Source organism: Hyphomicrobium facile, assembly GCF_900116175.1.
Taxonomy (GTDB): Bacteria; Pseudomonadota; Alphaproteobacteria; order Rhizobiales; family Hyphomicrobiaceae; genus Hyphomicrobium_B; species Hyphomicrobium_B facile.
Window position 1 is genome coordinate 396,338 of sequence record NZ_FPCH01000002.1, and the last position, 57,398, is coordinate 453,735.

The 57,398-nt window shown below is 59.7% G+C and carries 50 protein-coding genes and 2 tRNA genes (2 of these 52 running past the window's edge); 14 read left to right on the forward strand and 38 right to left on the reverse strand.

Going from position 1 to position 57,398, the window contains the following annotated elements:
• Positions 1 to 677: the 5' portion of a protein translocase subunit SecD gene (gene secD / locus BM399_RS08905; protein WP_092867205.1), read on the reverse strand. It extends 943 nt beyond the left edge of the window; 677 of the gene's 1,620 nt are visible here — the first part of the coding sequence; its start codon is at positions 675 to 677; the stop codon falls past the left edge of the window.
• Between the two features lie 88 nt (positions 678 to 765).
• On the reverse strand, positions 766 to 1,104 hold the full coding sequence (gene yajC / locus BM399_RS08910; RefSeq protein WP_092867207.1) for a preprotein translocase subunit YajC: 339 nt from the start codon (positions 1,102 to 1,104) through the stop codon (positions 766 to 768).
• Positions 1,105 to 1,332: 228 nt separating this feature from the next.
• Here yajC and BM399_RS08915 point away from each other — a divergent pair, with 228 nt between their 5' ends.
• Positions 1,333 to 2,196 carry an ATP-binding protein gene (locus BM399_RS08915; RefSeq protein WP_092867209.1) on the forward strand — a complete coding sequence of 288 codons (864 nt, stop codon included), beginning with the start codon at positions 1,333 to 1,335 and terminating at the stop codon, positions 2,194 to 2,196.
• 252 nt (positions 2,197 to 2,448) lie between these two features.
• On the opposite strand, the gene BM399_RS08920 is transcribed toward BM399_RS08915, so the two are convergent.
• From BM399_RS08920 to BM399_RS08975, 12 genes are all read right to left on the reverse strand, one after another.
• Positions 2,449 to 4,113, reverse strand: coding sequence for a LysM peptidoglycan-binding domain-containing M23 family metallopeptidase (locus tag BM399_RS08920; protein ID WP_092867211.1), 1,665 nt, complete (start codon positions 4,111 to 4,113; stop codon positions 2,449 to 2,451).
• 287 nt (positions 4,114 to 4,400) lie between these two features.
• Positions 4,401 to 5,165, reverse strand: coding sequence for a 5'/3'-nucleotidase SurE (surE, locus tag BM399_RS08925; RefSeq protein WP_092867213.1), 765 nt, complete (start codon positions 5,163 to 5,165; stop codon positions 4,401 to 4,403).
• Between the two features lie 9 nt (positions 5,166 to 5,174).
• Positions 5,175 to 6,455 (reverse strand): serine--tRNA ligase, encoded by a 1,281-nt coding sequence (gene serS, locus BM399_RS08930; protein ID WP_092867215.1) that lies wholly within the window; start codon positions 6,453 to 6,455, stop codon positions 5,175 to 5,177.
• A gap of 420 nt (positions 6,456 to 6,875) precedes the next feature.
• Positions 6,876 to 7,709 carry a twin-arginine translocase subunit TatC gene (gene tatC / locus BM399_RS08935; protein WP_092867217.1) on the reverse strand — a complete coding sequence of 278 codons (834 nt, stop codon included), beginning with the start codon at positions 7,707 to 7,709 and terminating at the stop codon, positions 6,876 to 6,878.
• A gap of 4 nt (positions 7,710 to 7,713) precedes the next feature.
• On the reverse strand, positions 7,714 to 8,163 hold the full coding sequence (tatB, locus tag BM399_RS08940) for a Sec-independent protein translocase protein TatB (RefSeq protein WP_092867219.1): 450 nt from the start codon (positions 8,161 to 8,163) through the stop codon (positions 7,714 to 7,716).
• Positions 8,164 to 8,210: 47 nt separating this feature from the next.
• Positions 8,211 to 8,420: a twin-arginine translocase TatA/TatE family subunit gene (locus BM399_RS08945; RefSeq protein WP_092868136.1), complete on the reverse strand. Its 210-nt coding sequence runs from the start codon at positions 8,418 to 8,420 to the stop codon at positions 8,211 to 8,213.
• Positions 8,421 to 8,668: 248 nt separating this feature from the next.
• Positions 8,669 to 9,550 (reverse strand): SMC-Scp complex subunit ScpB, encoded by an 882-nt coding sequence (gene scpB / locus BM399_RS08950; RefSeq protein WP_092867221.1) that lies wholly within the window; start codon positions 9,548 to 9,550, stop codon positions 8,669 to 8,671.
• Positions 9,551 to 9,590: 40 nt separating this feature from the next.
• Positions 9,591 to 10,427 carry a segregation and condensation protein A gene (locus BM399_RS08955; RefSeq protein ID WP_092867223.1) on the reverse strand — a complete coding sequence of 279 codons (837 nt, stop codon included), beginning with the start codon at positions 10,425 to 10,427 and terminating at the stop codon, positions 9,591 to 9,593.
• A 68-nt stretch (positions 10,428 to 10,495) separates the two neighbouring features.
• A complete protein-coding gene (gene nagZ / locus BM399_RS08960; protein ID WP_092867225.1) occupies positions 10,496 to 11,521 on the reverse strand; it encodes a beta-N-acetylhexosaminidase in 1,026 nt (341 codons plus the stop codon).
• A 119-nt stretch (positions 11,522 to 11,640) separates the two neighbouring features.
• Positions 11,641 to 13,422, reverse strand: a complete 1,782-nt coding sequence (locus BM399_RS08965) for an SPOR domain-containing protein (protein WP_092867227.1) — start codon at positions 13,420 to 13,422, stop codon at positions 11,641 to 11,643.
• Positions 13,423 to 13,484: 62 nt separating this feature from the next.
• On the reverse strand, positions 13,485 to 15,245 hold the full coding sequence (gene argS / locus BM399_RS08970; RefSeq protein ID WP_092867229.1) for an arginine--tRNA ligase: 1,761 nt from the start codon (positions 15,243 to 15,245) through the stop codon (positions 13,485 to 13,487).
• 76 nt (positions 15,246 to 15,321) lie between these two features.
• Positions 15,322 to 16,548, reverse strand: a complete 1,227-nt coding sequence (locus BM399_RS08975) for a deoxyguanosinetriphosphate triphosphohydrolase (RefSeq protein WP_092867231.1) — start codon at positions 16,546 to 16,548, stop codon at positions 15,322 to 15,324.
• Positions 16,549 to 16,666: 118 nt separating this feature from the next.
• On the opposite strand from BM399_RS08975, the gene erpA reads away from it, so the two are divergent.
• Positions 16,667 to 16,990, forward strand: a complete 324-nt coding sequence (gene erpA, locus BM399_RS08980) for an iron-sulfur cluster insertion protein ErpA (RefSeq protein ID WP_177228100.1) — start codon at positions 16,667 to 16,669, stop codon at positions 16,988 to 16,990.
• A 78-nt stretch (positions 16,991 to 17,068) separates the two neighbouring features.
• The gene (gene xth / locus BM399_RS08985; RefSeq protein WP_092867235.1) at positions 17,069 to 17,851 is read left to right on the forward strand and encodes an exodeoxyribonuclease III; all 783 of its coding nucleotides are present in this window, start codon (positions 17,069 to 17,071) and stop codon (positions 17,849 to 17,851) included.
• A 63-nt stretch (positions 17,852 to 17,914) separates the two neighbouring features.
• Here xth and BM399_RS08990 read toward each other — a convergent pair whose 3' ends face one another.
• Together BM399_RS08990 and ilvD are read right to left on the reverse strand one after the other, a co-directional pair.
• Entirely contained in the window at positions 17,915 to 19,009 is a 1,095-nt protein-coding gene (locus BM399_RS08990) for a tetratricopeptide repeat protein (protein WP_092867237.1), read from the reverse strand.
• Positions 18,996 to 20,720 (reverse strand): dihydroxy-acid dehydratase, encoded by a 1,725-nt coding sequence (ilvD, locus tag BM399_RS08995; RefSeq protein WP_092867239.1) that lies wholly within the window; start codon positions 20,718 to 20,720, stop codon positions 18,996 to 18,998. Before ilvD ends, BM399_RS08990 begins: the two co-directional genes overlap by 14 nt.
• A 418-nt stretch (positions 20,721 to 21,138) precedes the next feature.
• Here ilvD and BM399_RS09000 point away from each other — a divergent pair, with 418 nt between their 5' ends.
• Positions 21,139 to 22,269: a M48 family metallopeptidase gene (locus tag BM399_RS09000; protein ID WP_092867241.1), complete on the forward strand. Its 1,131-nt coding sequence runs from the start codon at positions 21,139 to 21,141 to the stop codon at positions 22,267 to 22,269.
• Positions 22,270 to 22,367: 98 nt separating this feature from the next.
• On the forward strand, positions 22,368 to 22,973 hold the full coding sequence (locus tag BM399_RS09005) for a DUF2939 domain-containing protein (RefSeq protein ID WP_092867243.1): 606 nt from the start codon (positions 22,368 to 22,370) through the stop codon (positions 22,971 to 22,973).
• Between the two features lie 275 nt (positions 22,974 to 23,248).
• Here BM399_RS09005 and BM399_RS09010 read toward each other — a convergent pair whose 3' ends face one another.
• From BM399_RS09010 to BM399_RS09035, 5 genes are all read right to left on the reverse strand, one after another.
• The gene (locus tag BM399_RS09010) at positions 23,249 to 26,017 is read right to left on the reverse strand and encodes a valine--tRNA ligase (protein WP_092867245.1); all 2,769 of its coding nucleotides are present in this window, start codon (positions 26,015 to 26,017) and stop codon (positions 23,249 to 23,251) included.
• A 129-nt stretch (positions 26,018 to 26,146) separates the two neighbouring features.
• Positions 26,147 to 26,869, reverse strand: coding sequence for a DUF2497 domain-containing protein (locus BM399_RS09015; RefSeq protein WP_092867247.1), 723 nt, complete (start codon positions 26,867 to 26,869; stop codon positions 26,147 to 26,149).
• Positions 26,870 to 27,200: 331 nt separating this feature from the next.
• Positions 27,201 to 28,841 (reverse strand): DUF2497 domain-containing protein, encoded by a 1,641-nt coding sequence (locus BM399_RS09020; RefSeq protein WP_143111389.1) that lies wholly within the window; start codon positions 28,839 to 28,841, stop codon positions 27,201 to 27,203.
• A 252-nt stretch (positions 28,842 to 29,093) separates the two neighbouring features.
• Positions 29,094 to 30,458: a TolC family outer membrane protein gene (locus BM399_RS09030; RefSeq protein WP_092867253.1), complete on the reverse strand. Its 1,365-nt coding sequence runs from the start codon at positions 30,456 to 30,458 to the stop codon at positions 29,094 to 29,096.
• A 390-nt stretch (positions 30,459 to 30,848) separates the two neighbouring features.
• Positions 30,849 to 31,502, reverse strand: a complete 654-nt coding sequence (locus BM399_RS09035; RefSeq protein WP_092867255.1) for a protein-L-isoaspartate O-methyltransferase family protein — start codon at positions 31,500 to 31,502, stop codon at positions 30,849 to 30,851.
• A gap of 254 nt (positions 31,503 to 31,756) precedes the next feature.
• On the opposite strand from BM399_RS09035, the gene BM399_RS09040 reads away from it, so the two are divergent.
• Positions 31,757 to 31,830 (forward strand) — tRNA-Cys (locus BM399_RS09040).
• A 102-nt stretch (positions 31,831 to 31,932) separates the two neighbouring features.
• Here BM399_RS09040 and BM399_RS09045 read toward each other — a convergent pair.
• Together BM399_RS09045 and BM399_RS09050 are read right to left on the reverse strand one after the other, a co-directional pair.
• Positions 31,933 to 32,154: a hypothetical protein gene (locus BM399_RS09045; RefSeq protein ID WP_092867257.1), complete on the reverse strand. Its 222-nt coding sequence runs from the start codon at positions 32,152 to 32,154 to the stop codon at positions 31,933 to 31,935.
• Positions 32,151 to 32,900 carry a COG4280 domain-containing protein gene (locus BM399_RS09050; protein WP_092867259.1) on the reverse strand — a complete coding sequence of 250 codons (750 nt, stop codon included), beginning with the start codon at positions 32,898 to 32,900 and terminating at the stop codon, positions 32,151 to 32,153. The genes BM399_RS09045 and BM399_RS09050 overlap by 4 nt, the downstream gene beginning before the upstream one ends.
• Positions 32,901 to 33,279: 379 nt before the next feature.
• On the opposite strand from BM399_RS09050, the gene BM399_RS09055 reads away from it, so the two are divergent.
• Positions 33,280 to 33,354, forward strand: a tRNA-Asn gene (locus BM399_RS09055).
• A 367-nt stretch (positions 33,355 to 33,721) separates the two neighbouring features.
• Here the strand turns inward: BM399_RS09055 and mnhG are convergent.
• From mnhG to BM399_RS21360, 10 genes are all read right to left on the reverse strand, one after another.
• On the reverse strand, positions 33,722 to 34,066 hold the full coding sequence (gene mnhG, locus BM399_RS09060) for a monovalent cation/H(+) antiporter subunit G (RefSeq protein ID WP_092867261.1): 345 nt from the start codon (positions 34,064 to 34,066) through the stop codon (positions 33,722 to 33,724).
• Positions 34,063 to 34,347, reverse strand: coding sequence for a K+/H+ antiporter subunit F (locus tag BM399_RS09065; RefSeq protein ID WP_092867263.1), 285 nt, complete (start codon positions 34,345 to 34,347; stop codon positions 34,063 to 34,065). The genes mnhG and BM399_RS09065 overlap by 4 nt, the downstream gene beginning before the upstream one ends.
• A complete protein-coding gene (locus BM399_RS09070; protein ID WP_092867265.1) occupies positions 34,344 to 34,829 on the reverse strand; it encodes a Na+/H+ antiporter subunit E in 486 nt (161 codons plus the stop codon). The genes BM399_RS09065 and BM399_RS09070 overlap by 4 nt, the downstream gene beginning before the upstream one ends.
• Positions 34,826 to 36,448 (reverse strand): monovalent cation/H+ antiporter subunit D, encoded by a 1,623-nt coding sequence (locus BM399_RS09075; RefSeq protein ID WP_092867267.1) that lies wholly within the window; start codon positions 36,446 to 36,448, stop codon positions 34,826 to 34,828. Before BM399_RS09075 ends, BM399_RS09070 begins: the two co-directional genes overlap by 4 nt.
• Entirely contained in the window at positions 36,445 to 36,789 is a 345-nt protein-coding gene (locus tag BM399_RS09080; RefSeq protein ID WP_092867269.1) for a Na+/H+ antiporter subunit C, read from the reverse strand. Before BM399_RS09080 ends, BM399_RS09075 begins: the two co-directional genes overlap by 4 nt.
• Positions 36,789 to 39,686, reverse strand: coding sequence for a monovalent cation/H+ antiporter subunit A (locus tag BM399_RS09085; protein ID WP_092867271.1), 2,898 nt, complete (start codon positions 39,684 to 39,686; stop codon positions 36,789 to 36,791). Before BM399_RS09085 ends, BM399_RS09080 begins: the two co-directional genes overlap by 1 nt.
• Before the next feature lie 31 nt (positions 39,687 to 39,717).
• Positions 39,718 to 40,581 carry a universal stress protein gene (locus tag BM399_RS09090; protein WP_092867273.1) on the reverse strand — a complete coding sequence of 288 codons (864 nt, stop codon included), beginning with the start codon at positions 40,579 to 40,581 and terminating at the stop codon, positions 39,718 to 39,720.
• Positions 40,582 to 40,722: 141 nt separating this feature from the next.
• Positions 40,723 to 41,142, reverse strand: coding sequence for a nucleoside diphosphate kinase regulator (gene rnk, locus BM399_RS09095; RefSeq protein WP_092867275.1), 420 nt, complete (start codon positions 41,140 to 41,142; stop codon positions 40,723 to 40,725).
• 531 nt (positions 41,143 to 41,673) lie between these two features.
• Positions 41,674 to 41,823, reverse strand: coding sequence for a hypothetical protein (locus BM399_RS21140; RefSeq protein ID WP_177228102.1), 150 nt, complete (start codon positions 41,821 to 41,823; stop codon positions 41,674 to 41,676).
• A gap of 550 nt (positions 41,824 to 42,373) precedes the next feature.
• Positions 42,374 to 42,820 carry a transaldolase family protein gene (locus BM399_RS21360; RefSeq protein WP_280140555.1) on the reverse strand — a complete coding sequence of 149 codons (447 nt, stop codon included), beginning with the start codon at positions 42,818 to 42,820 and terminating at the stop codon, positions 42,374 to 42,376.
• Between the two features lie 230 nt (positions 42,821 to 43,050).
• Here BM399_RS21360 and BM399_RS09105 point away from each other — a divergent pair, with 230 nt between their 5' ends.
• From BM399_RS09105 to BM399_RS09115, 3 genes are all read left to right on the forward strand, one after another.
• Positions 43,051 to 43,260: a cold-shock protein gene (locus tag BM399_RS09105; protein WP_092867278.1), complete on the forward strand. Its 210-nt coding sequence runs from the start codon at positions 43,051 to 43,053 to the stop codon at positions 43,258 to 43,260.
• 336 nt (positions 43,261 to 43,596) lie between these two features.
• Complete coding sequence (locus BM399_RS21590) at positions 43,597 to 43,944, forward strand: GNAT family N-acetyltransferase (protein WP_425284072.1); 348 nt, start codon at positions 43,597 to 43,599, stop codon at positions 43,942 to 43,944.
• A 311-nt stretch (positions 43,945 to 44,255) separates the two neighbouring features.
• Positions 44,256 to 45,044, forward strand: a complete 789-nt coding sequence (locus tag BM399_RS09115) for a DUF2092 domain-containing protein (protein ID WP_092867281.1) — start codon at positions 44,256 to 44,258, stop codon at positions 45,042 to 45,044.
• Positions 45,045 to 45,053: 9 nt separating this feature from the next.
• On the opposite strand, the gene BM399_RS09120 is transcribed toward BM399_RS09115, so the two are convergent.
• The 5 genes from BM399_RS09120 to BM399_RS09140 all read right to left on the reverse strand — a co-directional run bounded on the left by BM399_RS09120 (position 45,054) and on the right by BM399_RS09140 (position 53,255).
• On the reverse strand, positions 45,054 to 48,233 hold the full coding sequence (locus BM399_RS09120) for an efflux RND transporter permease subunit (protein WP_092867283.1): 3,180 nt from the start codon (positions 48,231 to 48,233) through the stop codon (positions 45,054 to 45,056).
• A gap of 3 nt (positions 48,234 to 48,236) precedes the next feature.
• Entirely contained in the window at positions 48,237 to 49,358 is a 1,122-nt protein-coding gene (locus tag BM399_RS09125; protein WP_092867285.1) for an efflux RND transporter periplasmic adaptor subunit, read from the reverse strand.
• A 48-nt stretch (positions 49,359 to 49,406) separates the two neighbouring features.
• Positions 49,407 to 50,231 (reverse strand): polyphosphate kinase 2, encoded by an 825-nt coding sequence (ppk2, locus tag BM399_RS09130; RefSeq protein WP_092867287.1) that lies wholly within the window; start codon positions 50,229 to 50,231, stop codon positions 49,407 to 49,409.
• 149 nt (positions 50,232 to 50,380) lie between these two features.
• A complete protein-coding gene (gene cax / locus BM399_RS09135) occupies positions 50,381 to 51,442 on the reverse strand; it encodes a calcium/proton exchanger (protein ID WP_092867289.1) in 1,062 nt (353 codons plus the stop codon).
• A gap of 25 nt (positions 51,443 to 51,467) precedes the next feature.
• A complete protein-coding gene (locus tag BM399_RS09140) occupies positions 51,468 to 53,255 on the reverse strand; it encodes a SulP family inorganic anion transporter (RefSeq protein ID WP_092867291.1) in 1,788 nt (595 codons plus the stop codon).
• A gap of 700 nt (positions 53,256 to 53,955) precedes the next feature.
• Between BM399_RS09140 and BM399_RS09150 the strand changes: the two genes are divergently transcribed.
• The 4 genes from BM399_RS09150 to BM399_RS09165 form a co-directional block, all read left to right on the forward strand.
• The gene (locus BM399_RS09150; protein WP_092867295.1) at positions 53,956 to 54,384 is read left to right on the forward strand and encodes a hypothetical protein; all 429 of its coding nucleotides are present in this window, start codon (positions 53,956 to 53,958) and stop codon (positions 54,382 to 54,384) included.
• A 531-nt stretch (positions 54,385 to 54,915) separates the two neighbouring features.
• The gene (locus BM399_RS09155; protein ID WP_092867297.1) at positions 54,916 to 56,016 is read left to right on the forward strand and encodes a glycosyltransferase family 2 protein; all 1,101 of its coding nucleotides are present in this window, start codon (positions 54,916 to 54,918) and stop codon (positions 56,014 to 56,016) included.
• 6 nt (positions 56,017 to 56,022) lie between these two features.
• Positions 56,023 to 56,634, forward strand: a complete 612-nt coding sequence (locus BM399_RS09160; protein ID WP_092867299.1) for a class I SAM-dependent methyltransferase — start codon at positions 56,023 to 56,025, stop codon at positions 56,632 to 56,634.
• Positions 56,631 to 57,398 carry the 5' portion of a glycosyltransferase family protein gene (locus BM399_RS09165; RefSeq protein WP_092867301.1) on the forward strand. It continues 135 nt past the right edge of the window, so only the first 768 of its 903 coding nucleotides appear in the window; its start codon is at positions 56,631 to 56,633; its stop codon lies off the right edge, out of view. The genes BM399_RS09160 and BM399_RS09165 overlap by 4 nt, the downstream gene beginning before the upstream one ends.

Sequence of the window (57,398 nt, forward strand, 5' to 3'; positions counted from 1 at the left end):
GCACTGAGCGAGGGATGCACTTCGTGGAACGTCAGCTTGGCGGTTTCGCCGATGAGCGCCTTCAGTTCCTTGGTGTCTTTCAGGCCAGGGAACTGGACAAGGATGCGGTCGGTGCCCTGGCGCACGATCGTCGATTCCGACGTGCCCAAATTGTTGACGCGGCGGTTGATCGTCTCGATGGAGGCGGCAGCGGCGTTGGAAATACGCGCGCGGAGACCTGCCTCAGTCGGCTTCACGATCACCGTGCCGGGGTCAGTTCCGGCCGCGACCTCGACATCGTAGCCGCCGGTGCCGAGCACAGCGCTGCCGATCGGCTGCCTGACCTTATCGAGTTGCTTGATCGCCGCGTCGCGCTCTTCCGGCTTTGCCAGCTTGACGATAAGTTGGGAGCCCTGGATGCCGATGCCGGTGAACCCAATTTTTGCATCGCGAAGAACCTTGCGCGATTCATCGCGCAGGTTGTTCATCCAATCCTTCTTGATCTCGTCCTGGTCCATGGCGAGCAGAAGATGCGCGCCGCCCTGGAGGTCGAGCCCCAGAGGCAGCTGCTTCTTCGGTACGAATGATGGCCACGACGCGACCGTCTCCTTCGAGAAGAAGTTCGGCATTGCGACTGCGAAACCTGCGAGGCAGGTCAGCAGGATCAAGATGATTTTCGTGCGTGTGAATTGCAGCATCGGAATAGGGTCTCAGGCGTTAGGAGATGCGCGGATCAAAACTTGCGCATCTGGCGCAGCTACGTTCTCGCACGCGGGGGACGGTCAATCACGTTGCGTCTTTGACAGGTTCGCCCTTGGAGCGCACATCCAAAAGGGTGCTCTTCACGATGCGGACCTTCAAATTATCGGCAAGCTCGACCTCGATTTCGTCGCTCGTGTCGGAAGCCTTCGTAACCTTGCCGAGCATGCCTCCGGCCGTGACGACCGTGTCGCCGCGGCGGACGGCGTTCAAACGCTCCCGGAGTTGCTTCGCGCGCTGCGATTGCGGACGGATCAGCAGGAAATAGAAGATCGCCAGCATCGCCAGCATCGGAATCAGAAGACCGCCCAGGGGGTCCATCGGGCTGGCTGCGGCGGTCTGCGCGAAGGCGGAAGTCGTAAACATTGGAAAGGATAGTCCTCTGGATGCGATTGAAATAAGCACTACCGCCCCGGATCCCAATGGGCCGGAGGGATCAGCCCCTCAAATTCGGGCGGACTATAGTGGTCCGAAGCTCTTTTGCAACCTCGCATAGGGTCGTGAAAGGCCGTTGGCACTGACTTCCGCAGCGATTAAACACGCTTTTTCCCGGCTCGTAGCGCGCCGGGCTTTTCAGCCCCCTGGAATTCCTTAATGACAGACGCAGATGCCTATCGCCCGCTTCTGGAGCGGATCGCCCACGCTCTTGAACGCTTGAGCCCTTCCCCGACCCGGGCTGCCGACTTCACCGCAGCCGATGCCTTCGTGTGGCAGGCTGATGCAGCGACCTTCGAGCCGGTATTGGAGGTTAGCCGCGTTCCTTTGAGGCTTCTCAAAGGTATCGACCGGACCGCCGGCATTCTGCTCGACAACACACGCCGCTTCGCAGCGGGCCTGCCCGCCAACAACGCCCTGCTCTGGGGCGCGCGCGGCATGGGCAAATCGAGCCTCGTAAAAGCCGCGCACGCCGACGCGCTCGGCACGAACGGCGGCCTTAAGCTCATCGAGATCCATCGTGAGGATATCGGCTCGCTGCCCAAATGCCTCACCATCCTCAAAGCCGCGCCGTTTCGATTCATCGTCTTCAGCGACGACCTTTCCTTCGATCATGACGATACGAGCTACAAATCGCTCAAGGCGGTTCTCGAAGGCGGGATCGAGGGGCGCCCCAAGAACGTGATTTTCTACGCGACGTCCAACCGCCGTCACCTCATGCCGCGCGACATGATCGACAACGAGCGGGCGACGGCCATCAATCCCGGCGAAGCGACGGAAGAGAAAGTTTCGCTCTCGGATCGTTTCGGCCTCTGGCTCGGCTTTCACAACGCGAGCCAGGACGATTATCTCGCGATGGTCAGGGCTTATGTCGAGCACTTCGGCATCAAGGTCGCGGACGACGAATTGCAGCGGGACGCACTCGAATGGGCGACGACGCGCGGCGCGCGCTCGGGCCGTGTCGCGTGGCAATACGTGCAGGATCTCGCGGGTCGCGCGGGCGTTTCGACGGATAAGGTTTAGTTTTTCGCCGATCCATAAACTCCGTCATGCCCGCGCAGGCGGGCATCCATCCAATCGTCGTTTCTTGTTTCTCAAAGGGCTTGGATGGATCCCGGCCTTCGCGGGGATGACGTTAAAATGCGGGACGCGCGTCGCCAAAATGGGGAACGCGCGAGCGCCGAGCGCCAAACAAAAAGAGAGCCGGATCGTTTCGATCCGGCCCCCAGTTTTCCCTCAGTGCCAGCGCGTTTTCCCCCGCGCTAGATGAAAGCGTCAGAGCTTCTCGAGATACGGCATCGGATCTACCGGTTTCGAGCCTTGACGCAATTCGAAGTGGACTTGCGGCTGATCAACAGAGCCGGTTTTGCCGGCCTTCGCGATGACCTGTCCGCGCTTGATCTTGTCGCCACGCTTCACGAGCAGTTCGTCGTTGTGCGCGTAGGCGGTGACCCAGCCGTTATCGTGGCGAAGCAGCACGAGGTTGCCATAGCCTTTGAGTTCGCTGCCTGCGTAGGCGACGACGCCTGACTCTGCGGCGTGGACTTCCGTGCCGAGCGGCACCTGCAGATTGATGCCGTCGTTATGGGTGCCGTCGGAACGGCTGCCAAAGCCTGCTACAATCTTGCCGATCGTCGGCCAACGGAGCTTGCCGGAATTGTTCGCCGAGCTTGCCGCCCCTTCCGCGACTGCGGAGGGAACTGCAACAGCGACCTTTTCCTCCGGCGGCGAGGGCTTCTGTTCCGGAGCGGCCGGCAGCGTGGGCTGCGTGGCTTGCACAGGTGCAGCGGCCGGCGAAGGATCGGGCGATGCGTCCGTCACCTTGTTATCCGAAAGCGATGCAACGCGCCTCTCGCCGTTGATGACGGTCGGCTGCGCCGTCGTCGAGTCACCGTAGCGCGCGGGGGGCTCCGATGGCGTGATCGGGGGCACCACGGCCGCAGCTGATTGAGCCGGCGGGAGCGGAGCTGCAGATGCCGACGCTGGGGCAAGCGGAGGCACAGAATGTGGAGGCGCATAACTGGGTAGCACGGGTTTGCTCTCGGCCATGCGAGACGGCGCTTCGTTGGCGCTTTCGCCCGGCACCTTCAGCACCGTACCGGGCTTCACGCGACGCGGATCGCTGATGCCGTTGACCTGCTGCAGCTCGGCCAATTTGACATTGTTCGACCGCGCGATGCCGTAGAGGGAATCGCCGGGCTTCACGGTGTAGGTGCCGTTGTAGTTCGCCACGACGTCAGGAGCGGCGGGCGCAAGCGGCGCAGGCAACGGCGTTGCGGCCTCGACGGCCTTCGCCGCAGCAACGCTGCTACGATCGATTGAGGCGCCTGCGGCCGGGAGATAAAGCTTCTGCCCAGGCTTCAAGTTCGGGTTGCTCAGGCCATTCAACGAGGTCAATTCGGTGAGCGAGACCTGGTGACGCCGCGAAAGCCCATAGAGCGTATCGCCCGGCTGCACCGCGATCATCTCACCCTTGGCGACTGGCGCGGCCGGCGGCGCCGAGCGAGCAGCTGCCATATCGCGGCCGTAGCTCGGCTCGCTTGGCGTGCGTGCGAAGGGCTTCGCCGGGCGGTAGGAAGTCGACGCGGCAGGGGCCTGCGGTGGCGGCGGAGGCTGGGGCGCATAATAGTTGGTCGAGCCGTGATCGCCGGTCGCCTCGGGAAGCGCTGCGACTTGTACGGACGAAGCGCCGGCGCCGTAGGGGCCGCGCGGAGTTGAGCCGCCGACGGTTTGGTTATCGCCCAGTGAACTTGTGCGCACGGGCTCGGACGGGATCGGCGTCGCGCCCGGACTATCGTTAAAATTGAAGGACGTGCTGTCGAAGCGCGTAACATCAGCGCTGCAGCCGCTGAGGCCAAGGCTTGCAATTATTAGAGAAACAGCCGTCGCGGACTTGAGGCTCAAGCGCCCGCATTGGCTAACGCCAAAACAACTCATCATGGTACGCACCTCTACTCGCACCATCCATTAACCTTTAACCGGTTAACAGAGAGTAAACGTTCAGCTGTGATTTTATGTAGAAGTCTCGAGTTGCACTTACTTGCGATTGAGGTGGCTTCCCCGCCCTCACAAGAAATACGACCCGAATAGGAAAGTGAGTGACCTTCGACGGTGCTTTGCACACCGCCGGAGTTTTTTCGAATTAGATGAGAATTGCGCTCTATTCGCGGACGGATTTCGTCTTTATGGCGACTTTCGCGGACGCCGGAGCGCGGAAGAGATGCCGTTCAGCTCAGCTTGGCGTTGAGCATTTTCAACGAGCCATGATTGGTAAGGTCGACGCTCAGCGGCGTGACGGAAATTTTGTTTTCCGCAATTGCCGCGAGGTCGCTTCCGGGGACGAGCGTCGATTTCCGCCGTTCGAATCCGAACCAGAAATACGGCGTGCCCCACGGATCAATTCGGCTGTCGATATCGAGCAGCGCCTGATCTCTGACACCCTGCGATGTGACGGCAATGCCTTTCACTTCATGTGGATCGGCGTCGGGGAAATTGATGTTGATGAGGGTTTTGGGTTCCCATTCCTCTTCGAGCAATTTCTTGATGAGCGATGGCGCGTGCGCAAGCGGCGTTTCCCACAGCGCGCGCCTTGCCCCTTCCTCAAAGCCCATCATCAGCGACAGCGCGATCGAGCGGATGCCGAGAAGCGTGCCTTCCATCGCTGCTGCGACGGTGCCGGAATAGGTGGTGTCCTCGGCGAGGTTCGAGCCGTGATTGACGCCCGATAAAATGAGATCCGGCGGTTGCTGCTTGAGGATGTGGCGGACCGCCATGATTACGCAGTCCGTCGGCGTACCCGCGATGGCATATGTCCGCTCATCGATCTTTCGCTGGCGAAGCGGCGTATGCAGCGTCATCGAATGCGACGTGCCCGATTGGTTCGTCTCCGGCGCGACCGTCCAGACATCGGGCGAAATGCCGAGCGCAATCGCTTTCAGGATTTCCAATCCCCGCGCATTGATGCCGTCGTCGTTGGTGATCAGAATTCGCATGGTGAGAAATTACGCTTTCTGTATTTGCGCGAGGCCGCCCATGTAGGGGCGAAGTGCTTCGGGTATGACGACGCTGCCATCGGCCTGCTGATAGTTCTCGAGAACTGCTATCAGCGTGCGTCCGACGGCGAGGCCGGAGCCGTTCAGCGTGTGGACGTAGATCGGCTTGCCACCGTCCTTCGGGCGATAGCGCGCGTCCATGCGGCGGGCCTGGAAATCACCGCACACCGAGCAGGACGAAATCTCGCGATAGGTGTTCTGCCCGGGCAGCCAGACTTCGATGTCGTAGGTTTTCTGCGAGGCAAAGCCCATGTCGCCCGTGCACAGAAGCATCGTGCGGAACGGCAGGCCGAGGCGCTTCAGGACTTCTTCGGCGCACGATGTCATGCGCTCGTGCTCTTCAATCGCTTTTTCCGGCGTGACGACGGAGACGAGTTCGACCTTCGTGAATTGATGCTGGCGGATCATGCCGCGCGTATCGCGTCCGGCGGCGCCAGCTTCGGAGCGGAAGCACTGCGTCCAGGCGGTCATGCGCTTGGGGAGCTGCGCTTCATCGAGGATCTGCTCGCGCACGAGGTTCGTCAGCGGGATTTCGGCGGTCGGGATGAGCCAGAAATCATTCGTGGTCTTGAAAAGGTCCTCGGCGAACTTCGGCAGATTGCCGGTGCCGTATGCCGCCTGATCTTTGACGAGCAGCGGCGGGTTGACTTCGGTGTAGCTGAACTCGCCCGTGTGCAAATCGAGCATGAAGTTGCCGATGGCGCGTTCGAGGCGCGCGATTGCGCCCTTGGTGACGACGAAGCGCGCGCCCGAGATTTTCTGTGCCGCTTCGAAGTCCATCAGACCCAGCGCTTCGCCGATTTCGAAGTGCTGCTTGGGAGCAAAGTCGAATGTTTTCGGCGTTCCAACTTTGCGAACTTCAACGTTGCCCGACTCGTCCGTTCCGAACGGCACGTCCTCGCGCGGCGTATTGGGTATGACGGAAAGCGCGTCGCGAATTTCGGCGTCGAGCTTGCGCTCGTCCTCTTCGCCTTTGGCGATCGCTTGCTTGAGCTCGGCGACCTCGGTCATCAGCCGCGTTGCGGTTGCTTCGTCTTTCGCGGCCTTCGCCTTGCCGATTTCCTTCGATGCTGCGTTCCGCTGAGATTGCGCTTCCTGCAGCTCGGTCAGAAGAGCGCGGCGCTTTTCGTCGAGAGCAATAAGACTCGCCGACTGCGGCTCGAGCCCGCGCTTGCGCAAACCCTCATCGAAAGCGGTGGCGTTGTCTCTGATCCATTTGATGTCGAACACGGGTCGGCCTCTTCACGTGCGGGGTGCGTGGAGCCGTCCTATACGATGCTTTTAGCCCGGTCCAGGGCTGCAGATGACGGGATGACGCCCGATATGCCGGCGTCATCCCTCAAGGGACCTTAGCTTAGTGGCAGTCCCAGACGCCATGCAGGGTCAAATCGTCTGCCTGGCAGCCCGCGACCATCCCAGCGTCGCTTGGGGAGGCATTGGCCAACGTGGTGGCCGCAGCCGATAGGGCGGTGACAGCTACAAGAACTTTTAAGAATGCAGTCATCAAAAAACTCCTAGAGCAACATTGATCGTGACGAGCTCCACCCGCCGAAGCGACGCTCGCGCCTAGAGGTATGTTTGACGATGGGGGTGCGTTACTGCGGCAATTGTGGAATCCGCGCATTTCGTCAGCGCAGAAACGAATGGCAGCTATGACTGCGACTTGTTCTCTTTTGCCTGACGGCTCTCGACGAAGCGGACAGCTAAGATTGAGAGTTCGTAAAGGCCAATCGTCGGCAACGCCATGATGCACATGCTCAAGGCGTCCGGCGGCGTGAGAAGCGCAGCGGCCGCAAAGATTCCGACGATGGCGTAACGACGGCCCTTGGCCAAGGCATCCGACGTCACGATCCCCGTGCGTGCAAGAAGTGTCAGGATGACGGGCAGCTGGAAGACGATGCCGAAGCCGAAGATCAGCGTCATGATCAGCGACAGGTATTCAGAAACCTTTGGCAGCAGCTCGATCTCGGGCACGCCCTCGCCCGACATATGCGTCAGTCCGATCGAGAAGCGGATCAGCACCGGCATCGCGATGAAATAGACCACCATCGCGCCGATGACGAAAAGCACGGGCGTTGCGAGCAAATACGGCAGGAAAGCGCGGCGTTCGTTTTTGTAGAGACCGGGCGCGACGAACTTATAAATCTGCGTCGCGATCACCGGGAACGACAGGAAGGCCGCGCCGAACATCGCGAGCTTCACTTGCGTCATGATCTGTTCGAGAAAGTGGGTCGCGATCAACTTCACGTGGTCGCTGCCGGACGCCCACATGTAAGGCCACACGAGCACGTTGTAGATGTGGCCCGCAACCGAGAAGCACAGGAAGAACATGACGACGAAAGCGGCGAGCGCCCAAATCAGCCGCTGGCGCAGTTCGATCAGGTGATCGAGCAACGGTGCCTTGCTGGCGTCAATGTCTTCTTGGCCTTCGCGCACGGGTTCGATACCCGGGGCTGCTGCCGTCGGCGGTAACCGCTCCTGCATCGCGTTAGGACTCCGTCCGCTCTGCGGGAGATGAATATTTCTCTGGCGACGCCGGTAGAGGCGGCGCCGGCAACGGGGCCGTCGCCATTGGCGGAGTTGGCGCCACTTCCGGCGACGGCAGTGGCGGCTGAGGCGAAATCGCCTGCGAAGGCTGCGGCGCGCTCACGTTCGTTTCTATCTTCGTCGCGGAACTCGCTTCGTCGATCGAGGACTTCGCCTTCATGACTTCCGAGTTGATCGAGTTCTGCATCTGCTCGACTTCCTTGCGCATCGAGTCGAGCTCGGCTTCGCGCATGGCGGCATCGAATTGTGCCTTGAACTCGTTGGCGTGGCGACGCGCGACGCCAGCATAGCGGCCGAGCGTCCGCATAAACACCGGCAGTTCCTTCGGGCCGACGAAAACCAGCGTCACGATCCCGAGGATCAGAAGCTCGCTCCAGCTGATATCAAACATCCAGCAACCTTGTCGGGATCAGCCGCGAACTTATGAGCGTTAAGGGATCATCCGACCTTGGTGCGGTCAGGATTCACTGCCTCGTTCTCGATCGTACGCGGCGCAGGCTTAACCGGCTCTTCGTCGTCGGCCATGCCCTTCTTGAAACTCTTGATGCCCTTGGCGACGTCGCCCATCAACTCCGAAATCTTGCCGCGGCCGAAAAGCAGCAGGGCAATGACCAGGAGCAGAAGGATGTGTTGTGCGCTAAAACCCATTGGAAGACCTCTCGGCGGCAGCACGGCTTTGGCCATTGGCTGAACCACTTCTTCGTATCTAAGCCCTTATCGCAGAACCACCAGTGCGCGGCAAGGTTTGCGAACGCGCGGCGGATCGGCAGAGGCTACAAAATTCCTATTCGGGGTGATGGTTTAGGCCCGCTCCACGGGGCCAAGCAGACAGACGGGGCTCAAATTAATGATAAGTAATATTGCCCCCTCCTATCGACCGGCGAACCTCAAAGCGGTCAGTCCTCGCCCTCTTGTTTCTTGGACTCTCCGCTCTCGTCGGGCTCTTGGGCCTCGTCAGGCTCTTCGCCGTCGTCCTCGAGGGGCAGCACCGACTGCTCTTCCTCCTCCTCGTCGCCATCGTCTGTCAGCGGGAGCTCATCCGGCATCAGCGCTGCGACGTCCGTCGGAGAGGGTACGGTGAACCCCGGCGGCAAGTTGGCATCAAGAAGGCCCGCCGCCTTGAGATCGGCGAGGCCCGGCAGATCCTTGATGTTGTCGAGACCGAAATGGACGAGGAAATCTTCCGTCGTGCCGTAGGTGAGCGGTCGTCCCGGCGCCCTGCGGCGTCCGCGCGGACGGATCCACCCCGTCTCCATCAAAACGTCGAGCGTTCCTGGCGACGTCGATACGCCCCTGATCTCTTCGATCTCGGCCCGGGTAACCGGCTGATGATAGGCAATGATGGCGAGCGTCTCGAGCGCCGCTTTCGAAAGCTTGCGCTCTTCCTTCTGCTGACGTTCGAGCAGAAACGAGAGGTCGTCAGCGGTGCGGAACTGCCAGCGGCCCGCGACGCGAACGAGCGTCACGCCGCGATCCTTGTATTCGGCCTGAAGGGCGATCAGCAGGCTATGGACATCGTCGTTGGCATCGAGGCAGCGCGCGAGAGACTTGGCGTCGAGGGGTTGAGATGAAGCGAACAGCATGGCTTCGAGCCGGCGCAGCTTCTCACGCTCGACGCTTTTCGAGAGGTGGTCGATTGCGGCGTCAGGGTCGCTCAGAGCGGCAGTTGGCCGGCTCGCTGCTCCAGCGGCGCGCGACCCTTCCGCGTCCTCACCAGGAGCCGTTTCACTTTTCTCGCGCGTGTTATCCGACACCAATGTCAGTCTCGGCGGAACCATGGCTTTTTCGAGCCCCCTTATAGCCGTGTTTTCGGCGTCGCTAGCCGATCTTTTCCCACGTCGCCCCTGCTTCGCGTTTGCGCATATAGATTGGCGCGAAAGGTTCATCCTGGCGAAGCTCGATCAACCCTTCGCGCGCCATTTCGAGGGTCGCGCCGAAAGAGCTTGCGAGCGCCGAGCGTTCTTCCTCGTTCCGCGGCAGATATTGTTCGAGGAACAGATCGAGCTGCGCCCAGTCGCCGGCACTTGCTCCAACCAGACGTTCGAGACGTTGGCGCGCCTCCTTGATCGACCACACGCGCCGTGCCTTTACGACGTGGACGACGCGAATGGTGCGCTTTCTCTGGTCGGCATAGGCCTTCAGCAGATCGTAGACGGTCGCGGTGTAGGTCGTGTCGCGCGTGACCTTGACGTGCTCGGGCTGGCCGCGCGCAAACACATCCTGGTCGAGGCGGCGGCGCGTCAGCAATATAGCTGCCTTGTCGCGCATCGCTTCGAGCCGCATCAGGCGGAACGACAGACGCTGCGCCATCTCTTCGGCGGACGCGGTCTCGGCGTTATCCTTTTCCTTCGGCAGCAGAAGGCGCGATTTGAGGTATGCCAGCCATGCCGCCATGACGAGGTAGTCGGCGGCGAGTTCGAGCTTCATAAGCTGCGCTTCGGCGATAAAGCCGAGGTACTGCTCGACTAAGGCAAGGATCGAAATCTTCGTCAGGTCGACTTTTTGGGTCCGGGCAAGAGCCAGCAACAGGTCGAGCGGACCTTCGAAACCCTCAATGTCGACGACGAAGGCTTCGCCCTCGGCCGGCATATTTTCAAGGCCTGAAGCGTCCCAGCCGGAATGATCGCTTTCGCCTTGTGCTGCCGTCTCGTCCATCGGATCTCGATTTTGTTCCTGCTTCGCGCCGCTCGCGATCGAAGGCGCGGCGTTGACACTACACTGATTCAGACAACGGGAGTCTGCTGGCCCTGGAGGCCCGCCAAGAGTTGCAGAGCCTCCTCTTTATCGTAGGGTTCGATACGGCCGATGCAAGAGCAAGCGGCTGCGAATCTCTCGGCAGCCCGTCCTCCGAGGGCCGGCACGCCTTCTGCCGCGGCGCGCATTTCATCGAGATCGCCGTTGCAATGGAGCGCGAGGTCCGACCCTGCGGCAATAACCGCTTCGGCCCGGGCTCGCATCGGCCCGCTCAGCGCCTTCATGCTGAGATCGTCACTCATCAGAAGGTTATCGAAGCCGATTTCGCCGCTGCGGATGACCTCGCGCGTCACGATTGCCGACGTGCTCGCCGGATTCGCGGCATCGATCGCCGAATAGACGACGTGGGCCGTCATCGCCGCCGGCAGGCCCGCCAGCGCCTTGAAGGGGGCGAAGTCCGTCTCCGACAGGGTTTGGCGCGAGGTCGAGACGACGGGCAACGAGAGATGGCTGTCGGCCGTCGCCCGGCCGTGACCGGGAATATGCTTTACGACTGGAACGACGCCGCTCGCGAGGTAGCCGCCGGCAACGGCCTCGGCCAACGCCACGACCTCCGCGACGGTCGAGCCATAGGCGCGGTCGCTGATGATCTCGTGCGAACCGTCGACGGGAAGGTCGGCGACGGGCGCGCAGTTCATCGTGATGCCGAACGCCCGGAGTTCCTCGCCCGTGAGCCTGGCCACCGCAAAGGCTGCACGTTTCGCCCTTTCCGGATTCTGAGCGTAGCATTGGGCGTAGACGGCCGCGGGTGGAAGCGATCGCGCAATCGGGGGTCTCAGGCGCTGGACGCGGCCTCCCTCCTGATCGATCAGGACAAGGAAATCCTGCCGGCCAACAGCCTCTCGCGCGTCCTCTACCAAGCGCTTCAGCTGGTCCCGGTCAGCGACGTTGCGGGCAAATAGAATCACTCCGGCGGGCTGGACGTCGCGATAGAAGCGGCGTTCGTCGTCCGTCATGGCGACGCTGGAGAGGCCGGCAATCAGACTTGCGGTCATCGCAACTTGGCCCTCCGGGGCCGATGTCTTGGCGTATCAAACGCCGCTCAAACGCAGCTCAAACGGAACCGGCCGGTGCGTGTGCACCAGCCGGATAAATATCACGGACGTTCAGGATATCAGTAAGAGGTGACCCAGCAATCTTTGTAGCCTTGAGCCTTGAGCTGCGAACACACGTTGCTCGCCTCTTCCCGCGATCCCGGCGGGCCGACGACAAGGCGGTCGTACGGGCCCTTGGCGAGGGTTGCCGACGCTATGTCCGGCGTTTTTCCTGCAAGTGCGCTACCGTATTTCTGCTGCATGTCGGCAAAGAGTTTCAGGGCGTCGATGCGGCTTGTATCGGAGCGGGGGACGGATGCCAGCACGGCGACGAAGCCTGCGCCCCCTGCCGAAGATGGGATGACCGGCGGCGCATCCGCCGTCGCGTCCGTTTCGACCGTCGGCTCGGCGCGCGCGACCTTCTTGAGCTTCTTCGGCGGCGCGGCCGGGGCTTCGGCGCTGTCGTCGGCGCTGCCGGTCGGATCGACGGAATTGACCTTCGCGATCTTGACGGGCTTTACGACCTTTTTGACGGGCGCCGCCTCGGCGTTCATCGGTTGTGGGCGAACGGGCGGGCTCGCCATCGTGGGTACGGTCGCCGGACCTCCCACACCCATTACCGGGTGCTGCCCGAAGTCGACCAGCGCGGTGCCTGGAACGCCCGTGTCACCCGGCTGAGGCCGCTGTTCAGGGGCCTGCGGCGGAGACTGGATCGACCCGTCGCGGCCGACGACCAAAGTCGAGACTTTGCGTGCGCCGCCATCGTCGGCGGGCGATGAATTCGCCGAGTTGTCGGCGCTGTCGGACGGCGCGCCTTGGCCGGAATTGTTCGCCTCATCCGCCTGCGCCGACGAAGTACCGTCGCCCAGGCGGCCCATGATTTTCGTATCGGAATAGGGGAACTGCTTTCCGCCGGCGTCAGCGGGCTTCGTCTTCGAGGGCAATTCTGCGCTCTTGATGACCGGCGGATCGCCCTGCTGATTGGGGGTGCCTGTGAGTTTTTTGTACCCGTAGGCCATGGTGCCGCCGATCACGATGGCGCCGACGAGAGCCGCCACGATCATCAACGGGCGCCGGCCGCGTGGCGCTTCTTCCTCGTCCTCGTATTCGACCTCTTCCTCGCCGTAGACGGGCTCCAAGTCGCCGCCTTCGGCTTGGCCGAAGCCGAGTTGTGCATCCCCGTGGTGTGGCCCATGATTCTGCTGATACGGGTCGTGCCCGAAACTATCATGCGGGCCCGCCCAGTCGGCCGCGCTCAACTCGTTGTCGTGATACTGTTGCTGTCCGAAGGTCGGCTGCGCATGCACCGGCTGCGGCGCCGGTTGCGGGGTGAACGAGGGAGCGGCGTAGCTGCCGTTATCAAAGCCGTGCGGATCTGCATTCCGGGCAGGCCACTGGGGCGCCGGTTGGCTCTGCGCGCCGTAACCCTGCGCCGGCTGCGCCTGCTGGGGGGCGAAGCTTGGCCGCGTCGGCGGCACATAGGGCTCGAATTGCGGTGCATAAGGGTCAGACTGCTCGGCGTGAGCAGGCTGCTGATAACCGCCGTAGTTTCCGCGGCTCGGGGCGGCGGACGGCTGCAGCTCGCTCCACTGGCCACCGCCGCCATAAGCCTGCTGCTCGGGGGCCTGGGCGCCGAAACCGGGCTGGGGAAAGGTTGGATAGTTCGGCGCGGGCTGCTGATGCTGGCCTTGCTGATGTTGGCCTGGCTGGTGCTGGCTTGGCCAGCCATTGTCCGATTGCGGCGCGCGGGGTGCCTGCGGCTGCGGATTGACCCACGGCGGCTGGGAATTGTGCGTTTGCGCGTTGGGGCGGGCAGCCGGCCTGGCGGCGTTCGGCCCGGGAAATGCGTTCTGCGAGGACATCGCGGAAACCCCCTTAGAGTGGGGCGCAAGCAGTGGTTGCGCCTAATCGTCGATTCGAGACTTTAGCGCATCGCTTCGGGCGCCTCGACGCCGAGGATTTGAAGCCCCGATCTTATCACCGTCTTTGTCGCGAAAATCAGCCCCAACCTCGCCGAAGTCGCAACCCCGTCATTTGCCTGAATAAAACGTAAATGTGGCGAATCATTGCCTCGCGTCCATTGGGTGTGGAGAGCGCTCGCGAGGTCGTACAGATAGAATGCAACCCGATGCGGCTCGTGCGCCGTCGCCGCTCCCTCGATCAGTCGTGGGAAACTCGCGAGGCGCCGGATCAGGTCGAGCTCTCCCGGATCCGTCAGGATCGAGAGGTCGGCCTTCTCGAGAGCTTCAACAGATATGTCTAATCCAGCAACCTGCTCGACTGCGTTCCTTAGAACACTCGCCGCCCTAGCATGCGCGTATTGCACGTAGAAGACGGGGTTGTCCTTCGACTGCTCCGTCACTTTGGCGAAGTCGAAGTCCAGCGTTTCCTGGTTTTTCCGGTAGAGCATCATGAAGCGAACGGGGTCGCGGCCGACCTCGTCGACAACATCGCGCAGCGTGACGAAGGTGCCCGCCCGCTTCGACATCTTGTACGGCTCGCCGGCTTTGAAGAGCCGCACGAGTTGCACGACCTTCACGTCGAGGTCTGCCGTTCCATCGGACAGCGCCGCGACCGCCGCCTTCATTCTCGGGATGTAGCCGACGTGATCCGCGCCGAAGACGTTGATCAGGTGGCGGAAGCCGCGTTGCAACTTGTCGTAGTGGTAGGCGACGTCACCGGCGAAGTACGTGTAGCTGCCATCGGATTTCTGCAGCGCGCGGTCCTCGTCGTCGCCGAAGGCCGTCGACTTGAAGAGCGTCTGGACGCGATCTTCCCACTCGGCATCGTCGTGTCCCTTGGGCTTCTCGAGCGTGCCCTCGTAGATCAACCCTTTCTCGCGCAGCACTTCGATCGCGGCTTTGACCTGATCGCGGCCGTTCGACGTGAGGGACGCTTCCGAGAAGAACACGTCATGGCGAATGTTGAGGGCGGCCAAATCGTCCCTGATCATCTCCATCATTTTCGCGATGGCGAACGACCGGACGAGCGGCAGCCAGCGTTCTTCGGGCATGTCGAGCAGCGACGCGCCGTGCTCGGCCGCGAGCGCTTCGCCGACGGGCTTCAGATATTCGCCCGGATAAAGGCCCTCGGGGATGGCGCCGATGTTCTCGCCCAACGCTTCGCGGTAACGGAGGAACGCGGACCGTGCGAGCACGTTCACCTGGCCGCCGGCGTCGTTGATGTAATATTCGCGCGTCACGTCGAAGCCCGCGAAGACGAGCAGGTTCGCCAGCGCATCGCCGAAGACGGCGCCGCGGCAATGACCGACGTGCATCGGACCCGTTGGGTTTGCGGAAACGTATTCGACGTTGAGCTTCTCGCCATGACCGGCTGCGCCGCTGCCGAAGGCCGATCCTTCTTTCAGAATCGTTCGCACCAGCGACTGCCAGACTCCGGTCGTGAAGGTGATGTTCAAGAAGCCTGGACCGGCGACGTCGATCTTGGCGATATCGGGCGTGGCTTCGAGCTTGGCCTTCAAAGCTTCCGCGATGTCGCGCGGCTTCATCTTTGCGGACTTCGCGAGAACCATCGCGGCGTTGACGGCGACATCGCCGTGGCTCGGATCGCGCGGCGGCTCGGCATCGAATGCCGGGAGAGCGAGGTCCTTGGGAAGAAATCCCTCGGACTGCAGATCTGTCAGCGCAGTGCGGACCCGGGCTGCGACATCAGCAAAAACGTTCATAGGAATCCTTTATTTTCGCGCTGGCGCCTCTCCTTCGTCGAGCCGGCCGCCAGCGCGGGAATGCGAAGCCTCGCGCCTAGCCCAGTTCCGGGGTGGCGTCAAACAGGCGGCGATGTTCCGCGAGCGCGTAGCGGTCGGTCTGTCCGGCCAGAAAGTCGCAAGCGACGCGCGCCCGGTGACGGTCATCCAGGCCCCGCAGCGCCTCTCGCCAGCCAGCGGGCAGCGCAGCGGCATCGGAATAGTATTTCCTAAACAGGTCGCGAACCACGTTTTCGGCCTTTTCCATGACGTCGAGAACCCGCCGGTGGTGATAGACGGCGCCGAACAGAAAGTTCTTCAGGTGCGCGAGATCGAGCGTCATGGCGTCCGAAAAAGAGATTGCCGCATGGCCCGCGGCGCGGATGTCGTCGGGCGAGCCTGGAGCCAAACCCGCAAGCCGCCGCCGGCTTTCGGTCACGACGTCACCGACCATCGCGGTGATCATGCGCCGGGTCACTTCGTAGATGGCGCGGCCACTCTCGGCGCCCTGTGCGACAGCCTTCACCTCGCTCGCGATCGGACCGGCGAGCGGCGCGCCATGGAGCGTATCGAACGTGATCAGCCCGGCGCGAAGCCCGTCGTCGACGTCGTGCGAGAGGTAGGCGATATCGTCGGCGAGGCTCGCGACTTGCGCTTCGGCAGAGGGCCATTGCTCGAGCTTCAGGGAACACCAGGCCTCAATATGGCGCGTGACTTTGGCGACGGCGGACGCGCTCCGCACGGGGCCATTGTGTTTTGCCAGCCCTTCGAGCGTTTCCCAGGTGAGGTTCAGGCCATCGAACGACAGATACTTGCGTTCGAGTGTCGTCACGACGCGAAGCGACTGAGCGTTGTGATCGAAGCCGCCGAAGGGGCGCATCTCGGTATCGAGCGCGCGCTCGCCCGCATGTCCGAACGGCGAGTGTCCGAGATCATGGGCGAGTGCGATCGTTTCGGCGAGGTCTTCGTCGAGGCGAAGCTGCCGTGCAATCGTGCGGGCGATCTGCGCCACTTCCAATGAATGGGTGAGCCGCGTTCGAAAGTGATCGCCCTCGTGCGGCAAGAAGACTTGCGTCTTATAGGTCAAACGCCGGAAGGCGGTCGAATGGAGCACCCGGTCGCGGTCGCGCTGGAAAGGACCGCGTGCGCCGCATTCCGATTCGGCGTGGTAGCGGCCTCGGGATGGGACTCCGCTCGCGGCATAGGGGGCCGGCGAGCGCTCCCCGGGCCTTAGGCTCAGCCCGTAATCCAGGGTCTCGGAGACCGGTTCAAGGCTCGCTATCATTTGTTCGATGCGCTTAGCATTTGACTTCGTCAGCCGCTTTCCTATCTCTTGCGTACCGCTACCGCTAGTAGGCCCCTAGTGGCCATGGCCGGATAACCGTCTGCAACCGATGACACAAATGACCATAACCGTCACAGAGCGCGCCGCGACCCGCATTTCCGAGATTACCGCGACCGAATCGGAATCGCCGATATTGCGCGTTTCGGTCGAGGGCGGTGGTTGCTCCGGTTTTCAATATAAGTTCGATCTGGTCGGCGCCCGCACCGATGACGACCTCGTCATCGAACGAAACGGCGCAGTCGTCGTCATCGACCCGGTTTCGGCGCAGTACATGGAGGGCGCCCAGATCGATTTCGTCGACGATCTCATCGGCGCCGCTTTCAAGATCACCAACCCGGTCGCCACAGCCTCATGCGGCTGCGGGACCAGTTTTTCCATCTAAGCCTTCCGGATTTGATTTGTCGCGGATTGAGTGGCACATCTGGTTTTTGCCACCTTCGCTTGAAATCGCTCCCTCGCCATGATCATCGCAACTTGGAATATAAACGGCGTCAAGGCGCGGCTTGAATCGGCGCTCGCATACCTGCGCCAGCATTCCCCCGACGTCGTCTGTCTTCAGGAAATCAAATCAGTCGACGAAGGCTTCCCGACTTCGGCGTTTCAGGATCTCGGCTACAACGTCGCGACCCTTGGGCAGAAGGGGTTCAATGGCGTTGCGCTTCTATCGAAGTCTCCGCTCGAGGATGTGACGCGCGGTTTGCCCGGCGACGAACTCGATCAGCATGCGCGCTGGATCGAGGCGTCCGTTGCGCTTGGCGATCGCATGGTTCGCATCGTTTCCCTTTATCTGCCGAACGGCAATCCGATCGGCACAGAGAAGTTCGCCTACAAGCTCGCATGGATGAAGCGGATGCAGGCTCGGGCAGCCGCTCTGCTCGAAGACGAGATGCCGCTTGTGCTCGCGGGCGACTTCAATGTCATTCCGGAAAGCGAAGATGCGAAACGTCCACAGGCCTGGGTAAACGACGCACTGTTTCAGCCAGAGAGCCGCGCCGCTTGGCGCTCGCTCGTCAATCTCGGTTTTACGGATGCGACGCGCGCCTGCCATCCGGGACCGGGCGTCTACACGTTCTGGGATTATCAGGCCGGAGCATTTCAGAAGGACGACGGCATCCGGATCGATCACATGCTGCTGTCGAGCCAAGCCGCCGATCTTTTGCGGTCGTCAGGCATCGACCGCGATACGCGGGCGCAAGAAAAGCCATCCGATCACGTGCCAGTCTGGATCAAGCTGGATTCTTGATTGGTTTATGCGTTTGGCGGCCGGCTCGACGAAGGAGAGTCGCCAAACGCAAATCAAAAGCTCTTAGCGAGCCGTGGGCTCGCCCGCTCCAAAGCCGAGCATCGGGGCTGACGACGACAATGCAGGCGCCGACTGCGACGCCGCAGCGGGCTGCAATGAGGTCGCCGCCGGAATGACCGCGTTTCGCTGGGGCGAGACCGACGGTGTCGACGTAATGACTTGCGTCGCGGGTGTCGGCGTTGCGACGCCCATCGGACGGACCAGTTCGCCGTTCGAGCACGTTCTTACCGGTTCGGCCGCCAAATTATCGAGACCGTCCTTGTCGTCGCGCGCCGCGGGGCTGCGGCCATAGAGGTTATGCCATTCGGCGACGCGTCCCGTCGCTTGCTGGCGGACGCCCTCGCCCGCATTGCAGAAGATGTTCTGATAGATGTCCTCGATCCACACGCGCTCGCTCGGCGGCGCGTTGGCGACGGCAACGTCGATGAGGTTCAGCGCGGCAGTTGGGTTCTTCTCGACGAACTTTCCGCGCCACATCAAATCGGCGAGGAACGCCTGGGCGCCGGGATGACCGGCTTGCGACAGGCGCGACAGCCAGTGGCGGCCGTTAGCGATCTTGCTTGAGGGGTCTTCGAAACCGGCGACCGAAATGTCCGGCCCCTCGCCTCTCAGAAATACCTTGGCGAGTTCGAACTGCGCGTCCTCGTCGTTGAAGGTCAGCGCGGCCCGTTGCAGAGCGCGATTCGCTGCTTCGACGTCCGGCTTCACGCCGGCATTGGCAACGCCATTTCGCAGATATGTCGAAACGGCTGTCAGGGATTTCGCGGCGATCGGCGCGAGACTATCGTCGTCCGGATCGACGTCTTGCAGATCGTCCGCAAGGGACTTGTACAAGCGGAAAGCTTTGCCGTGATCGGTGTAGGCACCTTCGTTATCGCCGTAGATGCGCGCCATGTAAAAGCGCGCGATCTGCGGTTTCGAAGTCTCAAGAGCTTCGAATGCGGGCAACGCCAGTTCGTAGTAACCGCCGTTGAACGCCGATATTCCTTGCTTCATCGCATCATCCGGCGAGCGGAAGACAATGTCTCCCGCCATCGCCGAACCCAGCATCAGAAGGGTCGCAACGCTTCCCGCAAGTGCAAGCCTAAATGTCCGCATAGCAGAGAACTTCCGCCTTTCCTCCCGCATGGGTAACAGCGCCGTAGCGCGCCGGTCCCACTTGGTCCGCAAATTTTCTCAGTGCCCCCGACTGGTACACGTTCGGAGGCGCCTTCCAGGTCTTGCGACGCCGTTCCAGCTCTTCCTCACTGACCTCGAGGTCGAGCGTGCCCTTTTCAGCGTCGATCGTGATGATGTCGCCATCCTGAACCAGCGCAATCGGACCACCGACGGCGGCTTCCGGTCCGACGTGGCCGATGCAGAGCCCGCGTGTGCCGCCCGAGAAGCGTCCGTCCGTTATGAGTGCAACGTTATCGCCAGCGCCTTGGCCGTAAAGTGCGGCCGTCGTCGACAGCATTTCGCGCATGCCCGGACCGCCCTTCGGTCCCTCGTAACGGATGATGATCACGTCGCCAGCCTTATACTTCCGATCCTCAACCGCCTGGAACGCATCTTCCTCACAGTCGAAGCACAATGCCGTGCCGCGGAACTTCTGCGTCTTCAGACCCGCGACTTTCACAATCGCACCGTCTGGTGCGAGCGTGCCTTTGAGGCCTACGACGCCGCCCGTCGGCGTGATCGGATTGGAAACCGGAAATACGACTTTCTGATCGTGATTGAATTTCACGCTCTCGAGATTTTGAGCGAGTGTCTTCCCGGTCACGGTGATGCAGTCGCCGTGCAAAATTCCGCCTTCGAGCAGAGCCTTCAGGATCTGCTGAACGCCACCGATGTCGTAGACGTCCTTGGCGACGTATTTTCCACCCGGCTTCAAGTCGGCGATATAGGGCGTCCGCTTGAAGATCTCGGCGACGTCGAACAGATCGAAATCGATGCCGACTTCGTGAGCCATGGCGGGCAAATGCAGCGCGCCGTTGGTCGAGCCGCCGGTTGCCGCAACGATGATAGCGGCGTTCTCGAAGGCCTTGCGCGTGCAGATTTCGCGCGGACGAAGGCCATCGGCGATGAGACGCATGACGGCTTTGCCGCTTTCGTGCGCGTAGGCATCGCGGCTTTCGTACGGAGCCGGTGCGCCAGCCGAACCCGGAAGCGCCAAGCCGATGGCTTCCGAAACGCAGGCCATCGTGTTCGCGGTGAACTGGCCACCGCAAGATCCGGCCGACGGACAGGCGACGCATTCAAGCTCGTGGAGCTCCGCCGCCGACATTTTTCCGGCATTGTGCATACCGACGCCCTCGAAAACGTCGACGACGGTGACGTCACGGTCCTTGAAGCGGCCCGGAAGGATCGAGCCGCCGTACATGAAGACGCTCGGCACGTTGAGCCGCAGCATCGACATCATCATGCCGGGCAAGCTCTTATCGCAGCCGGCGATGCCGACGAGAGCGTCATAGGAATGGCCACGCATCGTCAGCTCGATCGAATCGGCGATGACTTCGCGCGAGACGAGGCTCGACTTCATGCCCTGGTGGCCCATGGCGATGCCGTCGGTGACGGTGATGGTGCAGAATTCGCGCGGCGTGCCGCCTGCTTCCTTGACGCCGGTCTTGACCGCTTGCGCCTGGCGCATCAGCGAGATGTTGCATGGCGCGGCTTCGTTCCAGCAGGAGGCGACGCCGACGAACGGGCGGTTGATCTCCTCCTCGGTCAGGCCCATCGCATAATAATACGAACGGTGCGGCGCCCTCGAGGGACCCTGCGTCACGTGACGGCTCGGAAGCTTCGATTTATCGAACGTCTTGGCGTCCATTTATTCCTCTTTGGGCATCCTTGCCCTTGTCAAACCACCCGAATTCGGATGGCGCAGGGATGCCAGTCGCGTGGGCTCGGCGAAAGTGCTCTGCCTGATAAAAAATGACGCTGCATAAGCCGACGTCGCAAGTCAGCAGGTGCGCGGTCATTGTGGCTCGAAAGTGGCGCGATGGCTCCAGAAAGTTGCTTAACCGCCACATCAGCTATGCAACCCACCGATCATCGTTAACGGGGGCGCTGACTATGTCGAAAATCCCGGCCCCGCGTGTTGCATCGACGACGGCCGCTGGCTTTGCCATTTGGGCTGAGAATTCGACGCGACAAGGGCCCGAGTTTGTCGCCCGGGAGACATTTCTTTACGGGCAGCCATGCTTAAATGTGGGCGGTCGCGGTCCAACCCTAAGCGGAATTGTTCGATGACTTCAGCCCCGGCGGCCAATCCGGCCTTCCCGAGTTACTGCCGCTTTACCGCCAGCCGCGGGGCACCCCCCGTCGACGGCACCGTGTCCCTCGGCGCGTCCGGTATCGAGATCGACCTCCCCGGCGGTTCACGGCATATCTGGACGTACGGCAAACTCCGCTCCGAGGAGCCTATCCGGCGAAACGCCATCGACGTTCTTCTGACGTCCGGCGATGAGCCGGGCGCGTCGCTCTTCGTCCAGGGGGCGGGCTTTGCCGCGGCGCTCAGGGAGCGCGCGCCGCGTCTGTCCGTGCGCGCGGCATGGCTTCGCGAGAAGCGCATGTGGTTTTTCATTCTCGCGTTCGTCGCGGGGCTGATCGCTGCGGTCTACCTGCTCGGCTTCAGTCCGTCGAAATCGATCGCGCAACACCTTCCCAACAGCTGGCGCGAGCGGCTCGGCGATGCCACCCGGTCATCGATGACCAAGGGTCATAAGGAGTGCGTCGACCCTGCCGGTCTCGCGGCTCTCACGCTGTTGACCGAGCGTCTTTCGCAAGGCGCGTCGGGAAGCATCCCGTTCCATATCCACGTTTACGACTGGCCTTTGATGAACGCCTTTGCTGTGCCGGGCGGCCAGATCGTCCTGACCAGCGGCTTGCTCGACAAATCGGAAAGTCCGGACGAAGCGGCCGGCGTGCTCGCCCATGAAATGGGACATGGGATCGAACTCCATCCGGAATCTGCGATCATTCGCGGCGTCGGTCTTGGCGCGACGCTCGAGGTCATGCTCGGCAATACGACTGGAGGCGGGCTCGCCAACGTCGGGCTCATGCTGGCGCAGCTCGGATATTCCCGGAGCGCCGAACGCGAGGCCGACAAGCATGCGCTCGAGCTTCTGAAGGCAGCGGACATTTCGCCCAAAGGTCTCGGAAACTTCTTCACGCGCGTCACGAAGATGGAAGCCGAAGATGGCGACGAAGGGCCGGGCGCTTACAGCTGGTTTCGCACGCACCCTCCGGCCGCCGAACGCGCACGCGTCGTCAGCGAGCAGAAGGACTATCCGTCAAGCCCGGCGCTCAGTGCGGAAGCCTGGCAAAATCTGAAATCGGTGTGCAAGAAAACGCGCGACCCGGATCAGGCTGAATAGCGGCACGGAACGGCATGTTTGGCCCGAAGTTCGTCAGATTTTGTCCGTAAGGGGACAATGACGGCGCGAGATGATCGCGCGCTTCAACGGAACTCTGCATGAAGCCCGTATCAATCGTATTCGGATTTTTTCTCGTTGCCGCAGCGATTTATATCGGCTCGCCCTTCGCGACGGCCTGGGGCATTCGCGAAGCGGTCCGCAACGGCGATTCGAACTACCTTGCCACCGCCATCGAGTGGCCGACGGTTCGCGAAACGCTAAAGCCCTCGATTGCGCGGATCGCACTCAATCTTCCCGACACGAATGCCGATCCGGCAGCGAGCAATGGGCTCTGGACGCGCTTCAAAGCCTATTGGGGCCAAAGCGCCGTCGACAGCGTGGTCGAAAAGTACGTGACCCCCGAGGGACTTCCGCAGCTATTCACACTGCGGACCAAGTACCGCGATCTGGTCGGAAGTGATGCCGACGAAGCGAAGACCACGCCAATCCTCGAGCGGATCCAGCGCGCGTGGGCTCGCGTGAAGCGCGCGGAGTTCACGAGCCCGACGAGCTTCGAGATCGACATGGAAGACAAGTACGACCCGACGCGGATTTATCTCGGCAAGCTCGAGCTTCGATCAGTCGGATGGAAGCTCACGGAGCTGCGCGTCAAATTTCTGACGACGGCGAATACAGCCGTGCAGAAGTTCAGCACGATTGAGTAGCGCGACCGCGTGCGCCTGTCGCTCTGGGTCCCGCTCGTCGCTGTCTATCCCGGAGCGTCATCCCCGCGCAGGCGGGGATCTGTCCAAGCGTCCGTTCCTCGCAAGTATCCGGCCTGGATGGATCCCGGCCTACGCCGGGATGACGGTGATGGAGAAGCGCATCACATCACTACACCGCGATGTCATCCTCGGGCTTGGCCCGAGGATCCATCGTTCCGCATCAGTGGTGCCCGCTGCCTAATGGATCCTCGGGCCAAGCCCGAGGGAGGGTCGCGTCAGGCCGCGTCGCTCAGCCTTTTTAGTGCTGCCGAGAAGCGTATGATCTCGGCTTCGAGTTCGGCCTTGCGCTCCTTGGCTTCCTCGATCGCTTCTTCCTTGGCGCGCTCGATGAATTGCGGATTTGAGAGTTTCGCGTCCATCTTCTTCAAGTCGCCCTCGGCTCCCTCGATGGCCTTGGCGAGGCGACGCTTCTCGGCGGCCATGTCGATGATGCCCGCGAGCGGCAATGCCGCCGTCGTCTCTCCGGCAACGACGAGGGCCGCGCCTTTGGGTGCTGAATCCTCGAAGTCGATCTCGTCGATGCGGGCGACGCGCTTCAGCGTCTCCTCGTTGCGGCGGACGCGTTCGCGGATCACATCATCCGCGCCGACGATGACGAGCGGAATCTTCGCTCCCGCCGGCACGCTCATTTCCGTCCGCACCGAGCGGATCTCGGAGATGAGGTTCACCAGCCAATTCACTTCTTCGACCGCGTCAATCTCGACGAGGCCATCGAGCTGCGGCCACTGGCTGAGGGCGAGGATCGTGTCGCGCTTCACGCCGTATTCGACCATGTGCGTCCAAAGCTCTTCGGTGATGAAGGGCATGAACGGGTGCAGCATCTTGAGGATCTGGTCGAGCGTCCAAGCCGTCACGGCGCGCGTTTCGGCCTTCGCGGCTTCATCGTCTCCAGCGAGCAGCGGCTTGATCAATTCAAGGTACCAGTCGCAGAACTGACCCCAGACGAAGTCATAGATGGCAGCAGCTGCTTCGTTGAACTTGTAGGCTTCGAGCGCGGCGGTGACGGCCTTTGCCGTCAGCTCCGTTTCGCCGATGATCCATTTGTTGAACGTCTGCGACGCCGACTTCGGATTGAAATCGCGCTGGCGCACGCACTCATTCATCTCTGAGAAGCGAGCCGCGTTCCAAAGCTTCGTCGCGAAGTTGCGATAGCCTTCGACGCGTGCCTTCGCGAGCTTGATATCGCGGCCCTGCGCCGCCATCGCGGCGAGCGTGAAGCGCAGCGCGTCGGCGCCGAACTCGTCGATCAGGACGAGCGGGTCCATGACGTTGCCCTTCGACTTCGACATCTTCTGCCCCTTCTCGTCGCGGACGAGGGCGTGGATGTAGACGTCCTTGAAGGGCACTTCCTTCATGAAGTGGATGCCCATCATCATCATGCGGGCGACCCAGAAGAAGATGATGTCGAAGCCGGTGACGAGAACGCTCGTCGGATAGTAGCGCTCCAGTTCCGGCGTATCTTCGGGCCAGCCGAGCGTCGAGAACGGCCAGAGCGCGGACGAGAACCACGTGTCGAGGACGTCTTCGTCACGCGTGAGCGGAACATCGTTGCCATAGTGCGTCTTGGCCAAAGCCATTGCTTCGGCTTCGTCGGCCGCGACGAAGTATTTGCCGTCCGGGCCATACCACGCCGGGATTTGATGGCCCCACCAGAGCTGGCGCGAGATGCACCAGGGTTGGATGTTGCGCATCCATTCGAAGTACGTCTTCTCCCAGTTCTTCGGCACGAAGTCGGTCTTGCCGCTTTCGACGGCGGCAATTGCGGGCTTCGCTAGCTCTTCGGCGTTGACGTACCACTGGTCCGTCAGCCACGGCTCGATGACGACGCCGGAGCGATCGCCGTGCGGAACGGTGTGGCCGGTCGGCTCGATCTTTTCGAGCAGACCCAGCGCATCGATATCTGAGACGACTTGCTTGCGCGCGTCGAAGCGATCGAGGCCGCGGTAGGCTTCGGGCGCTTCGTCGTTGATCTTGCCGTAGGCGTCGAGAATGTTGATTTGTGCAAGATCGTGGCGCTTGCCGACTTCGAAGTCGTTGAAGTCGTGCGCGGGCGTGATCTTCACCGCGCCGGTGCCCTTCTCGGGATCGGAATATTCATCCGCAACGATCGGGATCTCGCGGCCAACGAGCGGCAGCTTCACCTTCGCGCCCGCTTTGATCAGCGCCGCGTAGCGTTCGTCATCGGGATGCACGGCGACGCCGGTATCACCGAGCATCGTCTCCGGCCGCGTCGTCGCGACGACGATGTAATCCTTGTCGTAGCCCGGAACCTTCGCCACCAGCGGATAGCGGAAGTGGTACATGTGGCCGCTCGGATCTTTCGCGAGGACCTTTGCGAGCGCGGCCGCATCGAACGGTTCGGCCCCCTCCTTCGACCACGTGAATTTTCCGCGCGCCTCGACCTGCACGACCTCGAGGTCAGAGATCGCTGTCTGGAACTTCGGGTCCCAGTTGACGAGGCGCTTGTCCTTGTAGATCAGCCCTTCGTTGTAGAGCTGCACGAAGACCTTCACGACGGCCTTCGACAGGCCTTCATCCATCGTGAAGCGTTCGCGGCTCCAATCGCAGGACGCGCCGAGACGCTTCAACTGCGTGACGATGGTGCCGCCCGATTCTTCCTTCCACGTCCAAACGCGCTTCAAGAATTCCTCGCGGCCGAGTTCGCGGCGCGACGGTTGCTTCTCGGCTGCGAGCTGGCGTTCGACGACCATCTGAGTCGCGATGCCGGCGTGGTCGGTGCCGGGTTGCCAGAGCACGTCACGGCCGCGCATACGCTCGAAGCGGACAAGAATGTCCTGCAGCGTATTGTTCAGAGCATGCCCCATGTGGAGCGAGCCCGTCACATTGGGCGGCGGTATGACGATCGAATAGGCGGCGTTCTTGCCGCCGGACGCGCTCCGTCCGGCCTGGAAGGCGTTGGCCTTCTCCCATTCGGAATTGATACGCGGCTCGATTTCGGCCGGTCGAAATGTCTTTTCAAGCATCTGAGGGAGCGTCGCTTATCAGCTATCTGGCCGGGGTTTTGGACCCCCGGTCGTACGGCCGACCTTCGCCGGCTGTCAACCTTCGCTCCCTAATGTCCGGATATTCTCCGTTGGCAGGCAACCTTCGCGTCAACGACGCGAAGGTCCATTGAGCCCGGCGCCGGCCTCGTTCAAGAGGGCCTTCTCGACGATTTTGGGCATATTCTCGGTTAGCCACTGTCTCAGGATCGGCCGCAAAAGCTGCGCTGCCGCATCCTCAGCACCGTCCGCCGGTTCGTGGGAGGCGTAGAGCTCAGGCAGGCGCGGCGGTTGCGGGCGCTGCGGAAACTCGGCTTTGGGTGCGGGGGCCGCCGGTGCAGGTGCCGGAGCGGGCTGCGGCGCCTCGGGCGGCCGCGACATCGCGCTCATGCGATTGAGGCGGGTATCGAAGAATGTCGGCATGTTCCGCTTCTGGCTGTCGTTTTCAGCGGCAATCTTCTCCGCTGCCGCCGAAGAGTCTTCCTCGACCGCGACCAGGGTGACCGGCGGCGGTTCGATCATACGGCCGTGCGCCGGCTCGAACGGTATTACCGTGCGGGAGCGGTCGCGCTCCTGATGTCCACTTGATGCCAATGCTTCACTCAGCCTCCCAAGTAAATTGGGCCGCTCGGAGGTCTGTTGCGCTGCCGTCTTGAATATGGCCGGCAGTTCGAACTCCGCGGCTTCATCTGCGATCGTGCTTCGGCCGCGCAGGGTCGTGATGCGGACCTCGCGCTTTTCGCTTTCAAACATCGGGGATCGATCGGCAATGCTGGTCCGGATCGATGCCAGAATGTCTTCGACGTCGTGTTTCGCACCATTCATCATTGTCATGACGCTTCCTCTTCTGCGTACGAACTTCAAATTCGCAGAACCGCGTCGGCAGCCCCGTGTTGCCCCTCCGGTTCGTCGTATCTGGACAGATGAGGTAGTGTCTAACGCGCCCCCATCACCCCAGTGACGTAGCGGGCGTCCCGATCATTTTCGCTTTGATCGATGCGTCCCCCCGCTGACGCGAAGTTAGGACGAGGTCGAGGCAGCCGTGTGGCGAAAGCCACGCGCAAGAAAAAAATTTGTTGTAGCGGCTTGGCGTGTGGATGCGCAGCCGTCACCGATCTCCAAGACAAACGTCATGGAGTTGGGTTTTCCGGCGTTGATCAATGAGCTAGTCGCGGGGGTTCTTCTGGCCTGGCAACAGCCGCTCGGACATTTCGCGGCGGAGCGCACGCTCGAGGATCTTCGGCATGTTCTCGGCGAGCCAAGTTTTGAGCAGCGGCCGCAGCAGATCGGCGACCGCATCTTCCATCGGCCGATCCCCGGTGGTCAGTTCGTTCGACAGAGATGTCGCCGGGAGGGTGGATTCGTTGCTCTCGCTGCGGAGTGCGGGCGCAGCCGACGGCTCCTGACCGGTGCGAACGGGCTCCGGTGAGCGAACAGGTTGCTGCGCGACCGGTTCGGGTGCGAGTTCCGCAGTTGGAAGAACCTGCTGGGGCGGGCTCAGTCCGTACGACGGCCGGAACGCTTCCGACAGAGGCTCGAGCTTGCGCGATGGTCCGAGCGTCGCGGAAACGCTTGGAACGACGAACGTCTGACGCGGCTTCTGTGCGGACGCCGGTGCTTCCGAGCTTCCGAAACCGGCGCTCTTCGAGACCTCGAAGGCGTGACTTGCGTGCGAACCGTTGGCCGCGCCGTTCACTGGCGTTTCGTTAGCGCCGGAATAGGCCGGCCGTGCGTTGGCGAACGGCGGTTCGAATGGCGCCATCGCCGGCTTGGGCGCAGGTGCGGCTTCGATTGGCCGGGCCGGTTCGACCTTCGGTTCGAATTTAGCTTCGAATTTCGGTTCAGCCTTGGCTTCGAATTTCGGTTCGATCTTGGGTTCGAGTTTCGGCTCGATCTTGGCTTCGAACTTCGGTTCGATTTTCGGTTCGAACTTCGGCTCGATCTTCAGATCAGCCTTGGCTTCGGGTTGCAGCTCAATCTTAGGCTCGCTCTTCGCGAACGGCGACGGTCCAAGATCGAAGGCGAACGGGTCGACGCTGTCCGCCGGCTCGTTGGAGGGAGCGTCTGAAGGCGTCTTGCTCGGCGACACTGCGGGCCCTTCCTCCTTGCCAACAACCGTGTCGTGAGCCGGCGCGCTGCGGCCCTGGCGAAGAGCATTCAGATCATCATTGAGCAGCTCAGCAAGCTGCGCCTCGATCCGTGCGGTATCGCTTTCGACGACCGGATGAACATCGACGGGCGTCGCATCAACGACCACGGCCGGCTCGATGGGTTCAGCTTGTGCCGCGATCGTCTCGATCGAAATCGACTCTATCGTGATCGATTCAACCGTCACCGATTTTGGCGACGCTTCGGGTGACGCGGATCCGTTGCGCTGTGTCGGCGCGGGCTCCGCGGCCGGGAAATCATTTTTCTCGATCGGCGTGAAGGACGGCGTCCGCCGCTCGGCTTTGGCCGCCGCAGTTCCCGATTCCCGGCTGTCTTCAGCGGGGCGCGACCTCGATGGCTTTTCCGCATCGATGGATGGGGCCGGATTTGAGAAACTGTGCGCCGGCTTGATTTCAGGCTCGGTATCAGCCGGGTGTGAGGATTTCAGAAAAGCCTCACGCGACATGAAACCACGCTGCGGCGTGGGCGCGGACGGCGACGGCGCGGGCGACGTCTTCATGGCCGGGGAAAACGGAGCACCTGGTCTCGGCGGCGCCGATGGCGATCTCAGGCCGGACGAATCCTCCGCGATAATCTTGCGGATCGAGGCGAGGATTTCCTCCATGCTCGGCTCGGCTGTGGATTCCAGTCTCGACATACCCTACCTTTTCGCAAACAGGCCGCTTTCACCGAAAGCGTAGCGAACTCACCACACCCAACCGCCCTTGCCTTCCGTAGGACTCATTGAAGGCCCTCGGAGATCCAGCATGGTGGCAGGTTGCGGAAAAACCGCAACGATCCCACGAGCAGTTATCCCCGGAGAGAGGCACTCTCAAGGCGACGGGACACAATGAAATCTAAATCTTTCGGGCAAAAAATCCAGCCCTGGCAAAGCATAAGTTCAGGCCGCTCACTTGATCGGCGCGACTTCCATATGCTCCCGGCGCCCATCGTCGTGCGTGATGTCCAGGCCGAACCACTTGTTCCGGACTTCGAGGTAATGCACGTCCGGATTATAAACTGCGGTCGCGGCGCCGACCTCGGAGACGCTCAGGCGCCCGATGGCAGAGACCACCGTATAGGACGCAACCAAGATATTCCGCTTCGTTGTCTCGAGGTTCACCTGGGACTGAAGCAGTTCCTGCTGGGCGTTCAACACGTCTAGAACGGTACGCTGGCCAACCCGCTCTTCTTCACGCACGCCGTTGAGAGCGGTCGTGTTGGCGACGATCGAGGCCTTGTCGGATTCCTGCTGAGCCTTGAAGCCCTGCAGCTGCGCCCAGGCCTGAACGACTTGGGATTGAGAGGCTGCGCGCGCCACTTCGATTTGCTGAAGTGCTGCGATGTGATTGTGTTTGGCCTGCCGCACGCGGGCGTAGACTTCGCCGCCCGCCGGATAGATCGGAACGGTCACACGCCCGACGATCGAAGCCGATGTCGCCTCGTCGATGCCGTCCGACGGATCGAACTGATCGGTGTAATTTGCTTCAAGTTGTGCCTGAGGAAGCAAGGCGCCCCGAATTTGATCGACCGTGAACCGCTGAGCCTGCTCGAGATAGAGAGCCTGCACGACCTGGGGATTTTCTTTCACGCCTATCGCAATTGCATCTTCGAGCGACCGCGGGACGAGCTTCGTATTCGGATTTGCTTCGATCAGCCCCGTCGGCGGATGGCCGACGACCTGCTCGAAGATGGCGCGGCTCGACTTCAGATTGGCTTTGGCCTGATCGAGATCCGACTGGCCGAGGGCGCGCCGGGCTTCCGACTGCGCAACGTCGGTTCTCGTCACCTCGCCGACGCTGAAGCGGTCCCGCTGCGCTTTCAGCTCGGCATCGAGAAACTTCAAGTTGTTTTCGTTCAACTTAACGATGGCCTGGTCGCGAGTCACGTCGCCGAACGCGGTCACCGCATCGAGCAAAACCTGCTGTTCCGTCTGCCTCAGCGTCTCGCGCCCGGCGCGGTCGTTGGCTTCGGCGGCGTTGACAGCGTTCGTGACCTGAAAGCCGGTGAAGAGGGGCTGCACGAGATCGAGCGCATAGCCGCGCGGGGACGTAATCGCGCGGTTGGATTGTCCGATGAGCGGTGAGATGGTCGTGCTCTTCTCGCGGCCGACATTGGCGGAAGCGTTGATGTCCGGCCGATAGCCGGCATTGGCTCTCGCGATATCCTCGTCGCGCGCCCTTTGCGTCGCGCGGGCAGAATCGAGTGTCGGACTGTACTGATAGGTCGCCGTCAGCGCATCGAGCAGCGTTTCCGCGTGCGCCGTTGCAGTCATTGCGACGCCAACTGCCAAAGCCAGGAAAGTTCTAGACGCGTAACGGCCGACCGAGGTCGCGCCATTGCGTGACGATACTTTGCTCTTGGTTCTAGCCAATGGAATTCACCTGCACACCACTCTGCCCACCCTGAACAGAGAGGTCCCCCAATTATCCCCGTCTAGCCGATTCGATCTCGATCGACTAACCGGTTTCACTTCCCCTGAGCCCGACTGCTAACTTATGGCGGTATTCGCGCCACGCCAGAGCTCTCCGCTAATTTCTTCGAAAGAGTTGCTTTTTTCGCGCTTCCCCCGAAGCTCCCCCCGTAAACGTCTTAGCTTGCAAATCCCGTCTGCGACGGCCGCATACGGCTACCTGTGACCGGTTTGCCTCACTCAGCATGCGATTCAAAAAACGAAAGCCGGCCGCGCCTCTGCAAAGCCGGAAATCAAAGGTGCGGCAGCCTGGAACCCGTCTCGCCTTGCGAAGATGCTCGCGCGCTTATGCAGGACGACAGCACGACCTATCTTGTCATTTATCGCAATCGAGACCAACCGGCCGTTTTCGCGTATCTGATCCTTGATTGTGTCGGGTATCTTTTCGATGCCGCCTTCGATCAGCACGACGTCATAGGGGCCTTTCGCCGGCCAACCCGATGCGGCGGCACCCGAGACAGCGACGACATTTCCGATCGCAAGCGACGCGAACGCTTCGGCGGCGGCCTTCGCCCCTTGGCCGTCAGCAAAAAGTGCGACGACCGTCTTTGCCATCTCAGCCACGACGGCCGCGGCATAGCCCGACTCGCTGATCACGAGAACATTGTCGCCAGCGTCGAACTCGGCAAGCTGGATCAGTTTAGCGAGCACCACCGGTGGCAACGTTTCCTGCCCCGGCGCGATCGTTAAGCTCTCGTCGCTGTAAGCGAGGCTTGCGAGGCGAGCGGGAAGAAATTTTTCGCGCGGGATGTCCGTCATTGCTGCCGTGATGCGCCGGTCCGTCACGTCGCTTGGACGGATCTGGCTTTCGACCATGTTCTTGCGCTGCAATGCCACGTCTGCCATCGCCTATCTCCCCGCCCCCGAGATTTGTCGCCGAGGAGACCTCTATAGACGACGCGCCAACCGAGTGCGACGGGAACGCCGTCGCATGTGGAAAATTCATTCGTGGCCGTAACGGCTTGTAAGGAGAGACCGGTGTATGGTAGATGCCCGATCGGTCGACGGGCGTCTCGTCATGGTCCAGTGGAAGCATTTCCGAAACTTCGGAACCGCGTTCCATTTCAGATCCGATAAAGACGGCCGCACGATCGCAGAGAGGCCACGTGGCGGAGTGGTTACGTAGCGGACTGCAAATCCGCGTACCCCGGTTCAATTCCGGGCGTGGCCTCCATAAATCTTCATAGAAAATTGATAACTTTCAATGGATGGGGACGTACTCTCCCCTCCTGCCGGAAACTGCTGGTTTCATCGCTGCCCAACCGCTTTTCGCGGATCAGTCCCGCCGCGCACTATTCCGGGCCGTCCGCAACACGCTTCCAGCCAGAACCAAAACAATTGCGATCAGCAGGAATGCCCCTGCCCAGCTCGGCTGATTCTCAAGCCCGATGGTCAGTAAGGCCGTCAACGCGACGACGCCGAGGATTGCGATGGCGAGAAACTCGTCGTCCAGGAAAAGGCCGATGAGGCTGCGGAAAATTTCTGCGATCGTCGTCATTGAGAAACCCTTCCGGTCGTGCGCCGGAGCAGTGCTGCGAGCGCGAGGCCGGTGATCAAAAACACGCCGACGAATTCGATGATCACCAGATCCTCTCCGTGCCACGCGATGCCGAGCCCTTCTCCCGTCCAAAACACGCCAAACGCCGACAGCATGACTCCGACGCCGAATTTCAGGGCGTTCTCAGGCACGCGCGACAACGGCTTGTGGACGGCGAGCCCGATCAGAAGGACGAGGCCGCAGGCTGCCAAGGCGCCGACGCTCGCCGGCCAGAGCATGTCGCGCACCGAGCCGACCGCGATGACGATGAAAACGACCTCGAGACCTTCAAGCAAGACCGCCTTGAACGATGTCACGCCCGCAATCCAATCAAGCCGGGATTTATGGCGCGCGCCTTCGTCGCGAATGAGTGACGTTTCCTTGGTGAAGGCGATCGCTTCGTCGTGCAGCGGGATGATGCCTGCGGCGCGCAGAATAGCTTTCCTCAGCCACCGCATGCCGAACAATAGAAGCAGCACGCCGATGACGAACTGTAGCGCGTGAATGGGAAAGATGCTGAGAACCGGTCCCAGCGCGATCACGATTGCCGCAAGCGTTGCCAATCCAGCGACGGACCCGAGTATTGCAGGACGCCAACCTTGGAACGTGCTGGCCGCGAGGACGATGGTGAAGGCTTCAACCGCTTCCACCAGCGAGGCCAGAAAGGCCGTGGCGACCGCGGGCCAGACAATCGAGAAACTGCTCATCGAAAATGCATTCCATCACTAGCGGCCGCCGATGTTGGCAAGCCTCGGCCGTTGGCCTGCCTCGGCGCGGGAGCGATCCTAGCATGAAAGCCACCCGTCGAGCTGTCGCAGGCAAAGTTGCGCAGGTCGCGGAGTTCGCTCGTGAATTCCCTTCCAACGCGTCGTTCGCCCCTTGCGCACCCCATCAAAGAAGGCTACCAACCCGCCCTGTCGGATGGACTGAAGACCAGCGCGTGCCACTACTTTTCCGCCTGGTCGCCGCCTTCGACGCATGTGCTTCCACTTGTCGCCGCTTGGCGCCGTTGAAGGCACTGAAGAAAATAGCCTTGAGGCCTCGCCAGCGCGGATACGTTCTGCTATGCGGGGCGCTTCTCGGCATTCCGCGGTAGCTCAGTGGTAGAGCGTCCGACTGTTAATCGGATGGTCGTAGGTTCGAATCCTACCCGCGGAGCCAATTTTCCACTTACGACTGCTAAATCTTCAAATATTCCAATATGTTATTTCTGAATTTTAGGTCTAACATTTGGGCCTAAAAAAGCGAATCGAACCCGAAGACGGGCCGCCTTGCTCCCGACGACCGAGGAAGCCAGCAAAACGGCCCCAGAAATTTGGCAGTAATCAACCGCTTCTTATGACTTCGCGAGTTTTCCGAACACGGCTTCAGCACCCAGAACCAGCGGATCGAATTGGTCGGTCTTGGCCGCGGCCCATGTCATCCAGTCCGTGAGGTTGCAACCGGCGACTTCAACTGATCCTGAACTCTCGCAATGAGTGGATTCCGGACTATTCTGGATTGAGCCTGATGCCGCCGTTGACCGTACTCAGTCTGCAGGGTGCGAAGGCATGTGGTCCTTGCCCGCGTCCTTGTCACGGTGCAGGGCTGCTTTTACCAGCAGCATCAGGGTGATCGGAGTCGTGACCGTCACAAAGATCATGATCAGGACCTCGTGGAAGACCGGCCGCGACTGCAGCACTGAGAAATAAATGATCGAGGCGATCAGGACGCATCCGATCCCGAGCGTCGTCCCGATGGTCGGCGCGTGCACGCGCGCATAGAAGCTCTTGAAGCGCAGAAGGCCGATGGTCCCGATCAGCGTTAGGATCGAGCCAAGAAGCACGAGAATGGCGGTCAGTACTGCGACCCAATCGGGCAATCCGGGCGTCATTCGATCGTCTCCCCGCGCATGAGGAACTTGGCCAACGCGGACGTACCGACAAATCCGAGCAGTGCGATCACCAGTGCGGCCTCGAAGTAGACGGTATCTCCGGTCTGGATACCGAAGGTCAAAATGAGACCCATCCCGGCGACATAGAATGCGTCGAGTGCCAGTACGCGGTTTTGCGCACTGGGTCCCCGCAGCATCCGAATGACTGAAAAGGCCATGGCCATCACGAAGAGCAACTCAGCGAGCGCGAGCGACCACAGCAGAAACGTCTGTGCGTTCATTCGAAAATCTCCATGAGAGCTCGTTCGTAGCGTGTTTTGATGAGCTGGACCCATGTCGTCTCGTCGATCAGGTCGAGAACATGGATCAGGAGCAATCCCTTCGCGCTGTCGAAGCTGACCCACACTGTACCCGGCGTCGATGTGATGATGCACGCAAGGGTCGCTAAGGCGTAGTGATCGCGGAGCTCGAGAGGGATCGTCACAAATCCGGACTTTGCCGGCGGGGTCGGAGCAAGGATGATGCGGGTAACGGCGATGTTGGACCGCACGATATCCAATAGAACTACGAAGGCGAGCCGGACGATCGCAAATGGTTTTCGAACGCGCGTTCTCGGCATCTCGAGCGTCGAAATCGCGAGCCCGCCCGCAACGGCGATGACACCGCCGAGAAGAACGTGTCCTGGCGATAGTGACTGGTTAAGCAACAGCCAGAGACCAAGCAGGAACACTGAGAGGACTGGGTGGGGAACCAGGGCCGTCATGGGCTGCCCTCCAGTGGCCGTTCGACCCGCGGCGCAGATAGAACTCCTTTTATATAGGTCTCCGGCGCGTGAAGATCATGCGCTGTGGCCTGCATGAAGCGCGCCGCGGGTTCAGCCTTGATCGTGAGGACAACGCAGAGCGCTAACAAGCCGACGATGGGCAATACCTCCAGAAAGCGGACGGTCGGCACATTGCTTTCGACGGGGACCCAGAACACCCGAATGCCGGCGCGCATCAATGCGAACAACACCGCGAGGCCCGACACCAGCAAGAGAGCCATCAGAACCCATGGCGTGGCGTCCGCGCTCAGATCGGGCAGCTGAAAGAGCGCGGTTAGCATGAGGAACTTTGCGATGAATCCCGATAGCGGGGGAAGTCCAGCCAGCAGCAGCGCACAGATGGCGAACCCGATGCCGAGGATGGCCATCGTGGCCGGGAACGCGATGCCGACCGGTTCGATCTCGTTTTCCTCACCGTCACCGAATGCTTCCAACGTCACGGCGATCAAATCAGCGCCTGCAATCCTGCCGCGCTCGATCACCTCGATCAGCAGAAAGAAGGCGGCAAGCGCGAGCGTCGAGATGACGAGATAGAACAAGGCGCCGCCGGTCACGCCCGCGTTGCCGACAGTGATAACGGCGAGCAAAGTCCCAGACGATACCAGCACGCTGTACGAAGCGAGACGCGCGAGATCCTGAGATGCAAGAAGGCCGACCGAGCCGAATATCACGGTCGCGATACCGCCGATCAGGAGCCATTCATGGCCGAAGGCAGCGGATGCCCCGGCTCCCGCGCCGAACAGCAAGAGCCACAGCCGCAGAATCGCATAGATGCCGACCTTCGTCATGATTGCGAACATGGCCGCCACTGGCGGCGCCACGACGGAGTAGGTCGCGGGCAACCAGAAGCAGAGCGGCCACATCCCCGCCTTGATGAGAAACGCAACGCCAAGAATAGCGGCTCCGGCCTCGAGCAACATTCGCTCGCTCTCGGGCACAGCCGGGATGCGGGCCGCAAGGTCCGCCATGTTGAGCGTGCCTGTCGCACCGTAAATCAGACTGACGCCGATCAGGAACAGCGAAGAGGCCGCGAGGTTGATTGCGATGTAGTGCAAGCCAGCCTTCACCCTCAACACCCCGGAACCGTGAAGCGCAAGGCCGTAAGAGGCTGCGAGGAGCACCTCGAAGAAGACAAACAGGTTGAACAAATCGCCGGTGAGGAACACGCCGTTCAAGCCCGCCAGCATGAACTGCACAAGAGCATGGAAATAGGATCCCGCACTGTGCCAGCGAGCGATCGAGAACATGAGCCCGGCAAGCACAACCACGCCGGTTAACGCCAGCATGAGCGCGGAAAGCCGGTCCACGACGAGGACGATCCCGAAAGGCGCTGGCCAATTGCCCAGCTGATAGACGCTTACCGCGCTTCCCCCGTCGGGTGCCTGCGCATCGGCGATGCCGAGCAGGGTGAACGCAATGGCGATTGTGCCCAGGGTCGAAATGAGTGCGATGGCGGCCTTGAGGGTCCGCATGCGCTCCGGCAGCGGCACCATCAGTGCCGCCGTTACAAGCGGTAGCAGGATGGGGGCGATAACAAGATGCTCGACAGTGACGCTCACGTGCCTGACCTCCGCCCATCGACGTGATCGGTACGTGTCAAGCCACGCGCTGCGAGAAGAACGACGAGAAAAAGGGCCGTCATCGCAAAGGTGATTACGATAGCTGTCAACACCAGCGCCTGCGGCACCGGATCAGCATAGTGCGCAAGGTCGGCGGGTACGCCCGGTTTGAGGAGAGGTGGCGCGGCGGACTGAACGCGGCCCATCGAAAAAATGAAAAGGTTGACCGCATACGATAGCAACGACAGTCCGATAAGAACCTGATAGGTGCGCGACCGCAGCAGCAGCCAGATGCCGGAACTCGTCAATGCGCCGATGCTGAGCGCGAGAATGATCTCCATTATCCGACTCCGTCTGCTACGGCCGACGGCATGCTTGGCTTGCGATGCGTGCGGATCGTTTGATGCGCCAGCGCGATCAGGATTAGGACCGTGGCGCCCAGCACGATCGCCAGGACGCCAAAATCGAAAAAGAGCGTGCTCGAGATGTGGACGTCTCCGATGATCGGCAGATGCGCAATGAACATGTGCGACGTCAGGAAGGGGTAGCCGACGAGCCAAGCGGCAATGCCCGTCGCAAACGCAAATGCGAACCCGAGGGCCATCCAGCGCAGCGGGTAGACCCGGATCCGATGTTCCACCCAAACAGTGCCCATTGCCATGTACTGGAGAATAATGGCGATCGCCATCGAGAGCCCGGCGACGAATCCGCCGCCCGGGAAGTCGTGGCCGCGCAGGAACAGGTAGATGGCGAAGGTACCGATAACCGGAAACAGAAGACGCATGATGACGGACGGGACCAGCAAATAGTCGGCAAAGGTCTCGCCGGGCTGCCGGTCGGGATGGTCGACGTCAAAGGCTTCCTGCACGCGCTTCCGCTCAGGAACAGACAAACTCTCAGGGGCCGGCCGGAAGCGGCGCAGAAGTGCGAAGACAGAGAGCGCCACAATGCAAAGCACCGAAACTTCACCGAGCGTGTCGAACCCTCGGAAGTCGACCAGGATCACATTGACGACGTTGCGGCCACCACCCTCCGTGTAGGAGCGTTCCAGGAAATGATCTGCGATGCCATCGGGCAGGACCTGCCGCGTCAGGACCGCGAACGAAACCGCCGCGAGCCCCGCGCCCGCAGCCAGCGCGATCGAGAGATCGACGTAGCGTCTCATCAATGTCGACGAGTCGGCCTGCCGCAATCCCTCGTCAAGCCGTTTGGGAAGCCAGCGCAAGCCGAGAAGGATGAGCACCATCGTCACGACTTCGACCAGCAGCTGTGTGAGGGCGAGATCTGGCGCGGACAAGTAAATGAAGGTGATGCAGGTAGCGAGCCCTGCTCCACCCATTAAAATGAGCGCCGCCAGCCGGTGAAACTTCGCCTGCTGCGCCGTCGCCAAAGCGCAAACGATGCCAATGATCCAGACGAGTGCGAACGCGGGGTCGATGGGCGTGAGCTCCATGGTCTCCGGCAGAAGCTTGTGGCCCACTAGCGGCAAAAACCCGGCGACAAGCGCGACGCAGACCAGAATTCGCAACTGCGTTTGTAGCCTCTGTGTACCCAGCAAGCCCAATATGCGTCGTGCCCAGGCGCTGACCGTGTCGCCCACCGACAGCCGGCTCTTTGCCAAAACGAACAGGGGGCCGGTATCGAGGTTATAAACGCGGAGCACCGCGTAGGTCGCGACGCCGCCCGCGAGGGCGATGATGCTCATAAGAAACGGCAGCGTGAAGCCGTGCCAAACCGCGAGATCGAACACAGGCGCATTGGGCCCCAGGACCGAGGCGACGGCGATATTCAGGAACGGCCCGATGGTCAAGTTCGGTACGATGCCGACCACCAGACACACGACGACGAGAAGTTCGATGGGGAAGCGCATCCAGTGCGGCGGCTCTTTTGGCGTCCGAGGCAACGTGGCCGGCGGACCGAAGAATACGTCCCGGATAAACCGTAAGGAGTAGGCAACGCTGAACATGGCTGCCAGGGTCGCGACGTAGGGCAGAGCGTCGTCAAGCAACGACCCGTTGTGCGTCGCGATGGTCTCCGCAAAGAACATCTCCTTGGATAGAAACCCGTTGAGCAGCGGCACGCCCGCCATCGCCGCAGCGGCGACCATCGCCAACGTCGCCGTCACCGGCAAGAAGCGGTAAAGCCCGCTGAGCCGTCTGATGTCCCGCGTGCCGGTCTCGTGATCTATGATGCCGACCCCCATGAACAGCGACGCCTTGAACGTCGCATGGTTCAGCATGTGGAAGATGGCTGCCACCGTTGCGAGCGGCGAATCCAAGCCGAGAAGCAGCGTGATCAACCCCAGATGGCTGAGGGTGGAGTACGCCAGGACACTCTTGAGGTCGTTCTGGAACATGGCAAGGAACGCACCCATGACGAACGTCACGAGACCTGCCGAGCCTACGATGTAGAGCCAATAGTCGGTGCCGCCGAGCACCGGCCACAACCTTGCCAGCAGGAACACTCCCGCCTTCACCATTGTTGCCGAATGCAGGTACGCCGACACCGGCGTCGGCGCGGCCATGGCGCGCGGAAGCCAGAAGTGGAACGGAAACTGTGCGCTTTTTGTCAGCGCGCCGATGAGGATAAGAACCAGCGCGGGGAGATAGAGCGCGTGACCACGGATGACATCTCCGGCCGCGAGAACACGGTCGAGATCGTAGCTTCCAGCGATATGACCGAGCACGATAACGCCGGCGAACAGACATAGGCCGCCAGAGGCGGTAACTGTCAGTGCTATACGCGCGCCGGCCCGCGCGCTGGCGTCGTGATGCCAATAGCCGATCAGCAGGAATGAGAAAAAGCTCGTCAGCTCCCAAAAGAACACCAGCTGGATCAGGTTGCCCGAGAGCGCGATGCCGAGCATCGACCCCATGAAGGCGAGCAGAAACGCGAAGAAGCGCGGAACGGGATCCTCAGGCGACATGTAATACCGCGCATAGAGGAACACGAGGAACCCCACGCCGGTAATGAGAAGCGCGAAAATCCAGGCAAACCCGTCGACCCGCAGCACGAAGGAAAGCCCCGCTGACGGTATCCATTCGAACTCGGAACGGACAATCTGCTCATCCGCCATTGCGGGGTAGAGGAGCGACAGGGAGACCAGTACGCAAAGTGCGGTCCCGCAGGCCAACCACGCTTCCGCATTGCGCGCGTTTGTGGGGAGTAACGACGCGACGAGACTGCCGACGAACGGAAGTGCTATCGTCGCGAGTAGCAGCGTGTCGCTTGAGAACATCAATCCCGCATCTTGTTCGTGTTTCCGAAGATCAGCTGGCCATCGAGCGTCTCGGCACCGCCAGAATATCTAATTCCATCGTGCGCAACAGCTGCTCGGCGACACTTCCCAATAGCATCTTGGCCACTCCTGAACGGCCATGTGTCCCTACCACAAGAAGCTCAGGACCAATTGCGTCGACTGCCTTGGATATGACTGGGACCGGGTCGCCCTCCGCAACGTAATACGAACATCGTGCCGCGTCGAACGACCGCGACGTCAAATAACCCTGCAGCTCGGAGGTGGCTCGCTGCTGCTCAGTCTCGACATAGGCACTAATTCGTTCGTCCGTTACATCGGCGAACGCCAACTTCGATTTTGCAATCGCGTCGAAAGCATGAACGACTGTGACGCGCGCATCGTCGAGGATCCCAAGGGCGCTTGCGCAAGACAAAGCGTTTGTTGATGTGTCCGACAGATCCAGAGCGATGAGCACACTCCCATAAGCCTGTGCAGCTTCACTATTCACCATAAGAACCGGCCACGTACCCGTGCGGATGACGCGCTCGATTGTTGTGCCCACGAAAACATCGCGCAGGAGCTGTTTTCGGTGGCAGCCCATGACAATCAAGTTGGCATTCACCGCAGTGGCCACTTTCATGATTGCATCATGCGGCGCCCCGATTGCAACACTCGGATGACACTGCACGTCGCGCAGCTCAGGGATCGACGCAATCTGCTCGTCGAGGATCTTGCGGCTTTCGGCGACTTCGAGGGCGACCAGCGCTTCCGGCTCTTCATCCACAATGTGAAGGAGTGTGAGCTCAGCGCCGGACTGGCGCGCAAGCACCGCCGCTTGTCGAATTGCCCGATGGGCTCGGGTTGAAAAATCTGTAGCAGCAAGAATGCGCTTCATCTGCCTTCTCCTCGTTGCAGGTGCGCACGATCTCCCTGCTCTCGCGCGAGCCTTTCGCTCGGTCGACGCGCCACGCACCCGTACGAGACCCACGATTCGAGCATGGTCACCCTCGCGTTCGCGAGCACGCCTCGTCCTTGATCAGGAACTCGTCGATCGTTGTACCACAGAAATGACCCTCAACTTGTGGGGACGCCCATCATTCCCTTGAAGCATCATCATTTGACCGGCTGACAGACCGAACAGTGCGGCGCCGACAGGCGTAAGGATCGAAATCTTTCCCGCGTCGATGTCCGCGTCGCGTGGATACACGATTTCCACGCGACGACGGTTGGTATCGTCCAGGACGAATTCGACGCGCGAGTTCATGCGAACCACATTCCGAGGCACCTTCTCTTCGGAAACGACATGGGCTCGTTCGAGCTCGCGGAGAAGGCTTTGAGCCGCGTCACGCGACCGCTGAGTTAAGTCAGCCGCAGTCGCCAGCGTAAACAGGCTGCGTTCTTCATTTTCGCTAACGAAAATCTGCGGCAGTGCCTCGGACACAGGGTGAAACAACATGGGTGACCTCAATTAATTTTAGCACGCAGCCAATTCGCACGGACGGGTTCGGCGCGCGACCGGCTGACGCGTATCAAGCGCGGAGGCGCTTGGTGCACGATGTGCGAAACGTTTTGTGTGAAAGGTTGTTCGTCCCCCGGACTCAGGGGCGCAAGGCGAGCCGAGCCGGGGCTAAATTCCCGTGACGTCAGATCCCGCTAAGGGAAGTTTCGAATAAAAGCCAGTCTCTATGAACATGACCGAATAATGGGAAATGCAGCGGTGTTCGTCAACGGGCGTAAGGTCCCAGTTGAAATGTTCGTCTCTCAGTTCCTCGTGCTCTGTTTTGTGATTGAGCAGTGTCGCTTCATTCCAAAGCGTCTTGGCTGCCCTGCGCGGCCGAGCGGATACCGAACGAAATGCGATCTTAATCTTCTCGAGCGGATGACGTCCGTATGTTCATCAGCACCACGGGACGACTTGAGTAACCGCAGAGATGCGGCGCAGCGAGCCGACGAGGTTTGCAGTCCGCTGCGCCGTCGTGATCAGTTTTTACGTGCCAGTTTGTGCTGGCTGTACAGCTTGAAGACTTGCATATCCTGATATTTTTTTCTTCTCGCGCTTCCTGTTGTTGCGACCTTCATAGGCATAATTGCGGGGGGGAACAGGCAGGTTGCGGCCCTTACTCTTGCGCTTTGCCATCTCGGTTTCCTTTAGCTTTCTGAACTCGTCGCCTCTTCAGACTTCGCTCGAGCTGCGGCGTGGCAAGCATCGATGAAGAAGGCGAACGCCTGCTGTTGATGTTTTGTGGAAGGAGCTAGGCGTCAGGCCGAAGTCAGCATCCGGCTTGCGGCGGAGATGCCGTTCAGCTCAAAAGCAGCCAAAACAAGCGAGGTAATGCTCGTCGGAGTTCAGGCCTGCGGGTATCGCACTGAGACCTACATTCATAGCTCCGCTGTGCGTTCGCTTTATGCGGCCACACAGTCCACTCATCGATGTATGTGAGGACGTCCCGGGTCTGGTCGCTTACTGCTTGGTCAAGGGGCAGTAACGACGGCCCGGGCCAAGACATGTTTGACGAAGCGCCGAGCGATAGAGAGGGTAGGAAGCTGTAACATGCTGCTGAAGATAGGCAGAGTTTGGAGGAAGTCAACTTTAAGCCGGCGTTGCCGAACAGCTCAGCAAGTGGCGCACAACGCGCCGCCAATTCTCGCAATTCACGGGCGGACGCATCATGAGTTCGCTGACTGGATTACTTCGTCTCGCCGCGCGCCGTTCCGGCTTTTTTTCGTGCGTAGAACTTCGCAGGCGCTTGCTCAAACTGATCGAGTAGACGGCAGTGTGGTGGCGGACCATCAACCGCTCGGAGATGTCCTTGATGCCCAACTCGCGCTCTGACCCCAGGATTGCAGGCAACGCCTGATACTGGTGTTGACTGAGGCCGGCCTTGGACCGCAAGCTCAAGTTCGGGCCGGACACCAATCCCAACAGCAACGAGATCCGCACCAAGCCGCGCGCCGTTCTTCAGCGTGACACCGGTCTCGTCGATGATATTGATATTGAGACCGGCGCCGATCAGCTTGCGGATGGCAGGAGTCCCCGCAGGTGTGCCGGGGACTTTCACCATGAGGTTCGGGCGGCCGACTTCGGTCCAAAGCATTTTTGCTTCGGCAACCGTCGTCTCAGTTCGTGATGAGATACTCTGCTTGGTGAAATGAACGGCGCTGCGGTTAAAGCTGTTTGAAACGGTCTACCCTTGTAATTTTCGGAACAGGTACTATGTAAGGCATATCGGTTTTGGCATCTTACGCCGTTTGCCCCCAGTTATCATGGGCGCTCATTCAGACGAAATCCAAACATCGACGCTCATGATCAACCGCGCGCAAGCGTTGCTGATTTTTATTTCTCAAGCGAAAGAAAACGAAAACAATGCAAGTTGGTACCGTTAAATTCTACAACGATCAAAAAGGCTTCGGCTTTATCGCGCCGGACAACGGTGGTCCGGACGTGTTTGTCCACGCGACCGCTCTTGAGCGCGCCGGGATGCAAAACCTCTCCGAAGGTCAGAAGGTCTCGTTCGACACCGAGAAGGACAGTCGTTCGGGCAAGATGGCCGTCGGGAACATCGCCGCCGTCTAAGTCGGCTGCTGTCCGCTCATCATTTGATCGCGATTGATCGCGACCGACTTTTGAGTGCAGGCAACGCCTTAAGCTTCAGGCCCCGCTACTGGATGCCAGTGGCGGGGCTTCCCTTTTGCGGGGCGTTTTACGGGGGCGCACGCGAAAAGCGGCGTCTTTGATGGAGCGTGCATTATCGAAAATCGAGAGGCTATTGGCCTTATCGGCAGTGCCGCCGTCGGCAGCGACAGTACGCGCATTCGCGTTGCAACTGTCGGCGATCTTGCGGAGATCGTTACATGCTTAGAACTGGCGTTCGCGTCGTTTAACGAATTTGAAGACAGCGAAGATGCCCCACTGCCCGACGACCTAGAATCGCAAATTATCGAGGGTTCGGTCCGTCTGATCTGCAACGGGACGCAGGTCCTTGGCTACATCTCGTTCTGGCCCGTTGCCCATCAGATGTTCATAGACACACTGGCTGTATTGCCCACGCATCATCGGCAAGGACTTGGCAGCAAATTACTAGCGTTTGCGGATATGGAAACTTTGCGGCTCGGTTTCAAAGCAGTGACTCTGTTTACCAAAGCCAGGATGACGGGCAACTCGCAGTTCTATCAAAGACGGGGCTACCGAGAGACCGGGCGCTGTGACGATGACGGTTTTTGCCGGGTATTCTACACGAAGACGTTTCAACCGCGGTAATTGCAGAGGCAGTGCTCTATGCGCCGTCGTTTCCGTGGCTCCCAGCGAGAAGCGGAAGAGAAGCGGGCTCGCCAAGTTCTGCTACGACCCGAAGCAGACACTATCAGTTCTAGGGGACAGACCGTCGCGAGGAAGAAAAATAGGCTATCCGGAAGCCGGCGGCGTAAATCAGTGCCTGACGGAGTGAAAAAAATTTACCAAATTCACTCGCATCGCGACGCAACGACAACGGATCCGTTTGACTAGAGGTAAGGCCCGGCTGAGAGTGGAGAAAGACGGGCGGGGTACTGCATATCCAGAGCGAGGCGGGTATGAAGTGGCCAATCACTTTCCCAAGATTTCTTTCAATTCGATTTCTGACGTTCCTGCTTTCCTTCAGCGTGTTTCCGATAACCATCTCCGTTGCGCAAAGCGTGCCGCAATCGGCTGCGCAACAAGCGAATGCGGACGACACGAGGGCAGTCTTCAAGAGATTGAACGACTATCTGAGAAGCAGCGACGTTCAGTTCCAGACGTCCTACGATTCGCGCAATACGTCGCTTGGCCCTTCTCGAGGCACGGCCAGGTTTTTTGTAGCGCGTCCGAACCTGCTCAGAGTTGAACTCTCCGGAAACGGCTTTGCATATTTGATCGTGTCGGACGGAACGGTGTTCACAATTTACGACGAGAAAAAGCGAAAATACGCGCAGCTTCCGGCACCGGAAAAGCCGATCCAGGCCGTAAACCTATTTACCGGCTTAGCCGTGTTTGAAGCGCAGGTGCTTCGATTTCTCGGCGCCATTAGCGATGTCGCAAATGGCGATCCGAGCGTGAGGACCGATGCCGGCGGATTGGAACGCGTTCAGGATGCGCAATGCAATCGATACAGCATCGGATATGCATCCGACCGGGATGCGGACAAATGGGATGTTTGGCTTGAGAACAGCGGTGTTCCACTCCCCTGTAAGAGTGTGTTGATGAGCCAGAACAACGGGAATGTGCAGACAAACCTGTACGATTGGACGAATGGCCGATCTCCGCCCGATACCTTCACGTTCAACCCACCGGCAGGAAGCACGAAGGTCGGCATTGGTGATTTGGATATGCGGTCGCCATACTGAGGCGAATTCCTAGCCTTGCGTCGGTACGCCATTTTGGCGCTGCGCCACTCCATTGCCCTCACCTTCGACGCGAGGACGAGAGGCTGGCCGCAGCCGCTCGCGCAGCGCTTGAAATGTGACGTAGAGGGACGGTATCGCGAAAATGCCGATGACGGACGCGAAGATCATTCCACCGAATACCGGAGTTCCGACGTCTCGTCGTGCAAGTTCCGAAGCGCCTGTTGCGATGACCAGCGGCAGCAGGCCCAGTATGAAAGCCAAGGACGTCATCATGACCGGCCGGAACCGCAACCGGCTGCCTTCGGTCGCGGCCTCGCTGAGAGCGACGCCGCGTTCTCGTTGATCCTTGGCGAACTCGACAATCAGAATGCCGTTCTTGGCGGCGAGACCGATCAGCACCACCATTCCGATCTGGCCATAGAGATCGAGGGTCAGACCGCCGATGACGATCGCCGCAAAGGCCCCAAAAACACCGATGCTGACCGACAGCAGAACCGGAACCGGAATGACCCAGCTTTCGTAGAGCGCGACGAGGAACAAATAAGCGAATAGCAGCGCAAACCCGAGAATGATCGGTGTTTTGCCCTCGGCGCGCTTCTGCTGAAACGCCGTGTCGGTCCATTCGCCTGCATAGCCCTCAGGCAGCGTGCGTGCAGCAACCTCCTCCATGGCGTTGAGGGCTTGTCCAGATGAAACGCCCTGTGCGGGGCTGCCCTGAACAGTCGCTGCTCGGACATTGTTGTAGCGAATGATTGCGGGCGGGCCGATGACGGGGCGAACCTCGACCAGACTACGCATCGAAATCATTTCGCCTTTCGAATTGCGTACATTGATCCGGTAAATATCGCTCACGCTTGTTCGATCTGCGGCGTCAGCCTGCACTTGGACTTGCCACGTACGGCCATAGAGATTCATGTTGTTGACGAAATATCCGCCGAGCGAAGCCTGCAGCGCTTGGAACACGTCGCTTAGCGACACGCCGAGAATCTGCACCTTGTCTCTGTCGATTTCGAGATAGAGCGAGGGGTTGGTCGCTGAATAGGTGCTGAACACGCGAGATAGTTTCGGATCTTGATTGGCGGCTACGAGGAGACCGCGCATTACCTGCGCTAAAGCCTTCGGGTCGCTTCCGCGCAGGTCTTTCAGCACGTACGTAAAGCCACCGCCGGACCCAAGGCCGATGATTGGTGGGGGTGCCAAAGGCACGACGGTGCCGCCGACCAGTTCTCTAAATTTCGGTCCGAGCCGCGCGATAAGCGCGTTCGCGCCCTGCGAACGATCCTGCCGCTCCGAAAACGGCTTGAGCGTAACCACCATAAAACCAGCGTTTGCCTGCGAATAGTTGTCGATGAAATTGAGGCCGATGACCGAGGTGACATCTTCGACCGCCGGCTCCTCCTTCAGAATCGCTTCCGCGCGTTTCATGATATCCGTGGTGCGAACGACCGAGGCGCCGCCGGGAAGCTGAGCAATGACGAACAGCGCACCTTGGTCGTCCTCGGGTAGGAAGCCGGTTGGCGTTATCTTCGCCAAGCCGGCAATGCCGGCGAGCGCAACGGCAACAAGAACCAAGCCGATCAGGGAGATCCGCAGCATGCGAGCAACGGCGGCACCATAGGCGTCTCTGATATAGTCGATCCCCCTCATCGCGGCGCCGATGAGCCCTCTTCGAGGTCCATGGTGCGGCTTCAGCAAGATTCCGCACAAGGCGGGGGAAAGCGTAAGTGCGTTGATCGCGGAGAGAAGCATCGATACCGCGATCGTCACCGCGAATTGGCGAAAGAGCTCGCCGGAAATTCCCGGAATGAAAGCAACGGGCACGAACACGGAAAGCAGCACGAGCGTGATTGCTATGATCGGCGCTGTGATTTCCGCCATGGCGAGCTTGGTCGCCTCGGCGCTTGAAAGTTCGGGACGCTCCTCCATCACGCGCTCGACGTTCTCAACCACGACGATCGCATCGTCGACGACGATACCGATCGCCAGCACCACAGCGAGCAACGACACGGTGTTCGCGGAATAGCCGATAGCGAGCAGAACGATGAATGCGCCGATCAAACTCACGGGCACGGCGAGAGTCGGTATCAACGTTGCCCGGATGCTGCCGAGGAAGAGATAGACAACGATGACCACCAGAATAAAGGCTTCGATCAGCGTCTTTTGTACTTCGTGGATTGTTTCGGTTACGAACTCGGTGGGATCGTAGGTGACTTTCCAGACCAGATCCGGCGGAAATCTTTTCTCAGCGTCCGTCAGCTTCGCACGGACTTCCTTCAGGGTTGCGATCGCGTTGGCGCCGGGGGCCTGGTAGATGGCGATCACCGCTGCGGGAGAGCCGTTGAAAAGCGTTTCGCGATCGAGGTTGGCTGCGCCGAGTTCGAGGCGAGCGACGTCACCAAGCCGCAATACCGAACCATCCGGATTCGTCCGCAACACGATCTTCTCGAAATCCGCAACGTTGTTGAGGCGTCCTTTCGTCTGGATGTTGAGTTGTAGTTGTTGCTCGTTGGAGATCGGGCGCGCGCCGATGCGCCCGACAGCGGCTTGAAGGTTTTGCGCATGGATGGCGTTTATAATATCGCCAGTCGTAAGGTTCAGACCGGTTAGCCGGTCAGTTCGAACCCACGCACGCATGGCATAATCCTGCGGCCCCCAAAGCGTGGCGTCACCGACACCGGGCGTACTTTTGATCTGATCGAGAAGGTTGATCGTGACATAGTTCGAGAGAAATAGCGGATCGTAGGTATGCTTCGGGGAATAGACCGCCAAGACACCAAGAAGTGCGGACGACTTTTTCTTTACCGAAACACCCTGCCGTTGGACTTCCGGCGGCAAGCTGGAAAGCGCGACTTGAACTCTATTGTTGACGTTGACCGTGTTGATATCGGGATTGGTGCCGATCTCGAACGAGCAGATGAGCGTGTAGCTGCCGTCATCGCCACTCACGCTCTTCATGTAGATCATCTTGTCGACGCCGACGACCTGCGCCTCGATGGGCTGCGCGACAGTCGCGTCGACGACCGATGAATTAGCGCCGGGGTACGTGGTCGTGACCTGCACCTGCGGCGGAACGATATCGGGATACTGGGCGACCGGTATCGCATATAGAGCGAGCGCACCGGCGATTGTGGTGACGATGGCAATGACGATTGCGAGACGGGGACGGTCGACGAAGAGCGCGGAGAGCATCGGTCAACTCCGATCGGCGGTTCCGGGCAAAGGTGTTGCGATGACCGATGATCCCGGACGGACCGACTGCAGGCCCTCCACAATCACCTTCTCTCCGCCTGATAATCCTTCATCGACTACGATGTCGCTTCCACTCTCGCTGCCCGTTTTGATCCGCCGGACCGATGCTTTGCCGTCATCGACGACGAAGACGTAAACGCCTTGCTGGTCTGCAATGAGAGCCGCCTGGGGGACGACGACTTTTTCCTTGGGCTCGCCGGATTGAATGGCAACGCGCACCAATTGCCCGTCTATCAACGCGCCGGCCGGATTGGGAAACTTTGCGCGCACGAGAACGGTGTCGGTCGAGCGATTGACCGTGACGTCCACAAAATCGATGGTGCCAACGTGGTCGTATGTACGGAGATCGGCGAAGCGCAAGGTCGCCTTCAGTTGCGTGACGTCGAGCCGTCGCCCGCTCTCCTGCACACGTAAAAACTCCCGTTGGCTGACTGGGAACGTAACGTACATCGGATCTTGGCTGACGATGACCGTCAGCGGGCCGGTCTCCGGGCTAACGACATTTCCTTTGGTCACGGCCGTCCGGCCGACTTTTCCGGCGATCGGTGCTGTGATTTCGGTGTACCCGAGGTTGATCTTGGCCGTATCGAGAGCCGCTTGGTTGACGAGAATGGTTCCCTTGGCTTGATCGTCCGCCGCGACGGCCTGGTCTCGCGCAACAGCGGTGCCGGCGTTTTTCTCGTAGAGGTCGCTCGCTCGTTTGAGCTGAACCTCACTCAAAACCTTGGCGGCTTTACTGCGCTCCAGCGCCCCCGCAGATTCGTTTACCGCCGCTTTGAAGAGCCCGCTCTCGATGCGATAGAGAGGCGCGCCGACGTCGACCATGTCGCCTTCTTTAAATAGAACCGCTTCCAGGTAACCCGTAATTCGCGCTCTGACCTCGACACGGTCGATCGCTTCAACGCGCCCCACAAAATCGAGAGCTGATGATACGGGTTTTCGCTCAGCGCTTGCTACGCCGACGGAAATTTTCTCCGGTTCGCCTTGTTGTGCGTAAGCCTGTTGTGCATGTGCTTGGGAGGCCGCGATGCCCAAAACCAAGACCGCGATATTGGTAAGGCGCATTTCGGCCTCCCTTAAAATTATCACCGACCGATGTCGGATGCTGCTGAACTAATGCGGCTCGGGAATAAATTTGAAGGGATATGCATCGCCGGAATCGCCGACATGCCTCTTCGGCAGCTTGACCTTGTCACGCTTTACTTCGACATAAGGAATTCGGCTCAGAAGATGCTCGATAATATTCAGCCGCGTTCGTCTTTTGTCATCCGATCGCGCCACATACCACGGTGCCCAGGCTGTATCGGTCGCCGAGAACATCTCATCTCTGGCACGTGAATAGTCGTCCCAGTGGGTGTAGGATTTCAGATCCATCTTCGACAGCTTCCAGATCTTTCTACCATCGTCGATGCGCTCCTCGAGCCGCTTCGTTTGCTCGTCAGGACTTACCTCCAGCCAGTATTTGATGAGAACGACGCCGGAGTCGACAATCGCTTTTTCCACTTCCGGCACGATCTTCAGGAAGCGCTGCGCTTGTTCTTCCGTACAGAAGCCCATCACGCGCTCAACGCCTGCGCGATTGTACCAACTGCGATCAAAGATCACGATCTCTCCACCCGCTGGGAGGTGAGGTAGATAGCGCTGAATGTACATTTGGCTCTTCTCGCGCTCCGTCGGGGCGGGAAGCGCGACCACCCGAAAGATGCGCGGACTTACTCTTGCTGTTATCGCCTTGATGGTGCCGCCTTTGCCGGCCCCATCACGCCCCTCGAATACGACGCAGATCTTCTGGCCTTTATGGCGAACCCATTCCTGCAACTTGACGAGTTCGACGTGAAGCTTCTCAAGCTCGCGCTCGTAGTCCTTGCGCTTGAGCTTAACATTGTGTGACGTCGCTTCTTCGTACGAATGAGCTTTAGCGTCTTTGCCGCGTTCCATGTGAGTCCTCAGCCAAACCGAGTGCCCAACCGTCGCCAATTCCAGCCCGAGCCGATTGTGGCTGATAAAGGCCGTGCTTGAAACAACTCTTCATGTTTTTCGCTACTAATTCGCTATTGCGCCGCGGGAAACGAACAAGAAGCGACCGCTTAAGCTTGCGGCGTCAGATAGAACGCAAGGCCGAGTATCAGGTAAACGGCGAGTAGTTGAACGCCCTTTAACCAATCTGACCGGCCGTCGCCCGCGACTTGCCCTGTAATCACCACCGCCACAAACACAGCGAGCAGCAAGCCCTTCCCGAACAGGAGATCCATGGGCTGAGGTCCAACAAGCAAGCTCGCCAGAACAAGGACAGGCGCCACGAAGAGCGCAACTTGAATACTCGATCCAATCGCAATCGATAAGCTGAGGTCCATCCGGTTCCTCACAGCTGCGGTAATGGCAGTCGAATGCTCCGCTGCATTTCCAATTATGGCGATGACGAACACACCGACGAAAATGTTGCTCAGTCCGAACGCGTGCGCTGTCGGCTCGACCGTGCCAACCAGGATCTCGCTCAGCCACGCAATTGCAACGGTGCAGGCTGCAAGGACCAAGAGCGATTGTGCGAGCGTCCAGGGCTGCGCCTGCTCGCCGTTCTCCGACGCCTTCGCTCCACGAAAGAAGGTCGGATGAGTCCATAAGGAGAATACGAGAAACATGGCGTACACCGCCAGAAGCACGAGAGATATCGAAATGCTCAGTGCGCGCTCTCCTCCGGCATACTGCCCTCCCACCAGAACACTGTAGGCGGCGGGAATGACGAGCGCGATGACCGCCAAGGTCAGCATCGTCGCCTCGGCGCGGGCACCGACAAGATTAAAACTCTGCTCTCGATAGCGCAGGCCGCCAGCCAGCATGGCAGCGCCAAGCACAAGAAGAATGTTTCCGACGATTGAGCCGACAATGGTCGCCTTGACGACATCATGAAGTCCGGCGCGCAAGGCGGCGAGAGAAATGATCAACTCCGCGGCGTTGCCGAATGTAGCATTGAGCAGCCCCCCAACGCCTTCGCCGGACCGGTCCGCAAGCTGCTCGGTGGCACGCCCAAGCCATCCCGCTAAAGGAAGTATAGCGATCGCCGCCGAAGCGAAGATCAGCGCATAATGGCCCGGTGCGAAGTGGTTAAGTGCGATCGCGACAGGGCCAAAGACCAGCAACCAATTCGGCATCGTTTGTCTCCGCGGTTCGCGATGGTCACGGACACCTGTCCTCCCAATCGACCCAATCGACAGGATGAGCGTCCAGGTAGGCGCCGACGGCTGCGCCGACAGTCGGAAAGAACGACTGCTCACCGAGCGTTGTGAGCAACCCGAAGCGCTTCAACTTGTCTTTGACCGGGTCTTTCAACTCCGCAAACAAAAGCTCTATGCCCGCCTCTCGCAAGGTGCTGTCGAGTTCCGCCACCACGTCCGCCGCGGTGACGTCGACGCTTGTTACCGGCTCCGCGGCAACGACCACCCACCGCACAGGCGTCCGCGAATTCTCGACAGCGGCAATCACACTTTGCTGAAACAGCTCCGCGTTCGCGAAAAACAAGGGTGCGTCCCACCGGAAGAGCACGAGACCGGGCACCTGCCGGGCCTGCGGATATCGAACGATGTCGTGGTAACCTTTGACGCCTTCCGCCCGGCCGAGAATGGCGAAGTGGGGCCGCCAGGCATCCCAGAGGAATTCGATGACGGCCACGATCACAGCGAGCGCGATCCCCTGGATGGCACCGAACACGGCGACGCCAGCAAAGCATAGCATCGACAGCCAGAACTCCCATTTCTGCATGTGATAAATGCGGATCAAATCTTTGACCTCAATCAGCCCAATGGCTGACGCAATGACGACCGCGGCGAGTGCGCTCATGGGCAGGTGCTGCAGCAAATTCGGCGCCGCTATGATGAGAAGCGCTACCGCAATCGCTCCTACCACGCCTGTCATTTGCGTCTTTGCGCCCGCCGCCTCTGCGACCGGGGTGCGAGAGGAGCTGCTGCTGATGGGAAAGCCCTGAAAGAACCCGGTCGCGAGATTAGCCGCTCCGAGACCGATGAGTTCTTGATTGGGATTGACGTGCGTTCGCGTGCGCGCAGCGTAGGCGCGCGACAGAACGCTCGTATCGGCAAAAGAAATGAGAGCGACGGCGAGGCCGCCGGACAGAACCGCCGAAACATCCGCGGTTGAGATCCACGGCACTTCGAACGCGGGCAGTCCCTGCGGTAATGGCCCCAGCACGGACACTCCGGCGTTCTCGGACAAGCCGAAGATTCCGACGACAGCCGTCGCTCCGATGACGGCGATCAATATTCCGGGGACTATTTTGAATCGCTTGAGGATGAAAATCACAGCCAGGGTTGCGGCTCCGACGCCGAAGGCAACCCAGTTCACCCGTCCGTTGACTATGCCGTTACCGATCGCCCAGAGGTCCCGCAGCGGACCAACATCATCGACCGAGAAACCCAGAAATTTCGGCAGCTGGCTCAGCAACACCGTCAAGGCGATGCCGTTCATGTAACCGTAGCGGATTGGCTTCGACAGAAGCTCCGTCACGAAGCCCAGTCTCGCCAATCCCGCTCCGATGCAAACAATGCCCGAGACGACGGCCATTGCACTCGCAAGGGCCACCGCGCGCATTGAATCGCCTGCCGATAGGGGCAGTACGACAGCGAGAATGACGGCGGCGAGCGATGAATCCGGTCCAAGCACAAGGATGCGGCTGGGACCGAGTGCAGCGTACACGAGCAACGGGATGATGGTCGCGTATAAGCCATAGATGCCCGGCACGCCCGACGCGACGGCATAGGCAATACCCACAGGCACGAGCATCGTGGTGAGCACCAAGCCGGCGACGATATCATGCCTCAGCCAGCCGGCATCGTATTCCTGTAGCATTCGAATGCCGGGAATCCAACGCTTCAGGCCTGACTGATCAATAGCGTCGTGCCGACGCGATAAGCGGCCTTTTCCGGATGCGGGCGCGGGCGGATCAATGTTCATCTCTGGCGCCCTGAAAGCGCAGTCCAACAATCGCTTTGCAAACTGCTATCTCACAATTGCGCTGTTGAGCAGCGGCCGCAAGAGAGAGATGTTCGTAGCGCTTCTCACCGGAGCCCTCTTGCAATGCACAAGCCAATCCCGCTCGCGCCATCGCCGGATCGCTGATGGTAAAAGGCGTTCGGCCATAGTTGAACAAAATCCCGAACCCCATCATTGATCTTTGTACTGTATTTTAATTAATCGATTGCGAGCGACTTTCGCGAAACCAAATCCGCTTCGAAATGGGATCGGAGCACTCGACTGCAAAGCTTGGGATCGAGCGGCAAGTTACGGATTTTTGGCTATGTCGACCAACTATCGTTAACCTGTGAGATCGCGCCGAGCTTTGATCTGCAAACTGCCCGTTAGCTATTTATCGAACTCCTAATCTTGATTTCGATCGACGTCGTCATATGCTTCAAAGGGTTTGCATGCAGGCTGATCAATTGGAGCAACCGGATATGGCAGATCCAACGATCTCAGCCGTCCGAATACCAAGCAGCACGTGGCCTCTCGACTTCGCCCGGGACGCGTGGGCGTATCCGATCGATGCTTGGCAGCGCGGCATTCTCTTTCTCGACGCGCTTGCAAACAGTCAGAAGTTCGAAGCATCACCGAGAAAGCAGCTTTCCGCCGGCCGAAGACAGAAGGAGATGAAAGCATGCCTGGACTGTTGCGACCCGAAGATCTGCAGATGATCGCCTCCGACGCGGAAATGGAAGAGCTGAAGCGCGAGCAAAAGCTCAGTCAGAGCCAAAAACAGCAACAGCGCGAACTGCGCGAAGCCTTCATGTCGCGCAAAGTCGCGCCTGAGGCGGTCGAGCGCATAAACAATGCCGTACGCATCGCAGCTCAAAACGGACATCATCACCTTCAGGTCATTACCTTCCCATCGAGCTACTGTAGCGACGGGGGTCGACGCATCAACATAGCGGATCCCGAATGGCCGACGTCGCTAACCGGCTTCGCCAAGGATGCGTTTGAATTCTACGACGAGCAATTGCGGCCACTTGGGTACAGGCTTCGTGCTGAAATCGTAAGTTTTCCCGGTGGAATGCCTGGTGAGGTGGCACTCTCCCTCGTGTGGTGACTTTTCTTCGGCAAAGAACGCAATGGGCGGGAGGTCTAGTCGGCAAGTCGTGGAACGACAACGAAGTCAGCGATTTGGCGGACGCGCTCGATAAGCTTGTTGCGTACTTGCGCGAGTAAGTCGTGTCCCACGCCAATCGATGACATCCATTTTGTATGGGTTATGACGTTCGACGCCAATTGGCGCGACGGCGGAAATGCCGTTTAGAGCTCGGGTGTGGCGACCAGAAGTTTCGAATGATCGTTCTATTGCGGATCTCAACGCGGCAGATCCTTTTTTGGAAAGGGATGATCCGAGTACCGAATTTTGGGACTTCGCGAGTCCAATCTAATCAATAGAAGTTATGCGGTATCTATACATGTGTGGCCGTATGGCTACCGGCGTGACAAATCGTATGGGAAGGCCGCAACGCTGTCTTGCGGTACGCGGACGATTATGTTGGTTCAGAGATCATCCGAGAAATGCGCCGGTCGTCGTAACTATCCTTAAGCGCGGGCGCACGTCTTGTGTTACGCGCGAGGGAACGGTTTGATGAATACAGTTTCAAATATCGAAGCGGCGTGTGTAGCGTCTTCGAGTTTTGACGATCAATTTCGAGTGCCGTCAGTCTCTGTCATCCTGACGAATTACAACTATTTGAGCTTCGTCAAAGCTGCCATCGAGTCTGTGGCACGACAAACCTATCCACATTTCGAATGTATAATAGTCGATGATCGCTCCCGCGATGGGTCGGCCGAGTTCATCACGACATTCCTACGCGAACTTAATGACGATCGGTTCCGCTTTATCCGATTGGGCTCCAATCTTGGTCAAATGGGCGCGATGCTTGCCGGGCTTGAGAATTCGTCTGGCGTGTTTGTGAGTTTTCTTGACGCGGATGATGTCCTATTGCCCAACTTTTTGGAAGTTCATATTCGTGCGCATCTAAATTCTTCGTTTTCCGCGGGCATCACGGCCTCGGACAGTTACCAGATCGATGAGGACGGGCAAATACTTGAATCGACCTTCCATATGTTGGCTAAAAATAGGACGCCGGATTCAAGCTCTGCTTCCAAGCTCATCCCCGTTACGGCGGTTCCGGTTTCCGTGTCGACCGCAGTTGAGCGCCATCCAAGCGCTCAGATGGAGTTCCTCTATCTCGAAAGGGGCGTTGCCGGCTGGAATACTTCCGCATGCTCTTCGCTAATGTTTCGACGCGATCTTCTGCGTTTGATTTTGCCGCAAAACATTGGTCCCTTCCGGATCTGTGCCGACTATTTCTTTGCAACCCTCGGTCATTTAATTTCCGGCACGATTATTGTGTCGGAGCCGCTGGTAGGGTGGAGGCTTCATCGGAAGAATAATTTCAGCAAGAATGCAATTATCGGTGGCCGATATATGCCCGCCACGTTCGATCGGTCCAGCGCATTGAATTTCGAGATAGCAAGATATGTGATGACCAACTTTGACCGACTTTCTCCCGTGATCGGAGCAACGTTATGCAAAGATATCGTAAGGAGATTTGTCTCGAAGAAGCGTTTATACAAAGCCACAAAAGGTGCGAATTCGTTTCGGAGATATATGGGGAGCGGCAGCGACAGGAAATTCTGGTGGAAGTATGCAGTGTACCATCGGTATATAAAAAGGCACTGAGGCGACATGATCGATATGAATATTCCTGGTCAGATGAATTATGCGGAGTTGGATTTTCTTCAAACTCTGGCCCGCAAAGTTCCATCAAAAGGCGTCGTCGTGGAATTGGGTTCATTGTACGGGCGTTCATCATTCACTTGGGGAACTTCCGTAGATCCAAGCGTAAGCGTGTATTGCATTGATCCGTGGGAGCGCGACGGATGGATAATGGACTTGGTTGAAAAGTGTATTCCTAGTTGCCCGCCTTTTGGTCATGAGGCTTTTCGGCGTTTTACTCGCGGAATTCCGACGATAATGCCCATCATCGGGAGAAGTCCAGATGATGTCAGAAATTGGACTCGCGCGGTGGATGTTTATTTTGATGATAGCATGCACCACAATCCGTATTTCAGAGATAATTTGTATTTCTGGTTGGCCTTCATGAAGCCCGGTGGAATTATGTGTGGGCACGACTATTGCGCGAAATGGCCTGACGTTTGTGATGAAGTTGACCTGCTTGCCGAGAAGCTAGGTGCGTCGGTGGGCGTCGTGAATTCGGTCTGGTGGTTAGAGCTCCCTCAGAAATTGCCTGTGAAGTTTCAATTCAAAAAGTTCATGTCAAAGTTTGGTCTAGCATGATAAAAACTGCTGTTGTTTTCGCCACTGACGAAGTCTTCGCACCCCTAGCAAAAGGTCTTGTACTAAGTATCATTTCAACCACGAGAACCGATGAGTTTGCGTTGAACATGGTGGACATTGGTTGCTCGCCGTCTACCTTGTCGTGGATGCAAGAAAATGGTGTGTCCGTAGCACAATTTCGTCGAGATAAATTCCTCAGATCGGGCAAAGCGCCGTTAAAACCCTATCAGGATGCTCAATTGTGTCGGCCGTTTCTGCCAAATCTATTTCCCAATTTCGATGTCTACCTGTGGTCGGATTCCGATATCTGGATACAGTCACCTGATTCGCTACGTCTTTACAGGGATTTGGCAGCTCAGAATAAGGGGAAACTCATTGTTTCCCCTCTTGTCGATGTGTCGTATAGATATTTTTATTCCAATTGCACCGAGTTTAGTGGTTATAATTATCAATGGTATCGAGATACTTACGGACACACTCTTGCGAGTACGTACGCTAATAAAGCGGTGCTTAGCTCTGGTTTGTTTGGACTCCATTCGGAGAGCGATTATTGGGATCGGTGGGCCTCCGAAGTAAGCAGAATCGTGCAGCGTGAATACGAGTCGCACCATTCTTTGCATTTGGCGGAGCAAACCGCTTTGAACTATCTCGCATACTCAACGGACCAATTTCTCCCCGTTTCGGCGATGCATAATTACAATTGCCATATGGGAGAGTTGGTGAGAAAGGGCGCTAGCGTTTTGGTGAACGTAGCGCCATATCCG

Excerpts from the sequence above, each read along its gene's own strand:
- BM399_RS08990 (WP_092867237.1), bottom strand. The coding sequence starts at position 19,009 with ATGCGGACATTTAGGCTTGCACTTGCGGGAAGCGTTGCGACCCTTCTG.
- BM399_RS09035 (WP_092867255.1), bottom strand. The coding sequence starts at position 31,502 with ATGGCAGACGTGGCATTGCAGCGCAAGAACATGGTCGAAAGCCAGATC.
- tatC (WP_092867217.1), bottom strand. The coding sequence starts at position 7,709 with ATGCAGGAGCGGTTACCGCCGACGGCAGCAGCCCCGGGTATCGAACCC.
- surE (WP_092867213.1), bottom strand. The coding sequence starts at position 5,165 with ATGCGAATTCTGATCACCAACGACGACGGCATCAATGCGCGGGGATTG.
- xth (WP_092867235.1), top strand. The coding sequence starts at position 17,069 with ATGATCATCGCAACTTGGAATATAAACGGCGTCAAGGCGCGGCTTGAA.
- BM399_RS09105 (WP_092867278.1), top strand. The coding sequence starts at position 43,051 with ATGCAAGTTGGTACCGTTAAATTCTACAACGATCAAAAAGGCTTCGGC.
- BM399_RS08965 (WP_092867227.1), bottom strand. The coding sequence starts at position 13,422 with ATGTCCTCGCAGAACGCATTTCCCGGGCCGAACGCCGCCAGGCCGGCT.
- BM399_RS08975 (WP_092867231.1), bottom strand. The coding sequence starts at position 16,548 with ATGATAGCGAGCCTTGAACCGGTCTCCGAGACCCTGGATTACGGGCTG.
- BM399_RS09160 (WP_092867299.1), top strand. The coding sequence starts at position 56,023 with ATGATCGATATGAATATTCCTGGTCAGATGAATTATGCGGAGTTGGAT.
- argS (WP_092867229.1), bottom strand. The coding sequence starts at position 15,245 with ATGAACGTTTTTGCTGATGTCGCAGCCCGGGTCCGCACTGCGCTGACA.
- BM399_RS08915 (WP_092867209.1), top strand. The coding sequence starts at position 1,333 with ATGACAGACGCAGATGCCTATCGCCCGCTTCTGGAGCGGATCGCCCAC.
- yajC (WP_092867207.1), bottom strand. The coding sequence starts at position 1,104 with ATGTTTACGACTTCCGCCTTCGCGCAGACCGCCGCAGCCAGCCCGATG.
- BM399_RS09070 (WP_092867265.1), bottom strand. The coding sequence starts at position 34,829 with ATGACGGCCCTGGTTCCCCACCCAGTCCTCTCAGTGTTCCTGCTTGGT.
- BM399_RS09020 (WP_143111389.1), bottom strand. The coding sequence starts at position 28,841 with ATGTCGAGACTGGAATCCACAGCCGAGCCGAGCATGGAGGAAATCCTC.
- BM399_RS09045 (WP_092867257.1), bottom strand. The coding sequence starts at position 32,154 with ATGACGACGATCGCAGAAATTTTCCGCAGCCTCATCGGCCTTTTCCTG.
- BM399_RS09015 (WP_092867247.1), bottom strand. The coding sequence starts at position 26,869 with ATGACAATGATGAATGGTGCGAAACACGACGTCGAAGACATTCTGGCA.
- BM399_RS09085 (WP_092867271.1), bottom strand. The coding sequence starts at position 39,686 with ATGTTCTCAAGCGACACGCTGCTACTCGCGACGATAGCACTTCCGTTC.
- BM399_RS09030 (WP_092867253.1), bottom strand. The coding sequence starts at position 30,458 with ATGACTGCAACGGCGCACGCGGAAACGCTGCTCGATGCGCTGACGGCG.
- BM399_RS09115 (WP_092867281.1), top strand. The coding sequence starts at position 44,256 with ATGAAGTGGCCAATCACTTTCCCAAGATTTCTTTCAATTCGATTTCTG.
- scpB (WP_092867221.1), bottom strand. The coding sequence starts at position 9,550 with ATGGTTCCGCCGAGACTGACATTGGTGTCGGATAACACGCGCGAGAAA.
- BM399_RS08945 (WP_092868136.1), bottom strand. The coding sequence starts at position 8,420 with ATGGGTTTTAGCGCACAACACATCCTTCTGCTCCTGGTCATTGCCCTG.
- BM399_RS08955 (WP_092867223.1), bottom strand. The coding sequence starts at position 10,427 with ATGGACGAGACGGCAGCACAAGGCGAAAGCGATCATTCCGGCTGGGAC.
- BM399_RS09140 (WP_092867291.1), bottom strand. The coding sequence starts at position 53,255 with ATGAACATTGATCCGCCCGCGCCCGCATCCGGAAAAGGCCGCTTATCG.
- ppk2 (WP_092867287.1), bottom strand. The coding sequence starts at position 50,231 with ATGGAACGCGGCAAAGACGCTAAAGCTCATTCGTACGAAGAAGCGACG.
- BM399_RS09050 (WP_092867259.1), bottom strand. The coding sequence starts at position 32,900 with ATGAGCAGTTTCTCGATTGTCTGGCCCGCGGTCGCCACGGCCTTTCTG.
- BM399_RS09150 (WP_092867295.1), top strand. The coding sequence starts at position 53,956 with ATGCCTGGACTGTTGCGACCCGAAGATCTGCAGATGATCGCCTCCGAC.
- BM399_RS09000 (WP_092867241.1), top strand. The coding sequence starts at position 21,139 with ATGACTTCAGCCCCGGCGGCCAATCCGGCCTTCCCGAGTTACTGCCGC.
- rnk (WP_092867275.1), bottom strand. The coding sequence starts at position 41,142 with ATGTTGTTTCACCCTGTGTCCGAGGCACTGCCGCAGATTTTCGTTAGC.
- BM399_RS09125 (WP_092867285.1), bottom strand. The coding sequence starts at position 49,358 with ATGCGCCTTACCAATATCGCGGTCTTGGTTTTGGGCATCGCGGCCTCC.
- erpA (WP_177228100.1), top strand. The coding sequence starts at position 16,667 with ATGACCATAACCGTCACAGAGCGCGCCGCGACCCGCATTTCCGAGATT.
- BM399_RS09120 (WP_092867283.1), bottom strand. The coding sequence starts at position 48,233 with ATGCTCTCCGCGCTCTTCGTCGACCGTCCCCGTCTCGCAATCGTCATT.
- BM399_RS09080 (WP_092867269.1), bottom strand. The coding sequence starts at position 36,789 with ATGGAGATCATTCTCGCGCTCAGCATCGGCGCATTGACGAGTTCCGGC.
- BM399_RS09090 (WP_092867273.1), bottom strand. The coding sequence starts at position 40,581 with ATGAAGCGCATTCTTGCTGCTACAGATTTTTCAACCCGAGCCCATCGG.
- tatB (WP_092867219.1), bottom strand. The coding sequence starts at position 8,163 with ATGTTTGATATCAGCTGGAGCGAGCTTCTGATCCTCGGGATCGTGACG.
- BM399_RS09155 (WP_092867297.1), top strand. The coding sequence starts at position 54,916 with ATGAATACAGTTTCAAATATCGAAGCGGCGTGTGTAGCGTCTTCGAGT.
- cax (WP_092867289.1), bottom strand. The coding sequence starts at position 51,442 with ATGCCGAATTGGTTGCTGGTCTTTGGCCCTGTCGCGATCGCACTTAAC.
- BM399_RS09005 (WP_092867243.1), top strand. The coding sequence starts at position 22,368 with ATGAAGCCCGTATCAATCGTATTCGGATTTTTTCTCGTTGCCGCAGCG.
- BM399_RS09010 (WP_092867245.1), bottom strand. The coding sequence starts at position 26,017 with ATGCTTGAAAAGACATTTCGACCGGCCGAAATCGAGCCGCGTATCAAT.
- mnhG (WP_092867261.1), bottom strand. The coding sequence starts at position 34,066 with ATGACGCCCGGATTGCCCGATTGGGTCGCAGTACTGACCGCCATTCTC.
- BM399_RS08920 (WP_092867211.1), bottom strand. The coding sequence starts at position 4,113 with ATGATGAGTTGTTTTGGCGTTAGCCAATGCGGGCGCTTGAGCCTCAAG.
- BM399_RS09065 (WP_092867263.1), bottom strand. The coding sequence starts at position 34,347 with ATGAACGCACAGACGTTTCTGCTGTGGTCGCTCGCGCTCGCTGAGTTG.
- ilvD (WP_092867239.1), bottom strand. The coding sequence starts at position 20,720 with ATGGACGCCAAGACGTTCGATAAATCGAAGCTTCCGAGCCGTCACGTG.
- nagZ (WP_092867225.1), bottom strand. The coding sequence starts at position 11,521 with ATGACCGCAAGTCTGATTGCCGGCCTCTCCAGCGTCGCCATGACGGAC.
- BM399_RS21140 (WP_177228102.1), bottom strand. The coding sequence starts at position 41,823 with ATGGCAAAGCGCAAGAGTAAGGGCCGCAACCTGCCTGTTCCCCCCCGC.